The 57,671-nt window shown below is 48.1% G+C and carries 54 protein-coding genes and 2 rRNA genes (1 of these 56 running past the window's edge); 9 read left to right on the top strand and 47 right to left on the bottom strand.

Features of this window, described 5'->3' with window-relative positions:
• The 12 genes from BUA83_RS06910 to BUA83_RS12550 all read right to left on the bottom strand — a co-directional run.
• Nucleotides 1–1,626, bottom strand: the 5' portion of a protein-coding gene (locus tag BUA83_RS06910) for an efflux RND transporter permease subunit (RefSeq protein WP_072935483.1). The gene continues 1,422 nt to the left of window position 1, outside the view; the window shows 1,626 of its 3,048 coding nt (coding positions 1–1,626); the start codon lies at nt 1,624–1,626; its stop codon lies off the left edge, out of view.
• Nucleotides 1,623–2,708: an efflux RND transporter periplasmic adaptor subunit gene (locus tag BUA83_RS06905; RefSeq protein WP_072935481.1), complete on the bottom strand. Its 1,086-nt coding sequence runs from the start codon at nt 2,706–2,708 to the stop codon at nt 1,623–1,625. Before BUA83_RS06905 ends, BUA83_RS06910 begins: the two co-directional genes overlap by 4 nt.
• Nucleotides 2,705–3,181 carry a MarR family winged helix-turn-helix transcriptional regulator gene (locus BUA83_RS06900; protein WP_072935479.1) on the bottom strand — a complete coding sequence of 159 codons (477 nt, stop codon included), beginning with the start codon at nt 3,179–3,181 and terminating at the stop codon, nt 2,705–2,707. Before BUA83_RS06900 ends, BUA83_RS06905 begins: the two co-directional genes overlap by 4 nt.
• A gap of 134 nt (nt 3,182–3,315) precedes the next feature.
• Nucleotides 3,316–3,669, bottom strand: a complete 354-nt coding sequence (locus BUA83_RS06895) for a CGGC domain-containing protein (protein ID WP_072935478.1) — start codon at nt 3,667–3,669, stop codon at nt 3,316–3,318.
• Between the two features lie 214 nt (nt 3,670–3,883).
• Entirely contained in the window at nt 3,884–5,584 is a 1,701-nt protein-coding gene (locus tag BUA83_RS06890) for a M48 family metallopeptidase (RefSeq protein WP_072935477.1), read from the bottom strand.
• Between the two features lie 185 nt (nt 5,585–5,769).
• Nucleotides 5,770–7,116: an NADP-specific glutamate dehydrogenase gene (gene gdhA, locus BUA83_RS06885; protein ID WP_072935476.1), complete on the bottom strand. Its 1,347-nt coding sequence runs from the start codon at nt 7,114–7,116 to the stop codon at nt 5,770–5,772.
• A 449-nt stretch (nt 7,117–7,565) separates the two neighbouring features.
• Nucleotides 7,566–8,345, bottom strand: coding sequence for a DpnI domain-containing protein (locus BUA83_RS06880; protein ID WP_072935475.1), 780 nt, complete (start codon nt 8,343–8,345; stop codon nt 7,566–7,568).
• 263 nt (nt 8,346–8,608) lie between these two features.
• Nucleotides 8,609–8,893 carry a helix-turn-helix domain-containing protein gene (locus tag BUA83_RS06875; RefSeq protein WP_072935474.1) on the bottom strand — a complete coding sequence of 95 codons (285 nt, stop codon included), beginning with the start codon at nt 8,891–8,893 and terminating at the stop codon, nt 8,609–8,611.
• A complete protein-coding gene (locus BUA83_RS06870) occupies nt 8,886–9,251 on the bottom strand; it encodes a type II toxin-antitoxin system RelE/ParE family toxin (protein WP_072935473.1) in 366 nt (121 codons plus the stop codon). The genes BUA83_RS06875 and BUA83_RS06870 overlap by 8 nt, the downstream gene beginning before the upstream one ends.
• A gap of 95 nt (nt 9,252–9,346) precedes the next feature.
• The gene (locus BUA83_RS06865) at nt 9,347–9,718 is read right to left on the bottom strand and encodes a hypothetical protein (protein ID WP_072935472.1); all 372 of its coding nucleotides are present in this window, start codon (nt 9,716–9,718) and stop codon (nt 9,347–9,349) included.
• 198 nt (nt 9,719–9,916) lie between these two features.
• On the bottom strand, nt 9,917–11,872 hold the full coding sequence (locus BUA83_RS06860) for a M48 family metalloprotease (RefSeq protein WP_072935471.1): 1,956 nt from the start codon (nt 11,870–11,872) through the stop codon (nt 9,917–9,919).
• A gap of 88 nt (nt 11,873–11,960) precedes the next feature.
• Entirely contained in the window at nt 11,961–12,101 is a 141-nt protein-coding gene (locus BUA83_RS12550) for a hypothetical protein (RefSeq protein ID WP_159430487.1), read from the bottom strand.
• Nucleotides 12,102–12,301: 200 nt separating this feature from the next.
• Here BUA83_RS12550 and BUA83_RS06855 point away from each other — a divergent pair, with 200 nt between their 5' ends.
• Nucleotides 12,302–13,681 carry an ATP-binding protein gene (locus tag BUA83_RS06855; RefSeq protein ID WP_072935470.1) on the top strand — a complete coding sequence of 460 codons (1,380 nt, stop codon included), beginning with the start codon at nt 12,302–12,304 and terminating at the stop codon, nt 13,679–13,681.
• Nucleotides 13,682–13,751: 70 nt separating this feature from the next.
• Here the strand turns inward: BUA83_RS06855 and BUA83_RS06850 are convergent, their stop codons facing one another.
• From BUA83_RS06850 to BUA83_RS06830, 5 genes are all read right to left on the bottom strand, one after another.
• On the bottom strand, nt 13,752–16,826 hold the full coding sequence (locus BUA83_RS06850) for an efflux RND transporter permease subunit (RefSeq protein ID WP_072935469.1): 3,075 nt from the start codon (nt 16,824–16,826) through the stop codon (nt 13,752–13,754).
• The gene (locus BUA83_RS06845) at nt 16,823–17,947 is read right to left on the bottom strand and encodes an efflux RND transporter periplasmic adaptor subunit (protein ID WP_072935468.1); all 1,125 of its coding nucleotides are present in this window, start codon (nt 17,945–17,947) and stop codon (nt 16,823–16,825) included. Before BUA83_RS06845 ends, BUA83_RS06850 begins: the two co-directional genes overlap by 4 nt.
• Before the next feature lie 125 nt (nt 17,948–18,072).
• Nucleotides 18,073–19,359: an adenylosuccinate synthase gene (locus BUA83_RS06840; protein WP_072935467.1), complete on the bottom strand. Its 1,287-nt coding sequence runs from the start codon at nt 19,357–19,359 to the stop codon at nt 18,073–18,075.
• Between the two features lie 383 nt (nt 19,360–19,742).
• On the bottom strand, nt 19,743–21,035 hold the full coding sequence (purB, locus tag BUA83_RS06835; protein ID WP_072935466.1) for an adenylosuccinate lyase: 1,293 nt from the start codon (nt 21,033–21,035) through the stop codon (nt 19,743–19,745).
• A gap of 127 nt (nt 21,036–21,162) precedes the next feature.
• Entirely contained in the window at nt 21,163–21,618 is a 456-nt protein-coding gene (locus tag BUA83_RS06830; RefSeq protein ID WP_072935465.1) for a metal-dependent hydrolase, read from the bottom strand.
• Nucleotides 21,619–21,773: 155 nt separating this feature from the next.
• On the opposite strand from BUA83_RS06830, the gene BUA83_RS06825 reads away from it, so the two are divergent.
• Complete coding sequence (locus tag BUA83_RS06825; RefSeq protein WP_072935464.1) at nt 21,774–22,874, top strand: DUF2939 domain-containing protein; 1,101 nt, start codon at nt 21,774–21,776, stop codon at nt 22,872–22,874.
• Between the two features lie 51 nt (nt 22,875–22,925).
• On the opposite strand, the gene BUA83_RS06820 is transcribed toward BUA83_RS06825, so the two are convergent.
• The 3 genes from BUA83_RS06820 to BUA83_RS06810 form a co-directional block, all read right to left on the bottom strand.
• Nucleotides 22,926–23,480: an ATPase gene (locus tag BUA83_RS06820; protein WP_072935463.1), complete on the bottom strand. Its 555-nt coding sequence runs from the start codon at nt 23,478–23,480 to the stop codon at nt 22,926–22,928.
• Nucleotides 23,470–23,697, bottom strand: coding sequence for a hypothetical protein (locus BUA83_RS06815; RefSeq protein WP_072935462.1), 228 nt, complete (start codon nt 23,695–23,697; stop codon nt 23,470–23,472). The genes BUA83_RS06820 and BUA83_RS06815 overlap by 11 nt, the downstream gene beginning before the upstream one ends.
• Before the next feature lie 148 nt (nt 23,698–23,845).
• Entirely contained in the window at nt 23,846–24,526 is a 681-nt protein-coding gene (locus BUA83_RS06810) for a C40 family peptidase (protein WP_072935461.1), read from the bottom strand.
• A 399-nt stretch (nt 24,527–24,925) separates the two neighbouring features.
• Here BUA83_RS06810 and BUA83_RS06805 point away from each other — a divergent pair, with 399 nt between their 5' ends.
• Nucleotides 24,926–25,105: a twin-arginine translocase TatA/TatE family subunit gene (locus tag BUA83_RS06805; RefSeq protein WP_072935460.1), complete on the top strand. Its 180-nt coding sequence runs from the start codon at nt 24,926–24,928 to the stop codon at nt 25,103–25,105.
• Between the two features lie 39 nt (nt 25,106–25,144).
• On the opposite strand, the gene hypE is transcribed toward BUA83_RS06805, so the two are convergent.
• The 6 genes from hypE to BUA83_RS06775 are packed head-to-tail and all read right to left on the bottom strand — an operon-like array spanning nt 25,145 to nt 32,892.
• Nucleotides 25,145–26,149 carry a hydrogenase expression/formation protein HypE gene (gene hypE, locus BUA83_RS06800; protein ID WP_072935459.1) on the bottom strand — a complete coding sequence of 335 codons (1,005 nt, stop codon included), beginning with the start codon at nt 26,147–26,149 and terminating at the stop codon, nt 25,145–25,147.
• Nucleotides 26,149–27,213, bottom strand: a complete 1,065-nt coding sequence (gene hypD, locus BUA83_RS06795; protein WP_072935458.1) for a hydrogenase formation protein HypD — start codon at nt 27,211–27,213, stop codon at nt 26,149–26,151. Before hypD ends, hypE begins: the two co-directional genes overlap by 1 nt.
• Before the next feature lies 1 nt (nt 27,214).
• Entirely contained in the window at nt 27,215–27,421 is a 207-nt protein-coding gene (locus tag BUA83_RS06790) for a HypC/HybG/HupF family hydrogenase formation chaperone (RefSeq protein ID WP_072935457.1), read from the bottom strand.
• 37 nt (nt 27,422–27,458) lie between these two features.
• The gene (gene hypF / locus BUA83_RS06785) at nt 27,459–29,741 is read right to left on the bottom strand and encodes a carbamoyltransferase HypF (protein ID WP_072935456.1); all 2,283 of its coding nucleotides are present in this window, start codon (nt 29,739–29,741) and stop codon (nt 27,459–27,461) included.
• Nucleotides 29,742–29,761: 20 nt separating this feature from the next.
• Nucleotides 29,762–32,137, bottom strand: a complete 2,376-nt coding sequence (locus BUA83_RS12740; protein WP_072935455.1) for a nitrogenase component 1 — start codon at nt 32,135–32,137, stop codon at nt 29,762–29,764.
• Nucleotides 32,134–32,892 (bottom strand): nucleotide-binding protein, encoded by a 759-nt coding sequence (locus tag BUA83_RS06775; RefSeq protein WP_072935454.1) that lies wholly within the window; start codon nt 32,890–32,892, stop codon nt 32,134–32,136. The genes BUA83_RS12740 and BUA83_RS06775 overlap by 4 nt, the downstream gene beginning before the upstream one ends.
• A 148-nt stretch (nt 32,893–33,040) precedes the next feature.
• Here BUA83_RS06775 and trxA point away from each other — a divergent pair, with 148 nt between their 5' ends.
• Nucleotides 33,041–33,349: a thioredoxin gene (trxA, locus tag BUA83_RS06770; protein WP_072935453.1), complete on the top strand. Its 309-nt coding sequence runs from the start codon at nt 33,041–33,043 to the stop codon at nt 33,347–33,349.
• A gap of 148 nt (nt 33,350–33,497) precedes the next feature.
• Here trxA and BUA83_RS06765 read toward each other — a convergent pair whose 3' ends face one another.
• Entirely contained in the window at nt 33,498–35,153 is a 1,656-nt protein-coding gene (locus tag BUA83_RS06765; RefSeq protein ID WP_159430486.1) for an O-linked N-acetylglucosamine transferase, SPINDLY family protein, read from the bottom strand.
• A 176-nt stretch (nt 35,154–35,329) separates the two neighbouring features.
• Between BUA83_RS06765 and mtnN the strand changes: the two genes are divergently transcribed.
• Complete coding sequence (mtnN, locus tag BUA83_RS06760) at nt 35,330–36,151, top strand: 5'-methylthioadenosine/S-adenosylhomocysteine nucleosidase (protein ID WP_094756516.1); 822 nt, start codon at nt 35,330–35,332, stop codon at nt 36,149–36,151.
• Between the two features lie 75 nt (nt 36,152–36,226).
• Here mtnN and BUA83_RS06755 read toward each other — a convergent pair whose 3' ends face one another.
• Both BUA83_RS06755 and BUA83_RS06750 read right to left on the bottom strand, forming a co-directional pair.
• Nucleotides 36,227–36,469 (bottom strand): hypothetical protein, encoded by a 243-nt coding sequence (locus tag BUA83_RS06755; protein ID WP_072935451.1) that lies wholly within the window; start codon nt 36,467–36,469, stop codon nt 36,227–36,229.
• Nucleotides 36,470–36,812: 343 nt separating this feature from the next.
• Nucleotides 36,813–37,490: a Crp/Fnr family transcriptional regulator gene (locus tag BUA83_RS06750; protein WP_072935450.1), complete on the bottom strand. Its 678-nt coding sequence runs from the start codon at nt 37,488–37,490 to the stop codon at nt 36,813–36,815.
• Nucleotides 37,491–37,694: 204 nt separating this feature from the next.
• Between BUA83_RS06750 and BUA83_RS06745 the strand changes: the two genes are divergently transcribed.
• Nucleotides 37,695–39,941, top strand: coding sequence for an adenosylcobalamin-dependent ribonucleoside-diphosphate reductase (locus tag BUA83_RS06745; protein WP_072935449.1), 2,247 nt, complete (start codon nt 37,695–37,697; stop codon nt 39,939–39,941).
• Between the two features lie 124 nt (nt 39,942–40,065).
• Here BUA83_RS06745 and BUA83_RS06740 read toward each other — a convergent pair whose 3' ends face one another.
• The 7 genes from BUA83_RS06740 to BUA83_RS06710 form a co-directional block, all read right to left on the bottom strand.
• Entirely contained in the window at nt 40,066–41,397 is a 1,332-nt protein-coding gene (locus tag BUA83_RS06740; RefSeq protein ID WP_094756515.1) for a phosphatidylserine decarboxylase, read from the bottom strand.
• 144 nt (nt 41,398–41,541) lie between these two features.
• A complete protein-coding gene (locus BUA83_RS06735) occupies nt 41,542–42,390 on the bottom strand; it encodes a TIGR02452 family protein (RefSeq protein ID WP_072935448.1) in 849 nt (282 codons plus the stop codon).
• Nucleotides 42,391–42,442: 52 nt separating this feature from the next.
• Nucleotides 42,443–42,817 carry a hypothetical protein gene (locus BUA83_RS06730; protein WP_072935704.1) on the bottom strand — a complete coding sequence of 125 codons (375 nt, stop codon included), beginning with the start codon at nt 42,815–42,817 and terminating at the stop codon, nt 42,443–42,445.
• A gap of 29 nt (nt 42,818–42,846) precedes the next feature.
• Complete coding sequence (locus BUA83_RS06725) at nt 42,847–43,203, bottom strand: DUF1413 domain-containing protein (protein WP_072935447.1); 357 nt, start codon at nt 43,201–43,203, stop codon at nt 42,847–42,849.
• A gap of 313 nt (nt 43,204–43,516) precedes the next feature.
• Nucleotides 43,517–44,140 (bottom strand): GNAT family N-acetyltransferase, encoded by a 624-nt coding sequence (locus tag BUA83_RS06720; protein ID WP_072935446.1) that lies wholly within the window; start codon nt 44,138–44,140, stop codon nt 43,517–43,519.
• A 41-nt stretch (nt 44,141–44,181) separates the two neighbouring features.
• Nucleotides 44,182–45,171 (bottom strand): restriction endonuclease, encoded by a 990-nt coding sequence (locus tag BUA83_RS06715; protein WP_072935445.1) that lies wholly within the window; start codon nt 45,169–45,171, stop codon nt 44,182–44,184.
• A gap of 113 nt (nt 45,172–45,284) precedes the next feature.
• Nucleotides 45,285–46,334, bottom strand: coding sequence for a Fic family protein (locus tag BUA83_RS06710; protein WP_072935444.1), 1,050 nt, complete (start codon nt 46,332–46,334; stop codon nt 45,285–45,287).
• Between the two features lie 217 nt (nt 46,335–46,551).
• Between BUA83_RS06710 and BUA83_RS06705 the strand changes: the two genes are divergently transcribed.
• Both BUA83_RS06705 and BUA83_RS06700 read left to right on the top strand, forming a co-directional pair.
• The gene (locus BUA83_RS06705; protein ID WP_072935443.1) at nt 46,552–46,788 is read left to right on the top strand and encodes a type II toxin-antitoxin system HicA family toxin; all 237 of its coding nucleotides are present in this window, start codon (nt 46,552–46,554) and stop codon (nt 46,786–46,788) included.
• The gene (locus tag BUA83_RS06700; RefSeq protein ID WP_072935442.1) at nt 46,785–47,024 is read left to right on the top strand and encodes a type II toxin-antitoxin system HicB family antitoxin; all 240 of its coding nucleotides are present in this window, start codon (nt 46,785–46,787) and stop codon (nt 47,022–47,024) included. Before BUA83_RS06705 ends, BUA83_RS06700 begins: the two co-directional genes overlap by 4 nt.
• A gap of 286 nt (nt 47,025–47,310) precedes the next feature.
• Here the strand turns inward: BUA83_RS06700 and BUA83_RS06695 are convergent, their stop codons facing one another.
• From BUA83_RS06695 to BUA83_RS06670, 6 genes are all read right to left on the bottom strand, one after another.
• A complete protein-coding gene (locus tag BUA83_RS06695) occupies nt 47,311–47,775 on the bottom strand; it encodes a hypothetical protein (protein WP_072935441.1) in 465 nt (154 codons plus the stop codon).
• Between the two features lie 51 nt (nt 47,776–47,826).
• A complete protein-coding gene (rlmD, locus tag BUA83_RS06690) occupies nt 47,827–49,206 on the bottom strand; it encodes a 23S rRNA (uracil(1939)-C(5))-methyltransferase RlmD (RefSeq protein WP_234988292.1) in 1,380 nt (459 codons plus the stop codon).
• Nucleotides 49,207–49,267: 61 nt separating this feature from the next.
• Entirely contained in the window at nt 49,268–49,918 is a 651-nt protein-coding gene (locus tag BUA83_RS06685) for an HAD family hydrolase (protein WP_072935439.1), read from the bottom strand.
• A 17-nt stretch (nt 49,919–49,935) separates the two neighbouring features.
• Complete coding sequence (locus BUA83_RS06680) at nt 49,936–50,988, bottom strand: hypothetical protein (RefSeq protein WP_072935438.1); 1,053 nt, start codon at nt 50,986–50,988, stop codon at nt 49,936–49,938.
• A 122-nt stretch (nt 50,989–51,110) separates the two neighbouring features.
• Nucleotides 51,111–52,205, bottom strand: a complete 1,095-nt coding sequence (gene mnmA / locus BUA83_RS06675; RefSeq protein ID WP_072935437.1) for a tRNA 2-thiouridine(34) synthase MnmA — start codon at nt 52,203–52,205, stop codon at nt 51,111–51,113.
• 51 nt (nt 52,206–52,256) lie between these two features.
• The gene (locus BUA83_RS06670; protein WP_159430485.1) at nt 52,257–53,009 is read right to left on the bottom strand and encodes a hypothetical protein; all 753 of its coding nucleotides are present in this window, start codon (nt 53,007–53,009) and stop codon (nt 52,257–52,259) included.
• 66 nt (nt 53,010–53,075) lie between these two features.
• On the opposite strand from BUA83_RS06670, the gene BUA83_RS06665 reads away from it, so the two are divergent.
• Nucleotides 53,076–54,311 (top strand): tRNA(Met) cytidine acetate ligase, encoded by a 1,236-nt coding sequence (locus BUA83_RS06665; RefSeq protein ID WP_072935435.1) that lies wholly within the window; start codon nt 53,076–53,078, stop codon nt 54,309–54,311.
• Here BUA83_RS06665 and BUA83_RS06660 read toward each other — a convergent pair.
• From BUA83_RS06660 to BUA83_RS12735, 5 genes are all read right to left on the bottom strand, one after another.
• Complete coding sequence (locus BUA83_RS06660; protein WP_072935434.1) at nt 54,295–54,675, bottom strand: hypothetical protein; 381 nt, start codon at nt 54,673–54,675, stop codon at nt 54,295–54,297. The two genes, BUA83_RS06665 and BUA83_RS06660, sit on opposite strands and share 17 nt — an antisense overlap.
• A 47-nt stretch (nt 54,676–54,722) precedes the next feature.
• Nucleotides 54,723–56,237, bottom strand: a complete 1,515-nt coding sequence (locus BUA83_RS06655) for a hypothetical protein (protein WP_072935433.1) — start codon at nt 56,235–56,237, stop codon at nt 54,723–54,725.
• A 298-nt stretch (nt 56,238–56,535) separates the two neighbouring features.
• A complete protein-coding gene (locus BUA83_RS06650; RefSeq protein ID WP_200796012.1) occupies nt 56,536–57,093 on the bottom strand; it encodes a hypothetical protein in 558 nt (185 codons plus the stop codon).
• 291 nt (nt 57,094–57,384) lie between these two features.
• Nucleotides 57,385–57,501, bottom strand: a 5S ribosomal RNA gene (rrf, locus tag BUA83_RS06645).
• A 65-nt stretch (nt 57,502–57,566) separates the two neighbouring features.
• A 23S ribosomal RNA gene (locus BUA83_RS12735) occupies nt 57,567–57,671 on the bottom strand; the annotation flags it as partial.

Genomic DNA, 57,671 nt, shown 5'->3' with positions numbered 1-57,671 from the left:
GAGAACTACCGAAGCCGCGAAAACACCTGCCGTAGCAGCAATAACAACAGCCTTATGAGTAAGGCACCATTTCAGCACACTGCGGAAAATCACGTAAAATCTGCTCTGATACATGTCGTTCTTTTTACTGCCGGTTTCGTCCGTGACCTTAACCTTGATCAGATATGTGCCGAAAAGCGGAGCCACCATGACGGAGATAACCCAGGAAACGAGAAGCGACATCGCTATAACAGGGAACATTGACTGGCAGAATTCCGAGGTAATTCCCTTTGCAAAGGCTATCGGTATAAAGCCCATGCAGGTGATGAGTGTTCCCGTGAGCATCGGCATCGCCGTTGCGCGGAATGCGTAGCACGCCGCCTCCATACGGCTGAGGCCCTCTTCAAGCTTCACGCTCATCATTTCAACGGCTATGATTTCATCATCAACAAACAATCCCAATGAAATGATAAGCGAACCCAGAGATACCTTCTGCAAATCTATGCCCATGATATACATGCCGCAGAAGGTCGCTACCAGTACCAGAGGAATACAGCCTGCCACCACCATGCCCGTCCTCATTCCGAGACTCAAAAAGCTCACGATAAGGACGATTATGACCGCTTCCCTTAAGGTACTTACAAATTCGCTGATGGATTCCTCGACAACCTTCGGCTGGTCTGATACCTGATGTATTTCAAGCCCCACAGGCTCGCTGTCGCTGATTTTCTTTATCAGCTCATCCAGGTCATCCCCCAGCTCAAGCACATTTCCGCCGGGCTCCATTGACACGGCGATTCCTATGGCAGGCTCGCCGTTGTAGTACATCTTCGGGTCCATCGGCTCTGCGGTACGGCGCTCAACAGTCGCTATATCACCGAGACGGAATATTTTTCCGTTGGCTGATACAGGAGTTTCTCTGATAGCCTCAAGGTCATCAAAGGTACCTGTGATGCGGAGATACACATTGTCCGTTTCTGTTTCCACCATTGCCGACGGACTTATTATATTCTGGCTTTTTATGGCAGAGGATATTGCCGTTGGCGGAATACCGAGAGATGCCAGCTTTGCATTCTCGATTTCCACGTAGACTTTTTCCTCCTGAACTCCCAGAAGCTCTACCTTCTGAACATTCGGAACCTGCAGTATAAGGCGGCGCGCTTTTTCTGCGGCGCGGCGCATTTCCTCGTAGGAATAGCCGTCTCCCGTGATAGCGTAAATTGAGCCGAAAACGTCATCAAAACGGTCGTCATAATAAGGGCCGTACACGCCGTCAGGAAGGTCCTCTTTTATGTCATTGCCGAAATTCCGGATATCTCTCCAGCTGGTTCGTATAAGAGATGCGTCCAAGTCCTCCCGCAGGGAAACGTATATGCAGGTCTGTCCTGCCCGCGTAAAGCTTTCGATGTTATCAATACCCGGAAGGTCCTGAAACTTTCTTTCCAGCTTGTCTGTTACCTGCTCCTCCATCAAATCCGCGCTTGCGCCAGGCCATGCCGCCGTAACAACCATGGTGCGTATGGTGAAATCGGGGTCCTCCATGCGCCCGAGCTTTGAAAAGGAGAATATTCCTGCCAGGAACGCAACAACTATAAAATACCAGACAAGATCCTTATTTTTCAGTGATACCTCGGTCAGATTCCTCATGGCTTGTCACCCTCTGTCCCGAGCCGCACCAAAAGCCCCTCCTGCAGGCGGTGAACTCCTGCCGTGACAACGATATCATCATTTGAAAGTCCTGAAACGCGCACATTGTTGCCGTCAAATTTTTCAACCGATACATTTTTCAGATGAACCCTGTTCTCCGCATCAACTGCCCACACCTGCGGACTGTCTCCCGTCTGATAGATTGCCGACATGGGAAGCAGCACACTTCTTTCTGCAGGCGCACTGCCGTCCTCAAAGGACACATTCGCCGTCATGCCGAGTGCCATGCCCTGCGGCGGATTCGGCACGGAAACGCGAACCTTGTAGGTACGTGACACAGGGTCCGCCATAGGAGCAGTCTCGCGCACTGTTCCCGCTGCCGATGCGCCGTTCAGCGCCCAGAAGGACACTGTGCAGGGCTTTCCTGCGGTAAATTCCGCCACCTTGCTCTCAGGAACGTTTATCTCGATTTCAAGCTCTCCCGTCTGAACAAGCGACATAACAGGAGTGCCTGCGGCTACCACCTGCCCTGCTTCCGCGTTTACTGCGGATATGACGCCGTCGCCTGTAGCGGTGAGCTGCGTATATGAAAGCGCGTTCTGTGCCTGCGCCGCCTGGGCTGCCGCATTGTTATACGCAGCAAGAGCCGCTTCGTAGGATGTCCTGTACTGGTCAAGCACCATAGCCGATACCGCGTCTGCCGCGTAGAGCTGCTGATAGCGTGCGTAATTCGCCTCTGCCAGCGCAAGCTGTGCCTCAGCAGACTGCACTGCCGCGTCGCCCTGATTTACTTTCTGAGCGACATCCTTCGGATCTATTGTCATGAGCACCTGACCTGCCGCCACCCTGTCGCCAAGCTGCACATTTCGCGAAAGAATCTGTCCGCCTACCTGAAACGCGAGATTTGTCTCATATCTTCCTCTTACCGTACCCGCGTAAGACGATGCGGACTCCGCGGTGCTTTCCGAAACGCGCTGATATTTTACCATTGGCGGACGCGCCGCAGCTTCTTCCTTTTTCCCGCAGCCCGATGCAAGCACCAGAAGCACGCATGCTGCTGCCATTACCGCTCTTTTCCTCATGACCTTTTCACCTCCTTACGAATCCGCTTGCGCACATTTCCGATAAAATCCGCTTCGCCTGAGCGCACCGCAAGCTTTGTAAGCGCCTGCACTACGATATCCTGCTCGCTTTTTGAAATCCCCTCGGAAAGATATTCCACCCACGTACCAAGAATATCCTGCAGTTCATTCTGCTGAGTACGGGCGTACTCCGTGACAAAAAGATGCTTTCTGCGCTTGTCCTTTGCGTCCGTTTCCCTGCGCAGGAAATTTTTCTGCTCAAGAAGCTGTATACTCCTCGTTATTGCCGCCTTGTCCAGATCAAGCTCCGCCGCAAGCTCCTCCTGACTGCGTCCCTCCTCCTCATAGAGCCGGAGCAGCAGCACGTATTCCGAATATGTAAGATTCCACGCACGGCAGGCATCTACGATATATGCCTTTGCATTTCTATGAAGACACCCGAAGCTGTGGGCTATAGCAAGATTATCCTGCATAATTTTCACCCCAATATAGTTGATAAAGTCAATAATTGATGTCATCAACTATACACTGATTTTCATGTCATGTCAATAAAAAAGGGCTGTGAAAAATACCTTCGCATTTTTCACAGCCTCTTTTCAAATCAATATTAACTTGCTTTATGTGTTCTGTGCGTTCCGCGTACAGTCTCAATGCCCATTTCGTTGAACTTCTCGCCCAAACGAGTAATGAACTTGCATTCCTTGCCGTTATGAATCGTGCAGGCACCGAAATGCACAACCTCTACGCCGATATCCTTCAGACGGTCTATCTTCTTCGCGAGGTTTTCGTCATTATCCCAATCGTGGCCGCAGTCATTGCAGCGCACAAAAGCCATCAGCTCTGCGCCCTCCTCTGCATACCGCTCAAAAGCAGCTTCCTTGTTATTAAATGCCTTAAAGCACCCGGAGCTTGTACAGCGTTCATTGGCCATGACGCAGTTAAAAATAGCAATCTTTTTCATACAACATCTTCCTCCTGACAAAATATAACCAGTTGTCTTTCAAAAAATAACACACCCCATCTGCACCGTCAAGTGCACAGCAAATTAAAAATCAAGGCCAATTATTAATAATCTATTATTATTGCCAGTGTGGCTATGCATAATCATGTTTTATCCTAATAACAACGAAAACGCCTTTCCCGAAGGAAAGGCGTCATTTAATCAGCTGCCGTAATCAGTTGCTGTATTTCTGTTCTACGCGTTCTTTTTCTTCCTTAATCGCCATGCGGTAATGCTCAGGAACAGCGTTTATATCATCAGGTGCAACGGAAATGTACTGAGCAAAAGCGCGCTGTGCCTTTGCCTCGTCGCCCATCTGGTCGAAAATCTTACCCTTGAGCCAGTACTCGTCGTTATATCTGCCTGGCGCGTTTTTGTCGAGGAAAGCGCAGGCTGCGAGAGCTCCTTCTACATCACCGAGAGCGTTGCAGGCATAACCGAGTCGCAGATGGTTCCAGTTATTCATCGGGTCAATGGCGATAGCCTTTTTATGCTCCTCTGCGGATGCGGCATAATTGCCCTCCTGGTAATGTGCCCAGCCAAGCTCGCCATGAGCGAATGCGCTGTTAGGGTCTACAGCCAGGAGACGGTTTGCCTCATGAACAGCCAGCTTCGTAAGTCCGAGTGCATTATAGGTGTCGGACTTATGCTGATATGTAGCGATATTTTCGTCCGATTTTTTCAGAGCCTTCTGCTGCTCCTTTTTAATATCATCACGGCGTTCCTTTTCCTCGGCAAGATACTTCTCACGGTTTCCTGTCTTCGCGTCGCTCTTGTAAGCTGCCTCAACAAGCTGCTGCAGGAGCCCTTCAACACCTGCCTCACGAACAGCCTCCTTCAGCGGACGATATACCTCATCATCATTCAGATAGCTGATTGTATTGCCGGTCTGCTTGAAGAACCATGTGGAAGCAAGACGGTTGTCATGGAAGCCCTTTGAGATGCCGCCGGCAACAAAATAAGCACGCTCAACACCGCTCAGCGTATCGTCTGCCTGCATAGTAACGAGCGGCGTGCCGTCGATAAGCACCGTAGTACCGTCAACAGTTACATGTCCGAAGCCGTAATCCGACATCCATTTAGCGCCGCGGGTAAGACGGGTTCTCGTCTCAGGATGATTATCCGGATTCAAGAGGGATTCACCCGGGCTGTCCGGCATACGGGAAACCATTGCAGGGAAGCCGCCGGGATTAAAGCCGGCAGATGCCATGAGGTAGAAGCCCATCTCGTCAGCTTCATTCTCCGACGGAGCGGTGTAGTTCTTTGCCGCATTGTAGTTTGCCATAACCTGCAGGAGTGTTCCTGTCAGAATGTCCGTTGAACCCTGAAGAAGTGACACACCATACTGTGTAGCAATAGTCTTTGCGTTATCATATGCCACGTGCTGCTTGAGACCGTGAATCATCTCATGGGCAAGCACGCCTGCCAGCTCATCGCGGTTATAATTGAGCTGCTCAACAGCGCCGCGGTTTACACTGACATAATCCATGGCAGTACAGAAAGCATTGAATTCCTCACTGTTATTTACACGCCAGCGGAAAGGGAGAGAATCCGGCATCATCGCATACTCACCCTTGTTTATGAGCTGCTCCATAACGCTGGTGACAACGGCGTTCGTCTCCTCGTCATAGCAGCGGCCGTTGTCATCCATATCCTTCGTCAAAGCCGCATTCTGCTGACGAGGATCATTTCCCAGGGACAAAAGCGCGCTAAGATACTGGTTATATGTGTTGCTTATACCTATAACGCCACCGAGAATATTTCCCCAATCCTCAGCATGCGCCACAGGTGCAGCAGGGCCTGCCAGCATCGTCATCATAACGCCGCCGGCGGCAAAGGTCATCTGAATTTTCTTCCATAGTTGTTTCTTTGTCATACAATTTCCTCCATGATGCATTTCCATTGCGAAAGCATTTTTGTTTGTAATCTGAAAAACAGGTTACGACCATCTTCGAATACTATATCACTATATATGATAGAATAAAAGGCCTATTTTCATTCGAAAAAAGCGGCGGAGAAGTCAAAGCTCCCCGCCGCTTTTGTATGTCAATTTCTAAAAAATCACACCCAGCCCTGTGCGTGCATTGCCTCGGCAATCTTTGCAAAGCCTGCCATGTTCGCACCTGCAAGAAGATTTCCCTTGCAGCCGTATTTCTCTGCGCAGCCCTTTGCCTGAGCATAGATGTTGTCCATGATTCCCTTGAGACGATGGTCCACTTCCTCAAATGTCCAGGAAAGACGCTCGCTGTTCTGGGACATCTCAAGGGCGGATACGGAAACACCGCCTGCGTTTGCAGCCTTTGCCGGGGCAAAGAGGACACCGTTACTCTGCAGATACTCGATAGCATCCAGCGTAGACGGCATATTCGCACCCTCGCCTACAGCCTTTACGCCGTTGGCAACAAGAGTCTTTGCGCTCTCGAGGTCAAGCTCATTCTGTGTAGCACACGGAAGAGCAATATCGCATTTGACAGTCCATACACCCTTGCAGCCCTCATGGTACTCTGCCTTCGGATGCTTCTCAACGTACTCCTTGATACGTCCGCGGCGGACTTCCTTGATATCCTTAACAAGGTCGAGGTCGATGCCCTCAGGGTCGTAAACATATCCGTTGGAGTCAGAGCAGGTGACGACCTTCGCGCCCATCTGCTGAGCCTTTTCAATAGCATAGGTCGCAACGTTTCCTGCACCGGAAACAGCAACCGTCTTGCCCTTGATATCAATATTGTTGTCATCAAGCATATCCTTGACGAAATAGAGAAGACCGTAGCCCGTAGCCTCTGTACGTGCAAGGCTTCCGCCGAAGGTAAGGCCCTTACCCGTGAGAACACCCTCATAGGTGTCGCGGATGCGCTTGTACTGACCGAAAAGATAACCAATCTCGCGGCCGCCGACACCGATATCACCTGCCGGTACATCTGTATCTGCGCCGATATGGCGGTAAAGCTCCGTCATGAAGCTCTGGCAGAAGCGCATAACCTCGCCGTCGGATTTGCCCTTCGGGTCGAAATCAGAGCCGCCCTTGCCGCCGCCGATAGGAAGTCCCGAGAGAGCATTCTTGAGAACCTGCTCTGTTGCCAGGAACTTCAGAATGCTGAGGTTAACGCTGGGATGGAAACGCAGGCCGCCCTTGTAAGGTCCGATAGCGCTGCTCATCTGAACGCGGAAGCCGCGGTTCACCTGCAGGTCGCCGTTATCATCAACCCATGGCACACGGAAAATGACTGTACGCTCCGGCTCAAGGAAACGCTCCAGAAGTCTGTCCTTCTGATATTCAGGATGTGCCTCAAGCACAGGAATGATAGATGTCAAAATTTCTTTTGCCGTATTATGAAATTCCTTCTGGTCAGGATCTCTTTTAACAATTTCATCCAAAACCTGCTGAACGTACGCTTTCATGTCTGCCATGCTAATCTCTCCTTTAATTATGCCATCTATATCGTTTCGGCTTAAATAGTATACCGCGTAGTAATACTAAATACAATGCTCCTTTGGAGAAATACTGTATACATACAAAAGTTGTAAATTTACACCCGAAAGCATATGTTTTCGCATAAAAGTTTACAATTTTTCGACAATTTTTCAAATCAGGCAAAATATAAGGAAAGCGGCTCCTTCCATCACGAAAGAGCCGCCTTTTGAATTATTGTGAGCCGTAAGCATGTACGTCCAATTTCATATTCACTGTTATAACGCCTTCGTTCCAGTTTTGCCGAAGGCAAAACTTACTCTATCAGCGTTTTGCCAATGGCACTAGCTTCGCGTCGCGCGAGGCGGGAGATATGCTCGCCGCCTGTTATTTGCCCCAGCCCCCACTTACAGAAGTGGGGGACATCTTTTGCCGAGTTATAATATTTTCAACTACATCTTTCTGTAATTCGATACTTTCCTCTCCCCAGAAATTCTACGAATCCTTTATCGCGTAAAACTTGCAATTGCTGACGAATTTTAGGATGAACATTATGGTTGTCTTGATGCCTTTCCTGTAAATAATCAGTAAATTTATATACATCACTAAGCGCAAAATATTCCGTACCAATTTGATTTAAGCAATAGAGAACATCCATAAGCCAGCCTCTCTCTTTGATTCTATCAGTTGCAAGCGATCCAGTTACTGAAACTTTTTCTCGAACTTTTGCAGGATCAAGTATCACTCTTTTGCTAATCACAGCAATTTTCCCCTGCGCAGGAATGTTTTTCCATGCAATATTACATCCAGTCCATCCTGCTCTCCGTGCATTTGCTGAAAGAGGTTTTCTTTTCATTATAATCTCCGACGTGAAAAAATATTTCGGTATAACCCAAAGGTTTTCCACCACGTATTCAGCGCGATTATATTCCATGACAAAAAGATGTGGATTATTATCATCGGCAAGTCGCGCCATCATCGTATCATATGCACCATCAGATATTATTCCGCCAAATCTCCCGTTGTGACTTTTTAATTCGAAAATGCTATGACAACCAGGACAAGTCAAATCTGCCACAGGGCGATTGTTCTTCAGCGACTCTAAATGAGGCGCTCCGCAAATAACACAGTACATATTGTCAGCAGCCCATGTTTCGGTTATCACTCTGGCCTGTTGTTGCGGACTATGATACTGCATTCCCAACGCAGCATCCATTTGTATATTCATAACATTCATCCCCTTGTTCCGGTACTTATAAATATACTATTTATGTTATCGTTCCACAAAACCGGTAATATTTTATTCCTGATCTAGAACAATAGTAATATCATTCCTACCATAGAGCAAACCATTTTTACAAATTTTTACATTCCAATGCAAAAATAAAAATGCGTTACAAGCTTGTATTTAACAGTGTAACGCATTTCTTGTTATTCATTCTTTTTTGCATCTGTTTCTCATACTTTTCAAGTTCAAAATATTTCATGCAATCATTCCAGTGAAAAACTGATTTTTTTCCCCAAAGAAGCTGCTGCCCGTATCAAAAAATCTAATGATGGATTATATGTGCCGCTCTCAAAACGACTGATATTGGATTTTTTTGTACCCATGCGTTCAGCCATCTCTGCCTGCGTTATTTTCTGCTCATTCCTGGCATGGATAATCTGCGCAATAAGCTCATATCTCGGTTTCAGGCGCTCATACTCAGCCTTATATTCCGAATCTTCATTAAGCATCATATCAATTTCTGCCGAACTAATGCCTGCTCTACGCATCTTCCATTCTCCTCTCGTAGTCACGCTTATATCGCATGGCTCTTTCAATTTCAACTTGTGGTGTTTTTTGAGTTTTCTTTTTTATTCCATGCAATAGAACAAATTTTCCGCCAGTAAAAGTAAAATAAAATACCCTCGTTATATCAGAGGCAAATTTAACTCTCAATTCCCACAAACCCTTATATTTTTCGCCTTTAACAGAATTTACATACGGCTCTCGAAGCTCTGTTCCACACCGTTCCAGCAACCCGATCATGCTTCTAACTTTTGCCCGCATCTTCGGTTCTAACGTCTGTAAAAAATCATAAACGGGAATTTCACCATTTTCTTTCATGTAGTACTCTATTTCCCACTTCATAAAATCTCCTCAAACTAATGTTATCATATTTGATAACATTCTGCAATTTATGCGCAAAACATTTCCATACACTACCATGCAGAGACAAAACAACATTAACATTTTCGTTTTTCAACAACAGCAGTTAGCGCTTGCTCCAATGACTTCCAATTGAACCCTGTGTTTTTATCGACATGCTCCTTCATGAAGACCAATGCCTTACGTTTTTCATCTTCCGTGATGTTCAAGGACATCCAATGAGGTTGTTTTTTTACATACTCATCAACATCATCAACAGACCACTTATCGCATACCGAATAGGGCCATCCCTTAACGTATACGTTTTCCTCTTTCATATCCTCCGGAAGCATTATGAACTGGCCTTTATCGGATTTCTTTATAGCTGACATTAACGCATCCTGCCATTTATCTGATTCCACGACAATATCCTTTGCGTACACTTCCTCAATTTCAATACAAAATTTCATTTTCTAAGCCTCCTTGACTTACATTATTAAGTCCGTACACGGACTTAATTGAAGAAATAATTTCCCAATAGCCTCAAAGCATTAGAACATATTTTCTATTATACACCAGCTAAATATTTTTTCAACACAAAAACACTGCGCACAAAATTTTCTTGTACGCAGTGTTTTGCTTTACAGTCGCTTCAATTATGCAAATTCTTACTTGACCGTGTTTCCTGATTTATTACTATTTTCCGCATTTTTCGAATCAACAGGGGCAGCCGTCTTTTCTTTCTTGTCGCTGCCCTTATCAGATTCCTTTGCTGCCTTGGCATCCTCAGCCTTCGCGTCCTTTTTCTTTGCCGCTTCTTTTTCTTCCTTTTTCTTTTTCTCGGCTTCGGCTTCCTTCTTTTCCTTTTCAGCCTTTGCCTTTTCCTTTTGGATTTCTTCCCAGGTCTTCGGAGCCAGCTCCTTCAGGTATTCATCCGGAAGGTCTCTTGCGTCCTTATTGAGCTTGAGGTACTCCGTGTAGTCCTTTTTCGCGGCTTCCTTATCGCCAAGCTCGTCCTCTATGTCACCTGCCATATGGTACGCCGCCATGTTTTTTTCGTCGCAGTCTATGGCACGGCGGATGTCCGCCATGGCTTCGTCGGTATTTCCCTGAGCGCGCCATACCTCTGCCCGGTTCAGGTATGCGTATGCGAATTTAGGATCGAGTTCTACGGCGTGATTGCAATCCTCCATTGCGTTTTCAAAGTTCCCCAGGAGTGCATTTGCTCTTCCGCGTACCGCATAGAGTCCCGACTGCTGACGTATGGTCGTAACGCAGCCGAACATTCTCTCAGCTTCTTTTATGGCAAGCTCCGGGCGGTAGCAGTCGTTGTACCAGTCCGCGTTGTTATAGAGGCGCTCCACAAGGTTTGTGGATGCAGCCGCATTTTTTTCTTTTCGTTCCTTCCATTTGAGGGAGCGGTTTGCCGCATCAGTTATCATTTTGATACGGGCTCCGCTGTGACCTTCATGGCTGTATGCCGCCCTTACCAGACGTTCGAGAACGCCGTCCATGTTTGCCGCGGCTACAGCATCCTTCAGAGGTTCGTAAATACGGTTGTCATCAAGGTAATCCACACGTCCGTTCATGCCCGCGCGGAAATTCCAGCCGTCCGCGGAATGGTATTCGTGGAACGCAGCAGCCAGTCCTCCTGCTATGAGATATGCGTTTTCCTTTGAGTTGTCGTAAAGCTCTGTCGTGTATTTCGCCTTCAGAAGCCTTACTCCGTCGATGTAGATTTCATTGCCTTTTTCTACAGTCACATGCCCGCAGCTGTAGGCAGTCATCATCTGTGCAAGCTTTGCCTCGCGTTTGTCGGTATCAGGGTGGTCATAGGCCTCCATGCCGTAGCTTCTGTCGAAGGTCTCCGGGTGCTGGCTGAGGTAGAGCATCCTGGACATTGCCGCCGCAGAGCCGCCGGGGTTAAAGCCTGCGCTTGCCGCAAGGTAAAAGCCTCCCTCGTCGGCCTCGTACTCAACAGGCAGGATGATATTTTTTGCAACAGAGTAATCCGCAAGAACCGAGGCCACTCTGCCGTCTGCCGCTCCTGTTACCATGCTCAAAAACTGAATACCGAAGGACTGTGCCGCCGCTCTGGCATAGGTATACGCGGCATGGAGCTTCAGTCCGTGTGTCATTTCATGGGCAAGAACACCTGCGATTTCGTCGGTGTCACGGCCAAGTCCACGGATAAGTCCGCTGTTTATTGTCACCATGTTCGTAGGAAAGCATGCGGCGTTAAATTCGTTGCTTGCATTCACACGCCAGCGGAACGGAAGTGAGCGTATATCCAGTACATAGTCGCCGCGCTCCACCAGCTGATTCATGATGTTATTGGCAAGCTCCTGATCTATAGAGTTGGTGGAGATTCCGTTTTCTCTCGCGTCATAGATATCCGTCTGCTCCTGATATATGGAATTGTTTCCTGCGTCCATGACAGCGGAGAGGTAGCTGCCATACATAGCGCCTGTGCCGAGAAGTCCGAAAAGCGCCGCTATTGCGTCGCCGCTTTCCATCTCCGCACGGGATGCAACAGGTGCAGGGACATTCGGAAGCACAGGAACAACAGAAATCATCAAAGCCACAGCAGCTGCCGCACTGCGTTTCAGCCATTTCTTTATCATAGAGAGTTACCTCCTGTTACCACGGAAACAATGATTTTACGATTCCTATATATTGTAACAGATTTTTTAGGAAGCAGACAGACGTTGTTTAATGTGCCTGATGAGTCAGATTCTTTAGCTTCTCTGTCAAGAATTTCACTGCTTTTATCAGCAGCTTTGCATTGTTTGAATAATGCACCTCGTATTTTACCTTACGTGTTGATTTCCAGGTATTTACTTCCCACTTCATGAGCATGCACTTCTTTCTTTTCGATTTTGTAAAGCTCATACAGCATAGATGATTTTTCTCATTTTTTTCTGAAAAAGACGGCCTTATTTTTGTTGGACAAAACCGACTCGGTCGAATCCGAGTAAAACTTTACAAAATACTTTATAAGATGTATGATGAATTTAACTCGAACAGAACCGAGTCGGAAGGAGTCGACTAAAATGAATTTTATCGGCCGCGAAAAGCAGCTAAAACAATTAGCAAGCGCACTGAATATGGATAAATTGAACACGACACTTATATACGGGCGCAGACGCGTCGGAAAAAGCGAATTGGTTAAACAGGCAGTGCAAAAGACCGATGCAAAGATTATTTACTATGAGTGCCGCCAGATAGCAGAAGCAAGCAATGTAAAAAATATATGCAGCATAGTTTCGGATATTTTTAATCTGCCCAAACTCGGTTTTACTTCTGCGGAGGAAATTTTCGAGTATATTTTTCAGCTTTCGGAAAAAGAAAAGGTTACATTCATTCTGGATGAATATCCATATCTGCGGGAAACTGTCAAAGGAATAGACAGCATTTTGCAGGCATTGATTGACAATTATAAAGGCAAAGCAAAGCTGTCCCTGATACTTTTGGGCTCCTTCATGGATATTATGAAATCATTGCTTGCCGTCTCCAATCCGCTGTATGGCCGAGTAGATTTAACTATTGAACTTAAGCAGATGGACTATTATGAATCTGCTCTGTTCTATCCAAACTTTTCAGATGAAGACAAAGTAAGAATCTATTCTGTTTTTGGCGGAATTCCTTACTACAACCAGCTGATAGATGATAAACAATCTGTTAAGGAAAACATCCTGAGGCTGATTGCTGCTCCGGGGTCACGTCTGGAAAACGAAGTATCAATGTATTTGAACTCCGAAATATCCAAGATGGCAAATGCCAACGAAGTGTTTGCCGCGCTGGCGCAGAATTATTCGAAGTACAGCGATATACTGGCACAGTCGCATGTGTCCAGCGGTCCGACATTAGCGGATGTTCTGGATCGGCTTATCCGCATGGATGTTGTTGAAAGAACCGCGCCAATAAACGACGAAGGAAACAAGAAAAAAGCCGGGTATCATATAAGCGACAATCTGTCTTTGTTTTATTTCAGATACATCTTTCGATATTTATCTCAGCAGAAAATAATGGATGAAGATGTATTCTATGAGAAATATATCAGCAAGGATTTTGAAGAATGGTATGTGCCACACAGATTTGAACAGATATGCAGACAATATCTGATACGTCAGAATAAGCTTGGAAACATAACACCGCCGGCTGAAAAAATCGGCAAATACTATTATGATGACCCGAAAAACCACACAAACGGAGAATTTGACGTGGTTACATACGACGAAAATGGTTATGTGTTCTATGAAGTGAAATTCAGGAAAAAGCCGGTTACCAATCAAATGATTGATCAAGAAATCGAGCAGATTAATAAAACAGGACTGCGCTGTTATAAGTATGTATTTATATCACGCTCCGGATTTGAAGCGAAAGAAACGGATGAAGTGAAACTTATACAGCTTAAAGAATTGTTTTCATAAGACAAGATAAAAATTCCGTGGGTGCTCTAATCTCCCACGGAATTTTTCTTTTTATGTAATTTTTCTCGTCTTACGCCGTTTTCTGTGCTTTTCGTTTTTCCTTCCATTCCTCAGTGAGAATGTAGATAAGAGGAACGACGACGAGAGTCAGAAGCGTTGATGTGGTCAGTCCGCCTATGAGGACTACACCCATTGACTGACGAAGCTCAGCGCCCGCGCCTATGCCAAGGGCAATCGGCAGCATACCGAGCATTGTGGAGAGCGTCGTCATGATAATCGGACGGAGACGCAGTGAGCATGCCTCCAGCACCGCTTCACGAATTTCCATACCGCGCTCTCTCGCCTGATTGGCGTAGTCGATAAGCAGGATAGCGTTCTTCGTAACAAGACCGAGAAGCATGGTAAATCCGATGAGGGACATCATGTTGGCAGTCTGGTTCGCAACAAGAAGGCCGAGCACCGCGCCGATTACGGCGAAGGGCAGACTCATCATTATGACGAAGGGCTGGGAGTAGCTTTCAAATTCTGCCGCCAGCACCATGTAGATAAGTACTATGGCCAGAACAACAGCCTTTACTACCTCGCTGAAAACACGGTTCATCATATCCGCGTCACCAATCATCTTATATCTGTAGCCGATATCCATGTTCAGCTCAGGAATGAGCTTTTCCTGTGTTGTCTTGAGAAGCTCGCCCGGTGATACGCCTGTGGCATTCGCGTATACAGCCACCTGGCGCTGACGGCCTTCGCGGTCGATACGCTGCGGACCTGAACCCATGGAGACCTCAGCTATATCGCCAAGACGTATGTATTCTCCGGAATCTGTGGATACCTGAAGGTTCGCAACGTCCTGCAGCGTCCGTCTGTCGCCTTTATCAAGCTGCATTATGATATCGTAGTCGTTGTTTCCGATGGTATAGGAATTTCCTGTTTTCTTTCCCTGAAATGCGTACTGCACGACACGTCCGACGTTTGTGTTGTCCAGTCCGAGCTGGCTTGCCTTCGTCTGATTCAGTCTAATGAGAATTTCAGGCTCAGGATCGCTTCCTATGACCTCAACATCTGTTGCGCCCGGGGTATGACGGAGTTTTTCAGCCAAATCCTCCGCGTACTGATTCAATTTTTTTATATCGCTGCCTCGAATACCTATCTGTACCGGACGCGGGTCGCTGCGTGCGCCCTGGTTGGTGACGACGCCAACCTTCATGACTCCCACATCGGCAAAGTCCCTGCGAAGCTCCGCCATAATATCCAGCATTCCGCGGTCTCTATCCTCCATAGGCTTCAGCTTCACGCGGATACTTCCTTCGTTTACGGAGGTACGGACCCCGCCCAGGTGCATTTCCTCTACGTCAAGCTCAGGCAGTGCCTGAACCGTTTCTTCAAGGGGCTTCGCCCAGCGTGCCATCTGTTCAAGACTTGTCCCCGCAGGACCTTTGATGTTAACCGTAAATTCGCCCGAATCATAGGTCGGCTGCAGCTCAGTTCCGAGAAACGGCAGCAGAAGCAGATTGAAAAACAATGTGATAAGCGAACCGACAATTATTTTTTTCGGATGCTTTATGGCAATCGCCATTATATCGTTGTACAGCTCCCGAAGCTTTTCAAAGCGTTCATTAAAGCCTTCAAGTATTCGTGATATGAATTTCGGACGGTTTGCGCTGCCCTCATTGAGCGGCTTCAGCCAGTACGCGGAAACCATCGGTGTCAGCGTATAGGCCGCCAATGTGGAGAACGCCAGTGCAAAGGCTACAGTAAGACCGAACTGCTTGAAATACTGTCCAACCGTCTCGCCCATGCTTCCAATCGGCACGAATACCGCAAGGAGTGACATGGATGTGGCAAGTATCGCCAGCATGAGTTCTTTGGTAGCGTCACTGGAGGCCTTGAACGGGTTCTTTCCCATTTCCATGTGTCGGAAGATATTCTCAACGAGAACGATAGCATCGTCGATAAGAAATCCTACAGCCAGCGACAGTCCCATGAGGGACATGTTGTTCAACGTGAAATCCATCTGCTTCATGAGATAGAATGTAGCTACGATGGAGGTCGGTATCGCGAGACCGCCTATGATGGTGGCGCGGATATCCCTGAGGAACATGTAGGTGATTGCAAGTGCCAGGAATCCGCCGAAAAGGATGGTATTCCATACGTCACCGATATTTTCACGCACGTATCTGGACTGGTCCATGACACGGTTCATTTTGATATCCGGCGGCAGGTCATTTTTTATGAGCTTGTCCACCGTCTCGTTTACGCGATCAATAACATCAACAGTGTTCGTTCTTGACTGCTTCCTGACCGCGAGGGTAACCGAGGGCACGCCGTTGGTACGGGAAAAGGATTCCGAGTCCACCCAGGCATCCTCTACATCTGCAACATCTACGAGCCGTATAGGACGTCCGTCAACATTTGCAACAAGGATGTTTTTGAAGTCGTCAACGCTGGTCAGCTTTCCTACAGTACGAACGGTAATGGTGTTGTTGTCGCTGCGGATTTTACCGCCCGGCGTGTTGAGGTTCGCGCTGTTGGTTTTCGCCAGCACTGTCTGCATGGAAATCCCGTACTTTTTCAGCTTATCGGGATTGATTGTTATTTTGATGGAACGGTTGCTTGCACCGTATACCGTGACATCAGCCACACCGTCCAGCATCTGCAGCTCATCGATTACAAGGTCGTTCAGAAGGCGGCGGATTTCTCCAGGACTTCTTGTTTCCGAAGAGAAGGAATACGTCGCTACAGGACGTGAGGACACGTCAAAACGCTGTACTACAGGCTCGTCGATATCGTCAGGCAGACGCTTGCGGACACCTGCAACCTTTTCGCGCACTTCGCTGGCCATCTGCCTCGGGTCAGTTCCCATTTCAAATTCAAGCATTGTCTGGGAATATCCCTCGCGGATGGTAGAGGTAATCGTCTTGATTCCCGATACCTGACTGATTCTGTTTTCTATGGGCTTCGTGACAAGAGTCTCCATTTCCTCAGGAGCCGTACCCTCGTAGGTGACGGTGACGGCAACCATAGGAAGCTCTATGTCCGGATAAAGGTCTACACCCAGTGTCGGATAGGATTTTATACCGAATACGACCAGTACAAGTATGAACATGGTCGTAAATACAGGGCGCCGGATAAACGTATCTATCATTTTTCTTCCGCTCCCCGTTCGGATATTTTAACTTTGGAGCCTTCGCGGACCTTATTCAGTCCGCCGGTGATGATGACATCCTGCTCAGTGACTCCATCGAGAACCTCTACGATATCGTCACCGATATAGCCTGTCTTTAATACCTTGCGGACGGCTATTCCGTCCTCAACAACATATACAGTACGCTGGTCATCGCGCATTACAATAGCCGAAAGAGGTACTGTCAGCACGTTTGTTTTCGGCAGCGCCGTCAAAATCGCATCCGCGTAAATACCGCCGCGAAGCTTTCCGTCTGCGTTATTCACCGTGACCTCCGCCTCGAAGGTACGGGACGGCTGCACCGCCACCGGGCTGATGCGTGTGATTGTCCCGACAACACGAAGATTATCCATAGACGGTATGACACATTCTACACGTCCGCCCACGGCTATGCTTGAGATAAAGCCCTCAGGCACGTCGATTTTGGCGCGCAGAACAGAGATGTCGGCTATGTTAAAGAGAGCCGTTCCAACCTTTGCGTAGTAGCCCTCCTGATAATAGCGCTTCTGCACGATACCGGCGCGCGGAGTCGTTACAGTAGTACCGCCCACCTTGGAGTCTGCGGCTGCCACGGAGCCTTCCGCGTTCGCCAGCTTACCAAGGGCATTGTCCAGCGCAAACTGGGCGTGCTCCAGCTCCTCTTCCGAAATTGCGCCCTTTTCGAAAAGATATTTTGCACGGTCATAGTCGTGCTGTGCCTTCTCTACTGTTGCCTGGGCATCAATATAGGAGCCGCGAGCCTGCATGAGGTTTGCGTTTGTATCCGTCTGCTCCAGTATAACAAGCGCCTGCCCTGCCGAGACCTTATCGCCTTCGTCAACAAGCACCTGCTCGATTCTTCCGTCTACCTTGGCTGCTACATCAGCCTGCCACACAGGCTCAAGCGTACCGGAAAATTTGTATTTCGGAGTTATTGTCTGACGGACAGGATTTCCTGCCGTCACCACAGCGCTCTTTCCACCGCCGCTGTTTTTCGCCTTTGCGTTTTTCTCAACTATATTCATCCCAACACGAAACGCAACAATAGCTACTATTACCCCCATTACTATTGCCAGAATCCGCATTCTCTTATCCTTAAACATTGGCCGGTGCCCCCTGTTGAAGATTAACTTGCTTTGTCCATTATATCATGCTAAATACCTATTTAATATAAATAAAACATAAAAAAACCGCCTGCTTTTGCAAGCAGACGGCTTTGAGTTTCGAATCAGAAAATATGCTCGTCCAGAACGATAGTCTGGTCACGGTTCGGTCCGACGGATACGATACCGAGCTTAATGCCGGTGACCTCTGCCATACGCTCGAGATATACGCGTGCTTCCTTCGGCAGATCCTCGTATTTGCGGATATCGCTGATGCTGGTTTTCCAGCCCTTGAAGGTCTCATAGACAGGCTCAACCTCAGCAAGCACCTTGAGGCTTGCAGGGATTTCGTTAAGAAGCTCTCCCTTATATTTGTAGCCTGTGCACATCTTGATTTCATCGAAACCATCGAGAATATCAAGACGGGTGATGGCCATGTGGGTGATGCCGGAGAGCATTCCCGCATAGCGGACAACGAAAGCATCCAGCCAGCCTGTACGGCGCGGACGGCCTGTGACAGTACCGAACTCATGCCCTGCTTCACGGAGCTTTTCGCCGATTTCATTAAGCTGCTCTGTCGGGAACGGACCTGCGCCGACGCGGGTGCAGTATGCCTTGACTACGCCGACAACAGTCTGCAGCTTGTTCGGTGCAACACCTGCGCCGATGCCGATACCGCCTGCAACAGGATGGGAGGATGTAACATACGGATATGTACCGTAGTCAACATCAAGCATGGTTGCCTGCGCGCCCTCGAAGAGAACCTTTTTGCCCTTTGCAAGCTCATCGTTAAGAAGAGCAATAGTGTCGCAGACATACGGACGGAGACGCTCAGCGTAGCCCTCGTATTCCTTGAGAATCGTATCGTAGTCGAGAGGCGCATGGTTGTACATACGCTCAAGCTCGATGTTCTTGACCGCAAGATTTTCCTTAAGGCGTTTTGCGAATTCTTCCTTGTCCATGAGATCGCAGACACGGATACCTACGCGCTTTGCCTTGTCCTGATAGCAGGGGCCGATGCCGCGCTTCGTCGTTCCTATTTTGCTGTTGCCGCGAAGCTCCTCGCTGAGCTCGTCGATGAGGCTGTGATACGGGAGAACAACATGGGCACGGTTCGACAGACGGATACCGCTGACATCAATGCCGCGTGCTGCCATAGCGTCCATTTCCTCAAGCATAACCTTCGGGTCTACGACAACGCCGTTGCCGATGACACAAAGCGTTCCTTTGTAAAGGATGCCGGACGGAAGAAGGCGGAGCTTGTATTCTTCGCCGTTTACCGCAACCGTGTGGCCTGCGTTGCTGCCGCCGCCATAGCGCACGACTGCCTCTGCCTGCTGTGCAAGATAATCAACAATCTTACCTTTACCCTCGTCGCCCCACTGGCTGCCCATTACTACTACTGCTGACATAATTCATTTCTCCTTAAAAAACATGTAAAGTGAAACTTATTCAGGGGAGTTTCAGACTCCCTTTGAATTTAGTTGAACTTATCCAGGGCTTTACAGGGGCTTAGCTCACACCTTGGTGGGGAGTTTTAGCACCTGTCAGCATCGGATAAAAAGTTAGAAAAGCGCCGTTGCCGGCGCTTTATCATATATCAGGAACTGCCGTCTGAAACCGGTCAATTTCCTAAGGAAACGACGAATAATTCAATTCCAGGCCATGTCGAGGGATTTTTTCGTCAAGCAAGTAAGATGACGCGAAGGCGTAGTACTGCTACGCCAAGTGGCATCTGACACAGCATGGCGGAAAAAGCTCCGGTATGGACGGAAGGGAATTGTTCGGTGTTTCCTTAAAGTCCAAAGCGCTCGAAAATCATATCGACATTGCGCAGGAAGTATTTATAATCGAAGCACTCATCAATTTCTTCCTTCGTGAGATACTTAGTGATATCCGGGTCCTTCTCGACGTTCGTGCGGAAGTCTTCACCCTCGAGCCAGCGTTTCATTGCATTGCGCTGTACCCATTTATATGCATCTTCACGCAGCACGCCTTTGCTGACCACAGCGAGCATGATGCGCTGGCTGTAGATAAGGCCGCCGGTCTTGTTCATGTTTGCCATCATGGCGTCCGGATAAACCAGAAGCTTGTCTATGATGTTCGTGAACTTCTTGATGCAGTAATCAACATTGATTGTGCTGTCCGGAAGGATTACGCGCTCAACAGAGGAGTGGGATATATCACGCTCATGCCAGAGGGTGATATCCTCCATTGCAGCGATTGCGTTGCCGCGGACAAGACGCGCCATACCTGCGACACGCTCGCAGGTGATAGGATTGCGTTTATGCGGCATTGCGGAAGAGCCCTTCTGTCCCGGGCTGAAGTATTCCTCTGCCTCACGGATATCCGTGCGCTGAAGATTTCTTACCTCTGTCGCGAATTTCTCAAAGGAGCTTGCGACAATGGCGAGAGTCGTCATGTATTCTGCATGGCGGTCGCGCTGGATAACCTGTGTTGCAAGGCGTACTGGTGTAAGGCCCAGCTTCTTGCAGACGATTTCCTCGATGCGCGGGTCGATGTTGGAATACGTTCCGACTGCGCCGGAAAGCTTACCTACTGCAACTATCTTCTGTGCATGCTCAACACGCTCGATGTCGCGCTCGACCTCTGCCATCCACAGACAGAGCTTCAAGCCGAAGGTCATCGGTTCTGCGTGAATACCGTGGGTACGGCCAATGCACGGCGTATGCTTGAACTCCGCCGCACGGCGTTTCAAAACCTCATGGAATTTGCGAAGATCATCAAGGATGATATCCGCGGATTTTTTCATCATGATGCCAAGAGCAGTATCCTTGACATCACTGGACGTGAGACCTTTATGGATGTATTTCGAGTCATCACCGACATACTCGGCGACATTCGTCAGGAAGGCAATGATATCATGGTTCGTGACCTTCTCAATCTCATGAACGCGCTCCAGATTGAAGTTTGCTTTTGCACGGATATTCTTCGCGGCCTCTGCCGGAATCTCTCCGAGCTCTGCCATCGCATCGCAGGCTGCCATCTCGACTTCGAGAATTTCCTCGAACTCATGCTGCAGCGACCACAGATTACCCATCTCAGGGTTTGTATAACGTTGAATCATTCTTTGTTTCCTCCTCCAGAAACTCGAAAATACTGTCTGCGGGCACACAAAAACCCGCTGAGCCGATAGCGGCTCAACGGTTTTATCATAGCATTGTGCATGTAATCATGTCAATGTATACAAGAGCTCAGCTTCCATAGAGAAGCTTTATGCCATACGCCGCCAGCACCACCGCAAGCCCAAAGAAGTATTCCCTAAAGGAGCCGACAGGAAAGAGCTTTATCCCTATTTTTTCTCCCGGGAAAACAAGGGGTACCTTGCCGCAGACAGCATCCTCCAGAATATGCAGAAGCGCTCCCGCCATGACAGCCACAGGCAGCATGAACCATCTGTCATCTCCGCCCAAATCCATCCCCTGTCCTGCCGAAAGCACCGCCGCGATAACAAAAAGATAAGGCGCGGGCCAGTGTGACCAGCCTCTGTGTCCGCTCCGCCAAAGCCAGTAATCCCGTGCCTTTCTCGGGTCACCGTCAAGGCGGTCGGGGATAACGGCTCCTGCCATGGCGCACGCCGTCAGCGTTAAATCCTCCGTTGCCGTATACACCAGCACACCTGTAACCACCTCATGAGTAACCCATTTCATCCGTTTCACTTCCGTTCTGTTTTGTTCTATTTTATTGTAGCACAAATGTTTTAAAAAATCCCGTTTTAATTGCATCGCTTGCGCGAAAATGTTGTGACACGTATACTTATACTGTGATTTAAATTACCGTATTCTTTAAATTGAAAGGAATTTTTATGAACCGTGAATCCGTAAAGAGCCGGATTGAGCGGCGGCGCAAGGCACAGCAGCACCAGCTGCTCATAGTCATCGCCTTTTTCTCGCTGGCACTGGGCATCTGGCTCTGGTATCATTTCATATACACGCGCACTCCCGAGTACTCTCTGAAGACGCTTCAAAACGCAATAGAGCAGCACGACGTGGATACTGCCGCACGATGCATTGACCTGGACATGCTTCTCAGCTCCGCATACGACGACCTGACAGACGATATGCTCCACTACGACTCTGCACTTAATGATGAAACGAGAGAAAAATACACTGCATTTTACAATCAGATAAAGCCTGAGCTTGTCAGCGGTATGAAGGACACAATCCTCCGCTACGCGGCAACGGGAGAATGGATTCTTCCCGATGGAACAGACATCACCAAGGGAAGACTTCTCGGCATCGACTTCGAACGTTTCCTTGAACGCTCCCAGCTTCGCTCAACAGATTTGGCAGGAGCTCCTGCCGTACATGTTACGGGGGCGCACACCGCAGTCGGAACAGTCAGCGTGCAGGACCGCTTTACACAGTATACCTTCACGCTCCACTTCACCATGCAGCAGGATTCTGACGGTCACTGGAAAATCACAAAAATCAAAAACTACCGTACATATCTCGATACCATATCGCCGCGCCAAAACCGCGACATAGCAGATTACATCGCGGCAACTCACGGTATCGTGAATGAATATAACGAGCAGTTTGCGGCGCAGCGCGCACGTTTTCAGGCCCTCACTGCTCAGGCAAAGGGAAATCTGACGGGGCCTGTGGCTGCCTCAATCAAGGCACTCATACAAAACGAGGTCGTGCCGACACTGAAGGAACGGCAGGAACAGCTTGATGCCGTAAGTATTCCCCCAGGTGCGAAATATCTCGCAAACCAGCGCCACATGTCAACAGACCTCTCAATAGACGCGTGGAAGCATTACCTTCACGCCATCGAAAAGCATTCAAATGAGGAATTTCAGACGGCAGAAACGCTCCTGAAGCAGGCAGTGGAAACTGACATGCGGATAAAGGACATAATCCGCCACAACACCGTAAGCCAGTCACTGCCGGACATAGACTAAAAATCAGGGTATCGCATTTATCATGCGATACCCTGGTTTTGGTTTTCATGTTTATTCCATAAGTTCCAGTATCTTCTCTTCACTCCACAGTTTATTCGCGAAAATTGAAATATCTTCTTTATGCTTGCGTATTATTCTGAACGGAGTCACTGTATTGTCATATACATGTAATATATCACATAACTCCATCAGTTCTTTTATCTGCCCAAGTGACTTTTTATACCTTGAAATTATTTTATCTTTTTCTACGTCATGTCCGCCCTGCGCTACTCTTGACCGAACTCTGGCAACATTCACATACGGATCCACCGTCAAAACAAAAATGCACTTTATGAAATAACCTTCCGACTTTGCCTTTCGCAGTATTTCCATCTTATAGTCCGACGAAAGCACCGTTTCGAAGGTAAAATCCATTTTACCTTCAATCGCAGCATAGCGTTTTTTATCTACCAGCCGGGCAGCTTCCATATTATCCATTCCTGTCGCGGCAACAACATCATCGGCATTAGTATACTCACCAACAGTTTCAAAATACCTTGTGAATGTACTTTTGCCTGAACCATTAGGCCCTGCAATGACTAAAATCATCGGTTTTTTATTCGACATATTTTATGCTCCCATCCGGATATTCAAGAAACGCACGTTTTGTTTCCACTTCATATCCGGCTATAGGTTTTTTACATATTTTAGCCTTATCTATCGCGGCGTGAACCGCTGCTGACGCACGCCGATCCATTTCAGCATCATTAATGTTCATCGGCTCACTTCCCTCCGATACTACCCGGATAGTCTTATTCCCTATCTTTCTTACGATGTCACTCATTCACTCATCACACCCTTTTCAATAATTTCACAATGTCCTTGCAGATATATCATAGCACGAAGGTCATCTAAATACATCACCTTCCGTGCTGCCATTGCCGCATATACAAAAAGAAGGCACCGCACGTTAATGCGATACCTTCAAATTTTTACACGAGACGCGTTGCTCCTGCGAAGGCGCGTACGCGATAATCACGTTTCATTGAATCGTAATCAATAAGCTCATCCTCAGAATTTGCATGGATAAACTGGTCGTTTCCCACATAAATTCCTACATGATTGATTTCATATCCGTCTGCCGAGAAGAAAACAAGATCCCCGGGCTGAAGCTCAGATACAGAAACATGTCTTCCAACAAGCGCCTGGTCATCTGCCGTACGGGGCAGGCTGATTCCATGCTTCCCGAAAACATAGTACACAAATCCGGAGCAGTCAAAGCCGTCACTGGGCGATGCCCCGCCGTATACATACGGAACACCCAAATACTGCTGTGCATCCTTTACGATTGCGCTGCCCTCTGCCGAACCAATCCTCGGCTGCTTCGCTTCCGGCAGAACCTCGCCCAAAAGCGCCAGCTGAACAGCTTCTCCTGCGATTCCGTCAACCGCAAGTCCTTTTTTGACCTCGTACTCACGAACCGCAGCCTCCATAGCCGGCCCGTAAATACCGTCCACAACTACATCATATCCGTTATCACAGAGGACGCGCTGCAGCTTCAGCACAGACTCTCCACGGTCACCCTGACTGAAGTTTTGACAGGAACCCATCCCCGGGATTGCCAAAACTGCGGCCAAGACAAATACAGACAATATTCTTTTTACAACTTGCATAAAAAACCTCCTGCTTCAACAAAAAAAACTACGGAACATATCACCGAAAAAAATCCCGGTGGAAACAGGCTCAGGCACATCGTGCTCTGCCTGCCGCTCACTTTTTAACCAAAAAGTGAGCACACAGGGTGCCCATCGATTAAATTATAACGCCATGATATATATTTTGCTACGGAAAAATATTCCTATACTTTTGTCATATAATGACTCATTTCATGGCAAACCCCGCGGACATAAGTCCCAATCAAGTAAAAAAATACTCTTTGTGGCCGTTTATTCTATTTCATTATAACACTTATTTGTATATACTATTGCACCTTCGTGCCATAATATACTAAAATAATAGTAAGGAATAATGATAAACTATTTATTGTATGTAATATAAAGGAGGCAACCTCTATGTTCGGACTCGGCGTACCGGAACTCGCACTCATCCTCGTTATCGGTCTTGTACTCTTCGGCCCCGGCAAGCTGCCGCAGGTAGGAAAGGCTCTCGGCAAGAGCATCAAGGAATTCAAATCCGCATCAACCGGTGAGGACGAAGCCAAAGAGCTCCCTGAAAAGAAAAAAGAAGCATAAGCAAAGCCCCATGAGCAAAGAAAACTCATGGGGCTTTATTTAGCATATTCTGGGAAGAAGCTCTCCACCCGGCGGCGGAAGGACCGTCTGAGTTCCGAGCTCTGTCGTCATAACAACGCGTCCCGGCTCGTCGGGGGTGACTTCACCAATTACTGCGGCATTTTCTCCGTATGGGCTTTTCTTAAGCTCAGCCACAACAGCCTCGGCGTCCTCTTTGGGGACAAAAATTACCAGGCGTCCCTCACATGCAAGATACAAAGGCTCAAGCCCAAGCATGCCGCAGACTCCTGCTACCGCAGGGTCAACAGGAACCGCGGACGCGTCAAGACGGATGCCGACACCGCTCTGTCCCGCAATCTCATGAAGCACCGTGCCCACACCGCCGCGCGTGGCATCACGCAGCACATGAACATCACGGCACACGTCAAAGACGGAGGATGCCATGCCCCAAAGCGGCGCGCAGTCACTTGTAACCTCTGCATCAATACCGTACTCGCCGCGGGCAAGAAGTATCGTGCAGCCGTGGCGCCCCACATCGCCGCTGACTATGACAGCATCCCCGGGACGGGCGCTTTTTCCTGAAGGATGTGCTCCCGGCAGGCGCTCACCGATTCCCGTGGTCGTGATGAAAACACCGTCTACCTGGCCATGTCCTGCCACCTTGGTATCCCCTGCCACAATGCTGACGCCTGCTTCCCTCGCCGTGAGCGCCATTGCGTCAGCGATTTCCTCAAGACTCTTTACAGGAAAACCTTCCTCAATTACAAAAGCACAGGACAGATATTTCGGACGTGCTCCCATGCAGGAGATATCATTGACCGTACCGCAGATGCTGAGCTTTCCGATGTTCCCTCCTGGAAACTTCCACGGCGACACGATAAAACCGTCGGTCGTAAAAGCAATATTTGATGCAGGCGGCGGAAGAATCGCCGCATCATCCTCCGTCAGATAGAGATTCCTGAACCGTTTTGCAAATACCTCATGTATAAGCTCCGAGGTCTGCTTACCTCCGCCTCCGTGAACCAGCATGACCTTTTCTTCCATCACACTACACCTCCGTATTGATAGTATGCCGCGCATGTACCCTCCTGAGAAACCATACATGCCCCAACAGGATGCTCGGGGGTGCAGGTTTTACCAAATAACGGGCAGTCAGTGGGCTTGCATTTTCCCTGCAGTATTTCTCCGCAGCGGCATCCCGGTGGATTTTTCGCCTTAAAGGACGGTACAGAGAATTTTTTCCGTGCGTCAAATGCCGCATATTCATCCCGAAGCACCATTCCGCTTTTTGGTATTATTCCGAGTCCGCGCCACACCGCATCTGCAGGCTCCATATATTTTTCTACCAGCTTTTTTGCCGCCGTGCTGCCGTCCCGTGTGACAACACGGGGATAGCAGTTTCTGAAGAAAGGTTCATCGGATTTGGAGCAAAGCTCCACAAGTGTCGCGGCAGCAGTAACAAGCTCGCTTGGAGTAAAGCCTGCCACGACACCCGATATCCCTTCCCCCGTCAGTTCCTCGGTCAGCCTCGTTCCAACAATGGCGCATACATGACCGGGATAAATATAGGCGTCAACGCTGTCCTTCAGCGCACGGTACGCTTCATCCATTGTCTTGTTCGCCGTCAGGATGGAGAAATTTTTGAGCCCCGCCTTTTCCGCGCGCTGCACGGCAAGACACGCCGACGGAGTTGTTGTCTCAAATCCCACGGAAAGGAAAACCACCTCACGGTCGGGATGAGTCTTTGCGTATTCCACCGCGTCAATCGGTGTGTAAACAGGCACTATATCCGCACCTTCGGAGCGCGCTCCCGCAAGGCTCATCTCGCTTCCTGGTACCCTGACAAGGTCGCCGAAGGTTGTGATGACAGCGTTTTTTTCAGTGGCAAGCCACACCGCCTCATCAATAAAATCCGCCGGAGTGACGCACACAGGGCAGCCCGGGCCTGAGATAAGCTCCACGTTTTCCGGCATCAGCTGCCTGAGTCCTGCCTTGAATATGGCGTGTGTATGAGTACCGCAGACCTCCATAATGCGCAGCTTTTTACCTTTATAGTTTTCCAATATTGCGCGCGCCTTTGCGACGGCCTGCTTTCCTTCCTCCGTCATATCAGAGCTCTCCCATTACAGACGCTGCCTCTGAGGCATCATCATCTGTTATTTTTGCGATAGCTATACCGGCATGCACCATGACATAATCCCCGGGGTCAAGCTCATCAAGAAGCTCCGCCGAAACCTCACGCTTCGCGCCCGAAGCGTCCACCAGCGCCATGCCGTCCTTTATACTGACAACCTTTGCAGGCAAACCGACACACATACAAAACATCCTTTCAAACACAACATGTACTCAAAGCTCACTGAATCTGCGCCATTGCGTAAACGGCCTGTCCAAGACATATCCCTCCGTCGTTTGGAGGAATGAGATGATGCCTCAGCACACGGAAGCCTTTTTCCTCAAGCCCTGTTTCCACCAGCTCCAAAAGGAGCAGATTCTGAAACACGCCGCCTGAAAGTGCCGCCGTTGTGATTCCCGTCATTTCTCTTGCTCTTTCACAGCCTGCGACAATTTCATCCGCAAGGGCTTCGTGAAAAAATCTCGCAAGCACAGGCGGTTCATCGCCCGAAACCGTTCGTTCAACTATATTTGAAAAAATCTCTGCCGTCGGAAGGATAAACCGTCCTTCTCTTTCAAAAATCTCAGGCAGTGAAATTTTTTTGCTGTTCCTTCCGTTCCTTGCGGCGTATTCAAGGAACATTGCCGCCTCTCCCTCAAAGGAGACCTGTTTTCTTATACCCAGCACCGCGCTCACTGCGTCAAAGAGTCTTCCCGCACTGGTGGAAGTAACGCAGTTCACACCGTTATCCGCCATAAAACACTGGGCATTTACCTGCTCCGCCGAGGCTATTTTCAACCGCCCGGCAGTATCGGCAGTTTCTTCCTTCGAGCCGCTGAGACTGTACAAAAGATTCACGGCAATACGCCATCCCTCTTTTGAAGAGCGGTCTCCGCCTGCCTGACAGAACGGCTCAATTGAACCAAGGCGCTCAAAGCCGTGGTAATCCGCACGGAGAAACTCTCCGCCCCATACGGTACCGTCAGTACCGTATCCCGTGCCGTCAAAGGACACCCCGATAACAGGCTCCGACACCTCATTTTCAGCCATGCAGCTCACTACATGCGCATAATGGTGCTGCACCTGTATGACAGGCTTGCCAAGCTCATTTGCAAGCTGTGTCGTGTTGTATCTCGGATGAAGGTCACAGGCAGTCACGGACGGCTCCGTTTCCAAAAGCTCCGTCATGCGCTTTGAGGTCTCGCGCAGAGCCTGCATAGTACGCAGATCCGACATATCCCCCACATATGCCGAGGGATAAAAAAGCTCGTCACGTCCTATACAGAAGGTATTTTTAAGCTCACCGCCAAGGGCCAGCACCTCACCCCTGAAGCCCTTTACCATAACAGGCAGCGGAGCATATCCGCGGCTTCGTCTTATCATGTACGGTGCTTCATGGTAAAAATCCATCACCGAATCATCCGCACGGACTCGGATACGGCGGTCATGTGACAGCACCGCCTCGCAGAGAGGGCCGAGAGCTTCCCGCGCATCATCATCAGTACGGCATATAGGCGCGCCTGAAGGATTTCCGCTTGTCATGATAAAAGCCTCAGGCATCTTTATTCCGTCAGGATAATCGAAAAGGAGCATCTGCACGGGCGCGTAAGGAAGCATAATTCCTATTTTGGGATTTCCCGGAGCGGCCGAGGGTGCTATGGTGCTGTTTTCCTGCCGTTCGAGAAGAAGAATCGGTTTTTTCGGGCCCTCAAGGATTTCCTCTGCCGCAGGCGTCACCTTTACGGCTCTCCGTGCTGCCTCCATGTCCCTCACCATCACGGCAAAGGGCTTTACGGGACGGTGCTTTCTCTCTCTTAAAAGCGATACTGCATTTTCGTTTGTGGCGTCACAGCAAAGGTGAAAACCGCCGATTCCCTTTATGGCGACAATTTCTCCGTCGGCTATACGCCTGCGGATTTCCGTTATTGCCCCTGCTCCCTTTGTTTCCGTGCCGAGGATGTATACCTCAGGACCGCAGTCGTTACAGCAGACAGGCTGGGCGTCGTAGCGCCGTGATGTCGGTGAATTATATTCCTCAGCGCACCTTTCACACATAGGAAACGCCTTCATGCTGGTGCGTTCCCTGTCATAGGGCATCGCATCAAGAATCGTAAGTCTCGGGCCGCAGGCAGTACAGTTTATGAACGGGTGCAGATAGCGCCTGTCCTTCGGGTCAAAAAGCTCCTTTTTGCACTCCGGACATGTGGCTATATCAGGAGAAACGAAAATCGCTCCCCGTTCCTTTGCGCTTTCAATTATTTCAAATGACAAGGAACCTTTTGGCTCTGTCTGTTCCCCGTCCACCTTTAATATGGCTGAACGTGGCGGTGCCTTTGTGATAAGCTCTTCGGAAAAAAGCTTTATCGGTGACTCCTCACCCTCAAGATAAATTTCTACATAGGGGCCCTTATTGCAGACACTTCCCATGAGTCCATGCTCCGCCGCCAGCCGCGCCACAAAAGGTCGGAAACCGACGCCCTGCACAATCCCGTATACACGCAGAATAACTGCTGTTTTTTCCATGCGCCGTTCCCTCCTTTTCGTTATCTTTCTCCCGATACCGCAAAATGCGGCACATCCAGCCAAACACCGATATAACGCGGAGCAGCCTTCCGAAGCGCCGCATCAGCTATAACACAGGAAAAACCTCCCTGCTCCACAAACCGTGCAAACTGCGCTTCCTCCTTAAAATGAACATCGCCGTCCCTTGAAAGCTCCCTCACAGGGGTAAACCATGTACCCACAGTAACCTCGGCAGCCCCTGCTTCGGCCAGCGCTTTTCTGAATGCCTCTGCACGGACAGGCTCGTGTATAACAAGCATCCGCCCTCCCTGCTCAGAAGCCTCACTTACCGCGCTTTTCTCCACTGCGCTGAGAGGACACAATATTTCATAAGGAACTCCGAATTTCTTTTCCAGATACTTTGCCGCGCGAAGTCCCGACGCCGAGGCGACGTAATTTTTCTTCACGCGGCCTGCGCGTTTTATATTGGAAAGCTCCCCGTCCCATCCGTAGAGAAGCACATCTCCGTCAATGCTCTTACGGATATTTTCCGCTTCTTCTGAGGAAAAATCAAGCGGTGTAACGCCTATAACGCCGACAGCATCACATGGCTCTCCTGCCGTGGCAAAGGTCTTCATAAGAGTCTCCCAGGTTTTCGACGCGCCCTCATCATAGAGCTTTGTCCCATCAGTATCCACTGCCACAGCAGGAAGCTGCAGCCTTTTTTCTATCAGCCGTACAAGAGCCCTGTAATCCGTACCGATAACCGCAGGCACAGGGGTTCCGATGAGTGCTGCAAAGGACGCGTCGACTTCGTCTGCCGCAAGAGCCAGCTTTTCCATAAGACGGTCGTCACGCCCCATAATGGCATCCATGTCACGGAGGCCCGCGCTGAACACAGTGCTTCTTTTCGCGAAGCTTTTCACATCCCAGCGCGGCTCGTCAAAGCCGCAGATATTTCCTGCGCAGCCTCCGGCATCAACAATTACAGTGAGCGCGTCAAGAGGGAACAGCACTGCCGCCGCCCCGGATGTATCAGGAGCAAACGGGGCAATGGCAAGCCTCAGTCCGTGTATTTCATGGCTTGAAACAATTTTCTCCCCCAAAGATACCTTTGACGGCTGTTTTTCCTGCTCCTTTCCTTCACACGCCGAAATGACCGCACGGCAAAAATCCCGCACAGCCGAAAAGCCGAAGGGCTGTGTCTCATCGCTCCAGGGAACATGCACAGCGTTTTCGTGATAATACACCGCATCACGTCCCACAGCGACGGTAACAGGACTCTTTTCCTCATCGTAAACCGCCATGGTCGGAGAAAGATTCGAATAAATCCGTGTATCCGGGGATATCTCCGCAAGGCGGCGTATATACGAAAAATCCTGAGGCTGCGGATCACCGTATATCTCAGCAACCTCCGCGCCGTACCGCACAAGCGCCAGAGAGAGCTCAAAGGCGTTCGCGTTCAGACGGCTTCCGATAGCAAAAACAGGCTTTGGCGTAATAGCCAAAAGCTCAGCCACAGCCATTTCCGCCTCATTTTTCATGGAAGGCTCTTTGTAGTCTGCCCCCAGCACCCTTGCCAGACTCTTATACTGGCTCCCGATTTTATCAATCTCGTAGAGCCGCGTAATCTCAACAGAAGGAATTGCCAGCTTTTTCTCAAGCATCGCCGCGGCGTCGCGGGCATCAGCGGACAAAAGCAGATTAAAATTCGCCTCCGAAAGCTCATGGTATTCATCAACTGTTTTGCAGCGTCCAAGCTCGCGGATATATTTAAGGCCGAAGCCCTTCAAAACCTCATAAAGCTCCGAGTCATCGGATAGCGGAGCAAAATATCCCATGAGATTTACAGCTCTGGGATTTTTCTTTCGCGGCCTCAAAAGCGAGTACACAGTCTCACGGACATACGCCATAGGCGGCTTTTTGCTGTCCCGGGTCAGCGCATACATATAGCACGGACGGACGGGGATGCCCACAGCTTCCTCCGCCCTTCGGCAGACACGCTCCATATCCGTACCGAGAAGCGCGTCAACACAGGTAATACACAGCATCACAACAGAAGGCTGCTTTTCCCGTGACTCAACAAACGCCCTGACTGCCTCAGGAATTTTTTTCAGATGACGGCCTGTCACAATATCCGTTTCGTCCATCAGAAGCCAGCCGAAACGCTCCGTATCTCCTGCTGCCAGTCCCGACGTATTTCGTCCGCAGCTTCGGGGTGCAATGAGCAGCATCACAGAATCAGGCACAGAAAGCCCTGCTCTTTTTACACCATAGCCCTGCGCTCCCGGTGAATTGAAATCCAGCGCCGCCGGTGAATTATAAATAAGATGCGTGTCCAGCCGGAACGCATCAGGAATATTCTCTTTTCCCAGTGCCGCAAGCTCTGCCGCGGTCTTGAAAAAAGGCTCCTTCATAGCTTCTCCTCATCCAAAAGCTTCTCCGCCAGCTCAATAAATTTCCTGCTCACAAAAAGGCCGGCATCGCCCTCAATAACAGTCTTTCCTTCATCTTCGAAACGGTTTATATCATCGCTTCGCGGTATATCCGCAACAATAGAAAGACCTCTCTCCTTTGCGAAGGCCTCTACCTTTTCCGTCTCATCGGGAACATTGCGCCGGTTCAAAATAATTCCCCCTACCTTCGCATAGCCCCTGTCAGCAAAATTCTCAACAGCCGAATTAATATTATTGGCCGCGTAAAGAGCCATCTTTTCCCCCGATGTCACAATCAGCACCTTTTCCGCGTATCCCTCACGTATAGGGGCCGCAAAGCCTCCGCACACAACATCCCCCAGGACGTCGTACAGAACAACATCAGGATTAAACGAATCAAACAGCTCCATATCCTCAAGCAGCCTGAAGGTCGCTATTATTCCGCGCCCGGCGCAGCCAAGCCCGGGAGTAGGCCCTCCCGTCTCTATGCAAAGAACGCCGCCAAAGCCTACACGAGAAATCTCCTCAAGCCTCTCCGGCTCCGCATCATGCTCACGTATGTATCCCATAACAGACGGCATAACCGTGCCGCCTAAAAGGTTGATTGTGGAATCAGCCTTCGGGTCGCAGCCAATCTGAATGACACGTTTACCCAAATGAGCAAACGCCGCCGCGAGATTTCCCGTTACCGTAGACTTGCCTATTCCGCCTTTTCCGTAGATTGCTATCTTTAACATGCGGTCTCCGCCTTTTATGTTTTAATTAGTGTATAGTATACCATATTTCCTTTCTTCCCCGCGTGACAAAGTCACAGAAAATGAACTCACATCATGGTACTCTTTGAACATAGGATAAACAATCACATGAAAGGAGCCATATATCATCATGGAACCCATTACAATTACAGCAGAAAACTTTGAAAAGGAAGTGCTTCAGTCGAAGGAAACAGTCCTCGTTGACTTCTGGGCAGGCTGGTGCGGCCCGTGCCGTATGCTTTCTCCGATTATAGATGAGGTTGCCTCCGCGCACCCCGGCGTAAAGGTTGGCAAAATCAACGTTGACGAACAGCCAACTCTCGCTTCCCGCTTCGACATCATGAGCATCCCGACACTGCTCGTATTCAAGAACGGACAGGCAGTAAAACAGTCCGTCGGCCTCATCCCAAAAGAAGGCGTTGAGGCTCTTGTAGAATAAAATAACCCCCAAATTCAAAAGCCCCCTGCGATTTTCCGCAGAGGGCTATTTTTGTTGACTATCAAATCAAAAATATAAACAAAACTGCAAAAATATAAAATTATATCTGTATTACAACCCCCATCTTTTATTTTCCCCCAAAAGAAGCTTATTTCCTTTGCCCTAATTCATATTTCTCCCATGCATCAGAATAGGCGGCTTCCATTTCCTGCAGGTACAGTCTGCTGTCCATAAGCGGGGATTTCTGCATCATACCGCGGATGCTTTTCTGCAGTCCTGCAAGAAGTTCTCTGTCTTCTGCCAGCATCACAGCCCGAGAAATGTACTCATCTTCTGAAAAAGCTGCCAGTTCCTCCAGCCCTAAATTCTTCAGCAAACTGTAGCCAAACCTTTCCCCGTGGCTTTTACCCACCAGCGATATAAGAGGTCTTCCCATGTAGAGCGCGTCACAGCTTGTTCCTCCTCCGGGATAGGGAAAGGTATCCAGCGCAATATCCATATCTCCGTAGGATGACAAATAATCCTCACTGAAGCCCCGGCACTCTACCCTGTCCATCGGCAGTCCCGCCTTCAAAAGTCTCTCACGGGTATAGCCCTCTGTTTCTCCGCCGTCAAATACCGACGCCTTTAACAGCAGATGGCTTTGGGGTACAGCCGTCAAAATCTTGTTCCATACGGCAAGCACTTCATCTGTTACTTTTGCGAAGTTATTAAAGCTGCCGAAGGTCACATAACCATTGCCCAGGAAAGGAGCTTCCTTCGGAAGAGGTACATTATGCAGCGGCCTGTAGCAAAAATGGCTATGGGGCAGAACAATCAAATCTTCCACAAATTCATGGGAAGCCCCATCTCCGTCAAGGGAACAATCCCCAAGGAAATAATCCACTGCATCAAGTCCCGTGGAGGCAAAGTATCCAATGCCTGAAATCTGTACCGGCGCAGGCTTATATGCCATAATCGGCAGCCCGTTTCCCTTGGTATGCCCTGCCAAATCTACCAGAATATCTATTTCATCATCGTGGATAACACGCGCGGCATCACGGAACGGCAGACCTCTGAGATTGCGCCAGCCTGTCACATGACGCCTGATTTTATCGCTGTATTCGTCCTCAGGCCCCAGCATATAGACATACACTTCGAATTTATCCCGACTATATGCAGTCAGTAAATCGTAACAAAAACACAGCACCACATGATGCCGGATATCCGGTGAAAGATAGCCTATGCGCAGAGGCTTCTCCGAATCCCGCTGTCTGTACTGCTTAAACGCATCTATCTCTCGGAAAAGCTGACCAAAGCCTGCCGCCTGCTGCCGCAGGTATTCGGCACTGTGGCTGCCGCTGTAATGGAGATTAAACAGGTAATTGCTGTATTCCATAGCTTTCAGAGCCGGCTCTGATGCCCACTCCGCCGCCTTCTTATACGCCTGTGCAGCCTCGCCTGTTCTGCCTAAAATCCGACAGCACTGCCCCATCAGGTTCGCTATCTTTTCCCCATAGCCATACATCTTATCCGAGGGCAGCTGAATATCTTTTAATTCTTTATAAGCACTGACATAACGCTTCTCCATAAAAAGAATCCGTGCATGGAGAAATTGTGTAAAAAAATCATGGGGAAGAAGTGTATCGAGCTTATCCCAGGCCTGCATAGCTCCGCGGCTGTCCTCCTGCTCAATATACAGGCTGACCATCAGCCTTGCTGCTTCCACCGGATCATGGGGAGCCAGCTCCTCAATATATTTCCGTGCGGCAGTATAGTCCCGTCTGTCCAGGCTGTTATAGATGCTATTGTACAGTTTTTCCATCTTCCCACCGCTTTTCATTCAAATTACAGCAAGCGCCTTGGTATGTGCTTCCACGCTCACTCAAATATATTCTACCAACAATGCTTCCCATTGCAAACAAAAAAGCTCTGATGTTAATGACAATGAATACTATGTTATAATCCAATTAATAGCCTGGCAAAAAGGAGGATATTTTCATGAAACATTTGACGAGAAGGTATTTTGCCTTTGTTTTTATTTTCCTGTTTGTAATCCTTCCGATGCGGGTGCAGGCCTCTGCCCCCATCATAATTCAGGGAGCCATGGCCTGCGAAACTGAAAGCATGATTGCCGCTCTGACGAATCCCAGAGATGAACGGATTGGTCCGTGGCGTTTTGTCAGCGGTGATTATCAGGGCGTTCCCGTAGTCGTATCGGTCACCCGTATCGGCATGAGCAACGCCGCGGCATCTACGGTGCTGGGGATTGAGCATTTCAAGCCAATCGCCGTCATCAACCAGGGCACCTGCGGCGGTCATGACCCGTCACTGCACACCTTCGACCTTGTCATCGGTGCCGACTCCTTTGATTACAGTGCATGGGTGAGTCAGCCCCAAGTGCATACCGCCAGCGCGGAGGACATAAGATTCTTCGCCTACAACGAAAATGACGAGCTCCATTACGATATAAAGCTCCATGCGGACGAAAAGCTTCTGAAAATCGCCAAGGAACAGGCAAAATACTACACAAGGGGGAAGGCCGTTGCCGGAACGATTGCTACCGCCAACAGCTGGAACCGGACACCGGGAAGGATTCATTTTCTTAACACGGAATACGGTTCTTTATGCGAGGAAATGGAAACACACTCTTCCGCACAGATCTGTAAGATGTACGGTATTCCCTTCATCGGTCTCCGCGTCCTGTCCAACACGGAGCTCCACAGTGAGTCCTTTAATCCCGAAGCTGGAGTAATCAGTCAGGAGTTTACCCTTATGGTTGTCAAGGCTTACTACGCGTCGCTGCAGGAATCACAAAATTAACCGTTGCCCAGAAAAACGCACAAAAAAAGAGCTTTCTCACGAGGAAATTTCCTTCGTGGGAAAGCTCTAAATTTTTTAGTAAGCGACTCCGCATTTTCTGAGAAGAACGCGGCCGATAGATGTGCGGACGTCCTCGGACGTGAAGTCGATTTCGCTGCCTGAGTTTCTCGACTGGGCAGTTTCCGTTACATCCTTAACAACCTCCGGCAGAATCGTGTTCTGCAGCTTCATTGCATCCTCCTGCGAGAAAGCATTCTTAAGCGTGTTGTAAGTCATCAACCAAATAGAAAGTATTAACTCTGATTTTTCCTGTGGCAAGATTCATTCTCCTTTGTCTTTGAAATTTTCTGTTTCCATGACGGAACTTATTTCACATTTTCAAAAGGACAATAAACCTTCCACGATTTTTATCCTGATGAAAACACAAAATTCATTTCAGCCTTCCATGCAGAACATGGAGCAATCAAATTGCGGTTCAGCCAAAAATAATCAAACCGCTTTTTATGATATCACAGCCGATTGTAATAAGCAAATTTTGCAAAGCATTCCTTCATATTTTTCACGTAAAATGAGATTTATTCAGGGCTTTTTGCTGGCGCTTATCTCCCGCTTTGGAAGCGGTAGTCTTAGCGCCCGTAAGCATCGTATAAGAAAATCTCCATCATCCCTCCGCCATCTGATGAAGCCTGTTTTTATCTTTTATCCTGATTGCGCCACGACGGACTTCAACAATTCCCTCCTGAGAAAAGTATTTCAAAAGACGGCTCACAACCTCTCTGGCGCTTCCCATATATTTTGCAATCTGCTCATGCGTGAGATGCAGCTCCTCTTTTCCGGTCTTTTCACTTTCTCCGCTAAGAAACAGCGCAAGCCGCTGATCCGCGCTCAAAAACAGCACCTGCTGAAGCTTCCAAAGCATCTCGCTCAGGCGCTCAGATGCCTTTTCATAACCGAAGCAGCGCACATAAACATTTTCATTCGCCAGACGGCGGAAGGCATCAGACTCCGTAAGAAGCACCTCCGTATCCTCCTCTGCCTCTATGAGAACGTGAAAGGTCACAGACTGCAGCGCGCATGACGCGGACATCACACCCACATCACACTCCTCTATGCGATACAGAGTCACCTCCCGCCCGTCGGAAGACAGCGTATACGTCCGAAGCCTTCCCTTTTTCACCAGCATGACACCAGCGCAGCGGTCACTTCCGCTCTGCACCATTTCACCCTTTGCAAACTTCACGGGATGTGTATGGTCATTCAAAAATTTCCTCTCTTCATCCGACAGATGCTCCCAAAAGGAAAATTTTTGAATATACAGGTCTGTCGCTTTCTTTTCCATGTCAACGCCTCTTTTCAAAGCTTTTGCCAAGCAAAATATACAAGATATGGACATATACAGAGATATTACCACCATATATGCTAAAAAATCCACTTTTCTACGTCGAACTCTTTTTGCCTGTTTTCTCTCTTTATCATATACTATTCTCTAACGCATAACCATACATAGTATGAATTTTCAATAGCATACACAGGAGTGAATGGAATGGAAAAATGGTATGAAAGCGAAATCGGCCAGGGAATATTAAAGGCAAAATACTATCACCCCGGCGAGACTACACCACAGCAGTTCATGGACAGAGTGACGGGAATCTTCTCCCCGAAGGTCAGAGAGGCAATGCGCCGATACCTGGAGGAAGCATCGGTCTGCCCTGCAGGACGCACTCTTTATGCCGCGGGCGCAAAGGGAAAATTCAAGAGCAGCCTTTCCAACTGCTACATACTGCCCTCACCTCAGGACGATATCGAGTCGATTTTTCAAATCAATGAGGAAATTGCGAAAATCTTCTCCTACGGCGGCGGTATAGGCGTAAACATCAGCTGTCTCAGACCGAAGGGAAGCCGCGTAAAAAATGTTGCGCGTACATCGACGGGAGCTATCTCCTTCCTTAAAATCTTCGACAGCACAGGCGAGGTCATCAGCCAGAACGGACGCCGCGGCGCAATGCTGGTAGGCCTCAACTGCGACCATCCCGACATATACGAGTTTCTGCACATGAAGCAGGAAAACGAAAAGCTCGCCTCCATGAACTTATCCGTCCTTTTCAAGGATGATTTCATGCAGGCAGTAATCGACAAAAAGCCCTACGAGCTGCGTTTTGATGTAGAAGCGACGGGCGAAAAAATCCGCCGCACAATCAACGCATCGGAGTTCTTCGATGAATACTGCCGTACGCAGTGGAACTGGGGTGACCCGGGAGCGCTCTTCGTTGACCGCCTGAACGACTACAATCTTCTGTCAGGCTACGACGACTATAATATTGAGATCACAAACCCCTGCGGTGAGTTTGGAAGCAACGCATACAACTCCTGCAACCTCATGAGCATAAATCTCTACAATTTCATAGACGACAAATTCGGTGAAAATCCGCACCTTAACAAGGAGGCCTTTGCCGATGCTGTCCACACCGCAATCCGCGCCCTCGACGAAATCCTCGACTACGGCTACGAGACACAGCCGCTGGATGCGAACCGCACCTGCATCGACGACTGGCGCAGCGTAGGTCTCGGTCTCTTCGGACTCGCGGATGCTCTCATCGCCATGAAGCTCACCTACGGCAGCGACGAAGCGAATAAGTTCACCGCAGATGTCATGCGTGAGCTTTTCATCGAAGCCGCACGCACCTCTGCAACAGTCGCGGGAGAAAAAGCCCCCTTCGGCCGCTACGACTGGGAAAAGACGAAGCTCTCACCTCTTATTGAGCTTTTGAAGGAAGAAGCCCCTGATGTCTACGCACTCATAGAGAAAAACGGGCTCCGAAACGGCACCCTCATCTCCATCGCGCCAACAGGCTCAATATCCCTTCTCATGGGAACCTTCACAGGCGGCTGCGAACCGCTGTACAAAATCAGCTATGAGCGCACCACCCACAAAATGGAGCTGGAGCATAAATCCTTCCGTGTCTTCGCTCACTCTGTCCATGACCTGCTGAAATATCACAAGCTTGGCGACGACCTCAGCGACGCGGACATAAGAAAGCGCTTCCCGTGGGTAATCGAAAGTCACGAAGTGCCTTTCCTCAACCGTGTAAAGCTCCAGGCTGCAATGCAGAAATACGTGGACAACTCCATTTCCTCCACGGTCAACCTCCGCACGGAAGCTACACCGCAGGAAATACGCTCCATCTACCTCGCAGCATGGAAAGCTAAATGCAAGGGCATAACCGTATTCCGCGACGGCTGCAAGCGCGGCAACATCTTAGGCGTCACCTCGCAGGCTCCAACCATCGCATACAACACCATCGAGCCGGTACGCCGCAACGACATCGCGAGAGTCAACGGCTGCACCCTTGTGCGCCACACCTCCTGTGTAGACAAAATGTACATCACCATAAACCGCACCCCGGAGGGGCAGATTTTTGAGGTATTCACAAACGCATCAGGCGGCTGCCAGTCAAACATCGCCACCATAACGCGTCTCACCTCCCTTGCACTCCGCGCGGGCGTACGCGTGCCGACAATCATAAAACAGCTGGCAAACGCACGCTGCTCCGCATGTCAGGCACTCATACGCGACGGCAGGCGGGATATCTCCCTCTCCTGCGGAAATGCAATAGCCTCCGCCCTTGCCGAGGTCTACAACGAAACCCAGCAGAATGACGCGGACCGCTACCATGACGAACATGACAACGCCGCCATCAACCGCGAATGTCCCGAGTGCCATCACCACACACTGCGCCCCGAAGGCAACTGCGTAACCTGCAGCTGGTGCGGCTGGTCAAAATGCGAATAAACCGGTGAAACTACATTAAGCGTAAATTCATCGAAACACAAAAAGGGCACAGACTCATTTCGAGCCTGTGCCCTTTTTACTTGCTTTTCATAATTTCGTTATTGCTTCTGTACCAAAATCAACCTTACTTACGTACAAATCTGCCATACTCTTCCCTGCAAAGAACATGGGCATAGCCTGCAGAGTAGCCGGATTTTTCTCCCTTGCCTACGGTCAGCTTGAATCCCGAGCTTCCCTCGAAAAGCATCACGCAGTCAGAGCCGCCGAAGAGGAAATATCCCAGCTCATCGCCCTTTTTCACCTTTGTTCCGGGCTTTACGCTTTCAACAAAATTGACACTGGATACCTGTCCCATTCCCACAGGAATGACCGCAACCCGTCCATACTCCGTTTTAAGGATTACGCAGCCTCTCGTTTCAACACTCTGCCATGAAAGAGAATTCGACTCAAGAACATAAAGGCCCTTCTCTTCATCCCAGTAAACAACTCCGCCAACCGCGTTTGCGTATGGAACAATATACACAGCCTCAACCTCTCCCGAAACAGGGAAATGGTATCTGTGATAATCGTCATAATTAAGATATGTGTGAGTAAGTATGCCATTGTAGAAATATTTCGCGTATGCAGCTCCCGGCTCGCCAAGCAGCTGCTCAACGGTGACGTATGTGGAGCTTTTTATTGTCACACCGTCTTCCTTCATAATCGGGTCAGCGAAGAACCTTCCGTCCTTATCTATCTGCCATACCCCCTGAGGAAGCGAATCCGCAGGTGATACTACAACACTGTCATCCTCAGGCGCTGCAATCGGGCGCGCTGCGTCATTTGCCAATCTCCGGGAGAAAAACTCATTGAAGGTGTGCCATTTATCAGACGGCTCGTACCAGCCCTTATCAAGATTCCATGTCGGGTCGGCCATCAGCATGTCAAGGTATTCCTGTTTCCACGATTTTTCCGTATCAAGATACTCACGCCATTTATTGTTATAAACCGTAAGCCATTTATAAACCGGCTCAAGATACTCTACCGAAGGATAGAAAAGACCTTTACCCTCAAGCTCCTCAAGAGGCTGGTCAAGAAGCCAGTAAACATAAAGAATACTCTGGTCGCATTTTGTGGCAAAGCTGTCGTATTTCTCCTCCTGCAGGATATTCCACGGCATGCATGTCACAGTGTAGTCCAAAAAAGAATACAACTCATCCAGAGACTGAGCAGGATTAGTTACCCTGTCGGGATTGATCTCTGCCGCCTTTGCGATTGATTTTACCACCAGCGCCTGAACCTCAGGATTCTTCTCCAGCATATCCCTGAAGGACTCTGAAGCACGCACCCGTGTCTGCACCATCGGAGCCGTCGGATTCACAAACACCTGCGCCGCAAACCCCTTGCTTATACCGACAGTCCATACCGACAGCAACAACGCGCATAAAACAATACCTGCAAAAAACCTTTTTTTCATACTCAGTCCCCCTTTGAAATCCTGTTCACGTCTTCCATAGTCAAACACACTTCAAAATCTTATCCTACACTGATAATTCTACGTCAGATGAGACCTTTTTATCAACAGATTTATCGTATAAGAACAGCACCATCATCTTACAAGTCAGCCTATATCTCTCAATATCTTAGTGAACACATCATAATTTCTGCTGTTGCCCGGCGGGCAATACACAGCAAACTCAATCTTCTCAAATACCCTTGGAAATTCCTGTAATGCTGTTTTATAGGCCCTCGCAACTACTTCAGGATTATTCTGAAACGCGCCGCAGCCAAATGCGCCAAGAATAAGAATATCTGCTCCCTTTGCTGCCGCACATGTCAGCATATGAATAGCGCGCTTTACATGATACCCGAAAAGCTCTGCATCATTCATGTACGTACCGCCGTTTACAAGCGGAGCATGAATATTTGATTTGTCGCGAAGGTCAGGAGCAGCAATCGTGATAACATCTACCGTAACCCAGTCCTCCTGTGGCATTCTCTTTGGCAAATCTTCATCAGTCTTACAAATAATAACGTCCTCAGTGTATATGAGCGAATCCGTAGCTTTAGAAGAATTCCGATCATTATGAAGCTTATAAAATGTATCACGAAGTGTCTTTCGATACAGCAAAGGATACAACGTTGAAGTCCTACACAAACATTCCTCCTGAGCTCCACTGCCTCTGGTAACTCCGCCACCTGCATGAAATGCATTGGCAAAGTTCATGACTGCTATCTTCGCCTCAGGATTCTCACGATGAAGCCTCATCGCCGCTTGATAACTTCTGTCACCCGAAATAGTCACAATCGTATCTTTTATTTTTGATACACCAAAATCAGGATAATCATCCTCGTAAAACAATGTTGTTTTCATCTTTGCAATAGGTATGGATGCAGAAAGAGCTTCATTAGTCCTGATCCATTCCAGTGTATCCTGAAAGATTTCTATTCTTTCCTGTGCAGTCGACATGTGTAAAGGCCTCCTATGGCAATAATGTCACTTTCCTATTGGCATTGAATTTTTAAAATGATGGTGGATTATCGAGCACGAAATATGTCATGCTTTCTATCGGTTTACCATCCTTTTCAAATCTTCCAAACCCCCATACTTTATCCTGACGATTCATCAGCAGATTAAACACAATGAGTCCAAAAAACATCGCCGAATGAGTAATATTCTGTCCGCAGGCATGATAAATAGGCTCAAATACTGTACCTGTCCAGTCATGCCCTGGAATCCAACCAGCAGTATTGACATCGCTCATGTTGATTCTCTTATTAAGTTCGTTTTCTATTTTCGCGTAATCCGCTTTTGAAAGCATCGCCATCCATTTATCAAATTCCTTCTTATGGGGAATGTGTCTCACGTATTTTCCATTATCAATTGAATACAACATAATAATCATCCTTTCATGATTCTCCATGCTTAATTAATGATATATGTGTACACCGCTCTGCGCTTAATTGTCTTATCCGCGATAAATCTGATTCCCAGGCTGGGATGCTCCATAATGTAAGCATTGAAATTCTTTCCAAGCACGCCCGCACTTCCCTTGCTGATATGTGACCATTCCTCGTCCGAAAATACATCAGGTATTGTAAATTCCCTGCCTTCAAAATCGCCCGCCTGAATCCTTTTGATGACCTCATCAACAGAGAAAATCGTCATTTCACCAAACAGCTTGTACCGAATATAATCCGGAACGCTCAGCCGCCTTACCGCTGCCGCCTCCTCCAGCTTCCTCGAATATTCATCATTCAGATCAAATCTCCATGTTGTCACACCAAAAACCCTCCTCGTTTCATCGTCTGCTGTAGTTTTAATGAAATTATACATCGTCTGCTGTGGTTACAGCCAAATTATACATCGTCAGCAGACGTTGCACAAGTCCCTAAAAAATTTTTTCGTAGCATAATTTTCACAAACTAAAAAAGCGAAAGCAAACTTTCCACGTCTGCCTTCGCGTTCTATTCATTCATACGATATTAATACGCTTTACCAAATTCCGCCATCTTCATATCGTACGAATTGAAGATATGTTCAGCGCCTGTTATTTGACAACCTGCAGAGGTTTGGGAAAGCTTCATGAAACTGTCTATTCACTAAAAAGCTGCCCCGGCAGTCTTTTCTTCTCTTTCTTTGGAAATTCCGCATCGAATGAAGCAAAACCCTCTGCATCGTTTTGACAGACGAAATATCCTTCGGGGTCGGCGAACGTCCCACTTACCCCGTCAAAATATCCCGGCTTCAGCTCCTGACAAAGAAGATACTCCGCCTCAGGGTCATCCGCATAGCTGATGCCTCTTTCTTTCGCCACAACAAAGCCGGACTTGCCATAAAAATCAATATTTCCCTCCATGACGACACCACCAAAGCCCAGCGCCCTGGCTTTTTCAAGGGATGCATCAAGGAGAATCTTTCCACAGCCCTGCCGCTTGTACTCATTTGCAATGCAGATAGGCCCAAGGGTGATGATTGGAAGCGCTCCGCCGTCATCAAGGCAGATTTCCGATTTCACATACATAGTATATCCGATAAGCTTTCCATCCTTTTCCAGCACCAGCCCAAGCTCCTTTATAAATATCGGATTTCCGCGAAAACAGTGCAGCACATAATGCTCCATTGCACCCGGGCGGTACACATTCCAAAACGAATTTCTCACCAGATTTTCCACCGCGCGGTATTCCGATTCCCGCTCAAGCCTGACCGTACACTCCATATCTCTGCCCCCCGTAATTTCATTTTCCAATCTTTGACAAATTATTCTTCTTTCGCCCCTGGAATAAACACCTTCTTGAGCGGAATCATTTTCCGATACTTTTCACTTAAATCCTCATAATACTTCAAAATGAGCTCAACAAGCTCTGTCCCATTAATCCCACGAATGATTGGAGTATTATCTAGATACTTCTGTGCATTCTTCGTATAATTTGAAAGTGTTACAAATAAACCATAATCACCTTCACGCATTGCACCCTTTAAAGATTGAATCGTTGTTTCCTTGATATCCCCATCTTGACTCTTCACCTGAACAAGGATACGTGGAGGAAGTTCATCTTTATATGCGGTAATATCTATTCCACTGTCACCGCCCTTCGGTGAAACAATGGTTCTGTATCCCATCGCACGAAGAAGGTCTGCAACGAACCCTTCTAAATCATACCCTTTAAGCTGTCGACTTAATTCCTTTAGTATAAAATCTTTCGTGCTTTCAATGATATCGTCAGCAGTTGGACCAACACTCTCATCTTCATCCTCGGCAGAATCATTTTTCTTAAAGTTTTTATCAAGCGCAGCCAAAAACTCATCAGCATAATTCTTTACCGCAAAGAAGGTCAGCGCCGAACCTATTTCATAAAGCGCACCTTGTGAAAATGCCATGCGTGGCAAATGCTTAAGCCATTTCACTTTTCTCGTTTGTACATATTCCTGCTGCGATGAATCATAGACATATTCCCCTTCAATCACACCGATATTTACTTCGCGATTGCTTTTTGATGGAAATACGACATAATCGCCAATCTGAGCTTCGTAAAGAAAACGATATAACATCCCCGCCGCATTTGATACGCTACGCTTCTTCGTATCCGGATAAACTTGTGCATATTTTTCTTTGAACGCTTCCCTATTTGCCTCAATATCACTAAGATTGCCCATTTCGCTCCATCCGATTGCTATTACACTCCCCTTAAGGAACAAGGCGTCATCATAAGTATGTATTCCCCATATTTTCTTTTCATCATTTGCCATAACCCATACCTCGTTTCTGTTGTTTTAATCCGCAAATATGTTACGGAAAAATATCATTTTGATGAGTTAGGATATTCTGCCGAACACTAACAAGCTTCCGTACTTACACACAACTACTTGTTTCGCACATATCTCGACCCTCTGGACGCACCAATCCGCTTTATCTGCCCGACCTTTACCATTTTACCTAAAACCGCTTCAACAGTAGTCGGACTTATATCGGGATGTATCGCGCAAATCTCTGCCTTTGATATTGGAATCAAACTGCCAAGCACCGTCGCCTCGACACGCGCAGTTTTCGTGACTCGTTTTCCGTGAACAACCGCAAAGCGTTTGTCCAATTCCTTATAACACATATACAGCGTTGACAGGAAATTCTGCATAAACGGGAAATAATCATTTTCATTTGTATTCCAACCTAAAGAAGACTTCTTTAACGCGTCATAATACAAATCTTTATACTTGTTTATCTGTTCTTCAAAAGAAATATATTTTCCTGCATCAAATCCATTTTTATACAAAAGAAGCAGCGAAAGCAATCGTGACATTCTTCCATTACCATCACGAAACGGATGAATGCAGAGAAAATCCAGTATCACGCACGGAACAAGCAGAAGCTGATTGATATTTGAGTTTGAGCAGGCATCAAGATACGCAAGCTCCAATTGTTCCATAGCCGCTCCGGTCTCATCTGCAGGAACAGGACGAAATCGAACTTTTCTATTTCCTTGAGAATCGAGCTCGATGATAACATTATTCGTCTGTTTGTATTTTCCTGCCAAACTGTCCCCTGTATGAGACAGCATGATTTCATGCAAGTGCAGAATATCTTTTTCCCCAAAATCAATATGTGCGTGTTCAGTGTGAATCATATTGAGCGCATCACGATATCCGGCAATTTCTGCCTCATCATGATTGAGAGGAGCGCTGCTGTTATTGACGATATCTGCTATGCGCTGGTCGCTTGTAATTATCCCCTCAATCGCATTAGAGCTTTTAACGGACTGAACTCTCGCAACCGCTTCCAATTCCGTAAAAACCGCACTATATTGCGATTTTCTTGACCCAGCAGCTGTCCTCAAAGAATAAATATTACTTGTGATATCTAAAATATTTGACGGAAGTAACCCATTATCAAGGAATCCATAATCAAACTTTCTCATACTCCGCCCCCTTTCTGCATATATAATAGCATTTTATATGCAGAAAGTTAAGCATTATTAACACTTTCTGCATATAATCCATCATTATATATGCAGAAAAGAAATAACGCCACATACCCCATTATCCTGCCGCGCTCTTTCCTCCTGCGGTTGAATAATTATTGCTTAATGATTATATACACCTCAGTATATGGTATAATAAATGCAGGTGAACTAAATGTCTAAATACGAAAAAGCATTAGAAAGAATTCGCAAACTCGACAAAGGCTTAACATTTGAAGAATTGGCACATGTCCTAAAAAAGAATGGATACACAATCCGCAATAACGGTTCCAGCCATTACTTTTTCAGTAAGCCTAATGTGTACGGTTTTACGTTGCCAAGACATAAGCCAATGAATTTAACTTACATAAGACTTGTAAAAGAAACACTTGAAAGAGAGGGAATCTTATGAAGAAGGACTTAAAATATTATATGAGTCTCCCTTACAAAGTTGAAATCTTCCCCAGCCCTGAAGGTGGCTATGCTGCACGTGTTACCGATTTGCCAGGCTGTATAACCTGTGCTGAGACTTGGGATGAACTGCTCTTTATGATTGAAGATGCTAAAAGGTGTTGGCTTGAAAACACATTGGCCGATGGTATGCCTATCCCTGAACCGGCCGAACCGCCAACAGAAAAAATCGCATAGAACAATTTCAAAAGGCTATTTACCCGTCAGCACTACTGACGGGTTCTTTATTGTATCAACCATAAACAAAAACGCAAGGCAGACATTTTCAGTCCAGCCTTGCGTTTTTGCTTAAATGATAAATTTTACTTTTATTTTCCGGAATTTTTTTCAATCCACGCGACTGTTTCCACATACAACAAGACAGACATGGCAATGTCCGTTTAAGCCACGCAGCAACAGGAAACGAATCACTGGTGAAAAGATTCACAGGAGCAAACATACGATGAATTAACTCTACTTCTCCTCAATAAAAGCGGGAAAAATCCCTTGCTATATATTTCTCAAATTGTTTTTTGCTGTATTCTTTCTTTTCTCCAGTCTGTTTGTCGGTCCTATTTCCATTAAACCAGATACTTCTTTTCCCTTTATTCTTTCCGTTCTTGTTCGTAACACATTCCTTAAGGAATTCTTCAGAAGACATGATCCACATCATTTCAAGCCGTTCGGAATAGAATACAAAATAAAAATTCTCAGTCTGCTCATGCGTAATGGCTGAAAACAACGCTGCATCACCGTCAGTTACCTCATTGGAGCGGGCTTTTATCTGGATTTCAATGAAAGTCCCATCCTCTTTCTTTATTACGCAATCAACGCCATGATCATCGACAAGAGGCATATAAACGTCCAGCCCTTCCATAAGCATCTGTCCTACTAAGTTGTATTCAATTCTCTTTCCGAAACCAGCAGAATGTCTGAACGATACTCCCATTGCGGATCTCCCTCCATTTGTTGCTTCTGCAAAATATCTTTTACAGCATTTTTACTGTTTTTTGACGAAAATTTTTTCAATCCTCGCGACGGTTTCGACGTGCGAAGTCTGGGGAAACATATCCACGGGCTGGGCTTCGTTGGCTTTGTAGCCCAGGTCTTCGAGGATTTTGAGGTCTCTCGCCAGGGAGGCCGGGTTGCAGCTTACGTATACTATGCGCGTTGGGTTCATTCTTGCTATTGTTTCAAGTACTACAGGAGTACAGCCTGCCCTCGGAGGGTCTACGACGATTACGTCGGGGCGTATTCCTTCTTTGTAGAGTCTCGGCATTACTGCCGTGGCATCTCCTACTATAAATTCCGCGTTTCTTATGTGGTTGTCTCTTGCATTCTTTTCGGCATCGCGTATGGCAGGAGCCACTATTTCTATGCCGTATACTCTGCGTGCCCGCTGTGCAAGGAAAAGGCTTATGGTGCCTGTTCCGCAGTAAGCGTCGATTACTGTTTCTTTTCCTGTCAGTGCTGCGTATTCCAATGCCTTGTTATATAGCACCTCTGCCTGTTCCGTGTTGACCTGAAAGAAGGAACGGGCTGAGATATGGAAGGTCAATGCTCCAATGGAGTCAAGGATTGTCGGCTTTCCCCAAAGGATATTGGTTTTTCTTCCGAGAATTACGTTGTTATGATATGTCTGGATGTTCTGCTGTACGCTGACGAGCTTTGGTATCCGTGCACGGAGAAGCTTTACGATTTCCTTTGCGTGGTGAAGCTCTTCCTTCGCCGTGACCAGTACGACCATTACGCTGCCGTCTTTTCCCACTCGGCCCATTACGTGGCGCAGCACGCCTGTATGCTTGTCCTCGTTGTAGACAGGGATGTGATATTTTTCAACGGCTTCACGCATTACAGCGGCGATGATGTTGTTTTCTTCCTTCTGTATCAGGCAGTTCTCTGTGTTTATGATGTCATGTGAGCCCTGTGCAAAGCAGCCGATAACGGCCTTTCCTTTTTCCAGGCCCACAGGGAACTGCATTTTGTTTCTGTAGTTCCACGGAGCCGAGCCGAGGGTTTCATGCACGGGAACGTCCTTCTGTCCGCCGATATGAACCAGGGCGTCTATTACCTGCTGTTTTTTCATTTTGAGCTGCGCTTCGTAGGAAAGGTGCTGAAGCTGGCAGCCGCCGCACTCTTTGTAAATAGGACACTGTGGGGCTGTTCTGTCTTTACTTTCCTCGATAATGCGCAGGAGTTTTCCCGCGGCATAGTTTTTCTTTACTGTTTCTATGACTGCCTCAACCTTTTCTCCGGGCAGTGCCCCCTGTACGAAAACGGTGAATCCGTCTACTCTGCCTACACCTTCTCCGCCTGTGCCGAGGCGTTCGATATTTATTTCAATGCTCTGTCCTTTTGTGACAGGAATTTCTTTCTTCAATGTGTTTCTCTCCATTCAAAAATAACGTCCGACAGGGATTTTCTGCCGGACGTTTTGTCCTTCAAAATCTTACTTTTTCAAAAAGCTCCATGGGGTGCGAAATAAGTATCTCCGCTCCGCTTTCTATGAGTTCTTTTTCCGGTCTGAAGCCCCAGGTAACTCCCACCGCCAGCGCGCCGGTGTTGTGCGCGGTTTCCATATCCACGGAGGTGTCTCCGAGATACACTGTTTCCTCAGGCTTTACTACGAGTTTTTCAAGAACGTAAAATACGTTGGCAGGGTCAGGCTTATGCGGTACGCCCTGCCTTCCGCCAACATAGGCATCAAATGTCCCTTCTCTGAACAGCTTTCCCAGTATTTTCTCTGCCGCCGACATGTGCTTATTGGTGCAGACTCCGATTTTTATGCCGCGTTTTTTGAGCTCTTCAAGCATTTCAGTAATACCGTCATAAGGCTTTGTCCTGTTCAAAAGACGCTTGGCGTATATTTCCTTATATTCTGCCAGTGCCTTTTCAATGCCGTCATTGTCAAGGTCAGGCAGGATTCTTTCTATCAGCTTTTTGGAGCCGTTGCCGACAAAATAGCGGAAAGCATCTTCTGTTTCCTTCGGCCTTCCGTATTTTTCCAATACTTCATTTCCGCTGTCGGTCAAATCGCTCAGTGAGTTTATGAGCGTTCCGTCAAGGTCAAAGACGGCTGCTTTGTATGTCATACAGGACTCCTTCCGTATCAAAGACCTTTTGCGCGCATCTGTTCACGGATACGTTTTGCTTCGCTTTCCATTTCTTTTACGTCGCGGCGCATTTCGTTCGCTTTGCGGATGGTCGGCGCAGCTTTTGTTTCCAGCCATTCGGCGTAGGTTTTGGCGTAGGACTCACGAAGCTCACATATATGGAGGCGCAGGCGGTGCAGTGTCTGAGCTGCCTGCGGAACCTCGACGGCCGCAAGCTCCTCATGGCGTTTCTGCCAGTCCGGAAGTATTTCCTCCAGCATTACTTTTCTGAGCGCCATTCTTGTAGCGTCCTGACTGAGGTTTCCTGTCTGCACGATGTCTACGAATTTTTTGTCAAGCTCATGAATAGCGGCGTCATGTGCCTGCATGATTCGGTCTGTTTCTTCGACATAGGCTTTTACTCTGCCCTGTCTCGATACTGCGATAAACCGTATGAATTCACGGAAATTGGAGATTTCCTCCAGCCTCCAGAAGCCGTCCTCTGTTTTTTTCAGGAGGCCCTTCAGTACAAATTCCTGACCTACATCTTCAGGGAAAACGCAGGCAGACACGACTGCTGTACCGTCCTCTTTGTTCTGCTCTATTCCTTCTAATCCGCGGAATGTAATATTTTTCAGGCCTGCCTTGTTAACCACGACGTCGGAATCAACCGAGAGCGCTGCGGTGCCGCCGGCATTTCCGCCCCATTCACCTGTTTTTACGAAATCCTTGATAACAGATGTAAAGCCTGCACGAAGCGGAGCCTTGAAAAAGTCCATGTAGCCCGCCACTGCGTTTCTCTGGGCGTCGTTCATGGAAGCGTCGGCATCCATGATTCCTTCGAACAACGCATCACAGGAGGTGTTTACGAGGTTTTCAACATCCACATAGCGGGCAAATTTTTCCTGGTCATGCTTCGCAACAGCTTCCTGCATCATACGGACAGAGTACTCCGGTGTCTTTGTATAATAACCGAAATACCATGTAACTCCGCCTGCCACGGCGGCAGCCAGTATGAGCGCCGCTATGATAAGCCTTAGCTTTCCCTGTTTTGAAAATCCGCCTGCCATCGGAATCATCCTTCCAATCTGTAACAAAAACTTGCAAAAACAAATGCACGTCGTTTCCTGTTTACCATATTATGCACCCAGTCAAAGCAATTCGCAAGAAATTCTCTAAACAAAATTTCATGTTACTTTTTTACCGGCTCGGCGCTTTCTATGATGCCGCCTCCCAATACGCGCTCACCGTCATAGAGTACAACAGACTGCCCCGGCGTTACTGCGCGCTGGGGTTCATCGAAGACAACATGAAGTGCTCCATCCACCGTGATTTCAGCCGTGCACGCTCCCTCACGCCGTCCATAGCGCACTTTCGCTGTACATCTCAAAGGCTCCGTCGGAGCAGGAATAGTCCATGACACATTCCCCGCGGTAAGCCCTCCGAAAAATACATCCTGCGCTCCGCCTACTATAACACGATTGTGCTCAGTATCCAGTCTGACAACGTAAAGCGGCTCCGGTGCTGCTATGCCCAGGCCCTTGCGCTGCCCTATGGTGTAGAGGGGCACTCCCAGGTGATGTCCCAGCACGTGTCCTTCCATATCGACAATATCCCCCGGAATCAATGCCTCAGGACGATGCTCACGCAAGAAGCGCCCATGGTCGTCATCGGGTATAAAGCATATTTCCTGACTTTCTGCCTTATGGGCTACAGGAAGCTTATACTTCTCTGCCATCTCCCGTACCTCAGGCTTTGTAAAGCCCCCGAGAGGCAGGAGAAAATGTGCCAGAGTTTCCTGATTCAGGTGATAGAGCACATAGGACTGGTCCTTTTTCTCGTCCAGTCCCTTTTTCAGCTCATAAAGTCCTTTTTCCTCATTATATGTTATGCGCGCATAGTGGCCCGTTGCCACAAAGTCCGCTCCCAGCTCCCGCGCCTTCTGCATGAGGGCACCGAATTTCATGGCCCTGTTGCACTCGATACACGGATTTGGGGTCCTGCCTTTGGCGTATTCATCCAGGAAATTACATATTACATGCTTCTCGAACTGTTCGCGGAAGTCCAGCACATAGTGCGGAATTCCAAGGATTGAGGCAACATGCTGTGCGTCATTTACCGATTTTATAGAGCAGCAGCCCTTATCGTCATCTGCCTCCCGGCTTTCTTCCGAAAGACGCATGGTAACTCCGATGACCTCATAACCCTGCTCCAAAAGAAGTGCCGCCGTAACGGAGCTGTCTACTCCTCCGCTCATTGCGGCGAGTACACGCTTCTTTTCTGTCATTCTTAATTCTTCCTCCCCTTATGAAAACGCCGAACAAGTCAATTCGTTTCCTTAGAGCTTATGGAATACCTCCGGATTTGCAGTTATCTCCGAAATCACCTGATTGTATTCCTGCTGCTTTTGCTGAGCTGCCTGCATACGCTGCTGTACGCGTTCACGGTCTTTAGCCTTTTCATCCTCTGTAAGCTCAACTGCTTCGTCAAGAACCTTCAGCTTTTCCTGCATGGCAAGCTCAATAAGCTTTGCCTGCTGCAGCTTTATCTGCGATATTTTCAAGAGCGAATCATAGTTATCCAAAAGCCCTGATGCCTGGGCGGATGAAATCTCCTGCTTCTGTGCGTCAAGCTTGACCAGCTTGTCGAAAAGCTCCTGCTCTATGGCTCCCAAATGCCGGCCGACGCGGCGGATTTCCTGCTGCTTCTGCGGTGACGCTGTTGATTTATTTCCCGTCTCCAAATCAAGCTTTTCAGGCTGACGAAGCTTGTCTTCATTCTTCGGAATCGTCGCCTCATCTATTTTAAGCTCGACTGAGCCGTAAGAATGAGCAAGCTGTGACGGTGTCTTTTTGTCCTTTGTTTCTTCCTGCACGGGTTTCTTTTCCGGCTTTTCCATACTCTGCATCTGAAATTCTGTTATGGAAAACACCGCCATAACGACAAGAAGCACCATTGCAGCTCCAAGAAATGTGAGCCGCATTCCGATTCCCTTCACGCGTATCATCATAACAAGACACGCAAAACAAAGAACTACCATGATGAAGATTGCGGCAAATATAGCCGGCATTGACAAGATACCCATTTTCACTTTCCTTTCCTTCTTCTCTTTCCCCTGCTTTTCTGTTACACTTGAAAAAGCAAAGGGGCGAGAATTATGTACACCTCCGGCATTATAGCCGAATATAATCCTTTTCATAACGGGCACCGTCTTCAGATTGAAAAAATCAGAAAAAAACTCGGTGCCGATGCATCTATAGTGGTCTGCATGAGCGGAGCCTTTACCCAGCGCGGCAGTGCCGCCATTCTTTCAAAGGGAGTGCGGGCCCGCTGTGCAGTTGAAAACGGCGCTGACCTCGTAATCGAGCTTCCGACGGTTTTCGCTGTCAGAAGCGCGCAGTATTTTGCCGAGGGTGGTGTGCGCCTTCTGGCAGCACTTGGTATAGTGGATACGCTTTCCTTCGGCACGGAAACCGACGATGCAGAATTTCTTTCCTCAATCGCCGAAAGACTGCAAAGCGGCGAAACGCAGCAGGCAATCCGAAGCACCATGAAGGATGGGCTTTCATATGCGGCAGCTGTTACAAAGGCGCTGTCACTGACAGCTGACGAGGCTGATGCGCTGCGTCGGCCAAACACTATTCTCGCTGTCGAATACCTTCGGGCAATCCATACCTTCGCACCTGAGCTTCATGCGCTTCCGCTGCTCAGGGAAGGCAGTGCCTACAACGATACGGAGCTTTCCGGCAAATATCCCAGTGCCTCTGCCATAAGAAACAGTATAATGAAGCACGGACTTACCGAAGCACTCCGCACCGCGGTTCCTGCTTCTGTCTTTTCTTCTCTGACGGCCGAGAAAAGCTTCCCGGAGCGCGAACACCTTTTCCGCCCGCTCCTTGCGAAGCTCTACACCATGACGCCCAGCGACCTTGCCGCAGGCTTCGGAATTTCCGAAGGTCTTGAGAATCGTATTCTTGAAGCAGCAAAGAATGCAGATTCACTCGAGGACTTCTGCATTGCCTTAAGAAGCCGCCGATATCCCATGAGCCGTATCACCAGAACGCTGCTGGCGCTCCTGCTTTCTTTTTCACCCTCAGAACTCATGGAATTCGACCGTCTCGGTCCTCTTTACATCCGCGTACTCGCCTTTAACGAACGCGGCAGAGGTCTTCTCAAGATTATACGTGAAAAAAGCCGCCTTCCGATTATATCACGGGTAAGGCCGTTTTTGCGGCACGGCGCGGATGAACCCGACAACATGGCCCAGCGGATGCTGCGCTATGATACGCTTGCTTCAGATATAAGGGGACTCATGCTTGACCCGATTCCTCACGCAGGAGAGGATTTCCTTCTTTCCCCTGTATATGTAAAGCCCATCAGCCAAAAAAGCTGAAAAAGAGCCATACAGCCGCCGCAATAACAAGGCCAACAACAGCCACAGGCAGGGCAATAAAGAAGATAAATGCCAGAATCCCGGCAATTATCAAAAAGAGCCAGATTTTACGCATCAGCGGACTGCCGCTGCCAAAGCTCATATAGTGAATCCGCGGTCCTGAGGACGTACGCTCAAAACGTATATCCTGTCTGGGGCCGCTGTTTTCATCATAAGAACCGGGCTCCTCAATAGTAACTCCATCATAATTTATCTTTTCATCCGGCGTAAGTACACGCACCTTGTTTTCCGACGCTCCTGAAGCGTCACAGACAGGACATTTCCCCTCCGCATTCATTTCGGAACCGCATCGTTCACAGCGCATCACACCGCCTCCTTTTCATGGCTGAAATAATTTTGTATCGTACATTATCACGTCGAATACAACGCCTGTACATACCCCTCTTCAGTCCTGTATCTCGGGTCCAGCTCCTCCATATGAAGCGCTTCACCGATTTTCTCTATCATCGCAATAGTCGCATGCTTCGTAGTTTGTTCCTCACGGATAATATCATCGGGAACCATATAATCCATACCGTTAAGGCCCTGGACAAGAATCAGTACCGCAGCCGTAACAGCCCTGCGACTTCTAAGCTCACGCCTTCCGGTAACAGAAACGTAATCCGCGTACATCCTTTTTGCCATCTCTGCGGCATAGCAGCTGAAACCAAAGCTTAACGCCCTTTCCTCAATCTCATCCTGCCCCGGAGAAAGCAGTGCAGCGTTCCCCTCAGGCCGAAGCGGAATTTCCTCTGAAGTTGCATGCATTACCTTAAGCTGCGCGTAATTTGCCAAAATATTGATTGTATGCCTGACCGCTATTGCATGACGTGTAAAAAAATCATTCAGCGACGCGTGCGGCATCTGATATTTCTTGAAGGACTCATACTGTGCAAGCACCTCTTCCTTTATGCGCTTTCTGAGATGCGTCGAAGCCTGCACTGCAGTTACATAATTCAAAAGCATAATTCCCTCAGGATATACGTGTCCGTATAAAATCAGCTTTTTAAAGTCCGTAAAGCCGTTATCCGGAATAGGAAGAAGCATGTCCTCATCGGTAAACAAATCTTTGCAAAAGATACAGTCTTCCTCAGTATGTGTAACGTAAAAAACGGAAAGTCTTGTCTTCAGGAGATCCTGAAGAATATATTTATCCCCTGGGGACAAAAGCTGCCGTCCTTTTTCATAAAAATAACGGATTGGTGTAATATCCTCCTCCGTCATATGATAATCAAAGAAAAAATAATCCCAAAAGCCGTACAGAAAATCCTCCTTGTCCTCCAGCGAAGCATCCCCGTAAGGCCCGGCAAAAAGCGCCCGCGCTCTGAGATAGTCGGAGCGGAAGGCAGGCTGAAGGAAAAAACGCTGAACCCGGTCAACCAGCGATGCAAGGTCGTCATTTATTTTATCCTCTTCCTCAGGCGTAATCTCCTCCTCATGATTCAGCTTTTCATACACAGAATCAAAGGATGGCCGCTCCGGGCAGGAAAACACCCCGTCCTTAAAAAAAGATTCCCTGGCCGTTTCCATGGCCTTAACATGAGCAGAATCCCTGCCACAGTATTCGCTCAAAAAATCCGAGAAAATTCCAAACATCCCATTAACAAAATGCTCATTGAACTTCATCTCCGGATGCTCGTCCTTAAGCCGATACATAATCTCATGGTAGTCATACTCCGTGAGCGCGGCAAAAGAAAACAGTCCCGAGCTGAAAACATAATCTAAAAGAACAGAAAGCGCACCCCAGATTTTTCTGAGTTCATCATCACTGCTACCCTTCCATGCAAGCTGTCTTAGATATCTTTCAATCCGTGACTGCCTGACCAAAGGGTTAAGCGCGCTGCGTTTCTCATAAAAAAGCGCAACCTTCTGATAGACATTATCCATAAATGCAGGTATTCCTCCTAATTTAAGTTTATCTATTATTATAATGCCTTCAATCAAAGTTTGCCAAGGCAAACTTTCCTCTGCGGCATTTTGCCAATGGCACTAGCTTCGCGTCGCGCGAGGCGGGAGATATGCTCACCGCCTGTTATTTGTCCCAGCCCCCAGTTACATAAGTGGGGGACATCTTTTGCCGAGTTATACCATGACAGCGTTATTGTTAGTTAAATTAACATTACAAAATAATCTATTAATCACAGAAGGAAAAAGCGGAACCTTTTGGCTCCGCTCATCTGCTGCATTATGCCGCAATATCTACATTCATCCCACGGTACTTATTGTCCGCGTCTGATTCCTTCATATCCTTCTGATACGGATTTGACTCGTTGTAGTACCGTATCTGCGTAGAGGTTTCACCACCTGAAATGTAGGTTCGCCCGCATTCCGGACAAACATCAGTCTTTAAGCGTACTGAAGCACGAACAACCTCGCCGTTATTGTTCGCAGCCTTCTGATAAGCATTCGATACATGTTCCTGCTCATGGCCCATTACTACAGCAGCCGCATTGCTCGGCGCAATATGCCCCGCTGCCTTGAATGACACCATCTCGTTCGAGCCGTCCTGGTATTTTCTGTTCTTACACGTCTGGCACTCAGCCGGAGAAGATTTACGTCCCATAGCTTTTTCGGTAGAACCGCTGTTAAGAATAGGTCCCTGACGTTCTTCCTCTCCCTGTGCCATTGGATTCAGCGCATCCTGACCGTATGCCAAAGGGTCTGAAGTATTTGAACCATATCCATTCTGCTGCCAGCTGTATCCCCAATTTACTCCGCTGCCGGAAATTCCCATAACGCTCATCGTACTCACCTTCCCTGCAATAAGCCGATAGTAAATCCTTTTATTTAATTATAATGCCTTCAATCAAAGTTTGCCATAGGCAAACTTTGATTGAAGGCATTTCAACGAGGCGGGAGATATATGCTCACCGCCTGTTATTTGCCAATTCCCCCACTTACAGAAGTGGGGGACATCTTTTGCCGAGTTATACTATATTATCAATCAGACTAAAACATACAAAATAGGAGCTGCATACAAGGTGTAACTCCTATACACGAAAAAAGAGACATGCGTTATACATGTCTCTTTATCAACCGGCAGCTTCCTATCCTCCCGGGCCGTCTCCAGCCAAGTACTTTCGGCCTTTACGTGCTTAACTACTGTGTTCGGAATGGGAACAGGTGGAACCACGTAGGCATCACCACCGGATATATTTTGTTAAGAGATTGCTCTCTCAAAACTATACAGAAGAAGATTCGAACATTTTAGTCTTGTAAGTCAAGCCCTCGGCATATTAGTATTGGTCCGCTTCATCCCTCACGGGACTTCCACTCCCAACCTATCAACCTTGTCGTCTTCAAGGTGCCTTACCAGCTTGT

Origin of the sequence: Schwartzia succinivorans DSM 10502 (genome assembly GCF_900129225.1) — a bacterium.
Taxonomy (GTDB): Bacteria; Bacillota; Negativicutes; order Selenomonadales; family Selenomonadaceae; genus Schwartzia; species Schwartzia succinivorans.
The sequence above is the reverse complement of the archived record's forward strand: the minus strand, read 5'-3'. Positions and strand labels throughout refer to the sequence as shown.

Bases quoted from the DNA above. Each gene is read 5' to 3' on its own strand.
- BUA83_RS06905 (WP_072935481.1), bottom strand. From the start codon at position 2,708: ATGAGGAAAAGAGCGGTAATGGCAGCAGCATGCGTGCTTCTGGTGCTT.
- BUA83_RS06900 (WP_072935479.1), bottom strand. From the start codon at position 3,181: ATGCAGGATAATCTTGCTATAGCCCACAGCTTCGGGTGTCTTCATAGA.
- BUA83_RS06895 (WP_072935478.1), bottom strand. From the start codon at position 3,669: ATGAAAAAGATTGCTATTTTTAACTGCGTCATGGCCAATGAACGCTGT.
- BUA83_RS06890 (WP_072935477.1), bottom strand. From the start codon at position 5,584: ATGACAAAGAAACAACTATGGAAGAAAATTCAGATGACCTTTGCCGCC.
- gdhA (WP_072935476.1), bottom strand. From the start codon at position 7,116: ATGGCAGACATGAAAGCGTACGTTCAGCAGGTTTTGGATGAAATTGTT.
- BUA83_RS06880 (WP_072935475.1), bottom strand. From the start codon at position 8,345: ATGAATATACAAATGGATGCTGCGTTGGGAATGCAGTATCATAGTCCG.
- BUA83_RS06875 (WP_072935474.1), bottom strand. From the start codon at position 8,893: ATGCGTAGAGCAGGCATTAGTTCGGCAGAAATTGATATGATGCTTAAT.
- BUA83_RS06870 (WP_072935473.1), bottom strand. From the start codon at position 9,251: ATGAAGTGGGAAATAGAGTACTACATGAAAGAAAATGGTGAAATTCCC.
- BUA83_RS06865 (WP_072935472.1), bottom strand. From the start codon at position 9,718: ATGAAATTTTGTATTGAAATTGAGGAAGTGTACGCAAAGGATATTGTC.
- BUA83_RS06860 (WP_072935471.1), bottom strand. From the start codon at position 11,872: ATGATAAAGAAATGGCTGAAACGCAGTGCGGCAGCTGCTGTGGCTTTG.
- BUA83_RS12550 (WP_159430487.1), bottom strand. From the start codon at position 12,101: ATGAAGTGGGAAGTAAATACCTGGAAATCAACACGTAAGGTAAAATAC.
- BUA83_RS06855 (WP_072935470.1), top strand. From the start codon at position 12,302: ATGAATTTTATCGGCCGCGAAAAGCAGCTAAAACAATTAGCAAGCGCA.
- BUA83_RS06850 (WP_072935469.1), bottom strand. From the start codon at position 16,826: ATGATAGATACGTTTATCCGGCGCCCTGTATTTACGACCATGTTCATA.
- BUA83_RS06845 (WP_072935468.1), bottom strand. From the start codon at position 17,947: ATGTTTAAGGATAAGAGAATGCGGATTCTGGCAATAGTAATGGGGGTA.
- BUA83_RS06840 (WP_072935467.1), bottom strand. From the start codon at position 19,359: ATGTCAGCAGTAGTAGTAATGGGCAGCCAGTGGGGCGACGAGGGTAAA.
- purB (WP_072935466.1), bottom strand. From the start codon at position 21,035: ATGATTCAACGTTATACAAACCCTGAGATGGGTAATCTGTGGTCGCTG.
- BUA83_RS06830 (WP_072935465.1), bottom strand. From the start codon at position 21,618: ATGAAATGGGTTACTCATGAGGTGGTTACAGGTGTGCTGGTGTATACG.
- BUA83_RS06825 (WP_072935464.1), top strand. From the start codon at position 21,774: ATGAACCGTGAATCCGTAAAGAGCCGGATTGAGCGGCGGCGCAAGGCA.
- BUA83_RS06820 (WP_072935463.1), bottom strand. From the start codon at position 23,480: ATGTCGAATAAAAAACCGATGATTTTAGTCATTGCAGGGCCTAATGGT.
- BUA83_RS06815 (WP_072935462.1), bottom strand. From the start codon at position 23,697: ATGAGTGACATCGTAAGAAAGATAGGGAATAAGACTATCCGGGTAGTA.
- BUA83_RS06810 (WP_072935461.1), bottom strand. From the start codon at position 24,526: ATGCAAGTTGTAAAAAGAATATTGTCTGTATTTGTCTTGGCCGCAGTT.
- BUA83_RS06805 (WP_072935460.1), top strand. From the start codon at position 24,926: ATGTTCGGACTCGGCGTACCGGAACTCGCACTCATCCTCGTTATCGGT.
- hypE (WP_072935459.1), bottom strand. From the start codon at position 26,149: ATGGAAGAAAAGGTCATGCTGGTTCACGGAGGCGGAGGTAAGCAGACC.
- hypD (WP_072935458.1), bottom strand. From the start codon at position 27,213: ATGACGGAGGAAGGAAAGCAGGCCGTCGCAAAGGCGCGCGCAATATTG.
- BUA83_RS06790 (WP_072935457.1), bottom strand. From the start codon at position 27,421: ATGTGTGTCGGTTTGCCTGCAAAGGTTGTCAGTATAAAGGACGGCATG.
- hypF (WP_072935456.1), bottom strand. From the start codon at position 29,741: ATGGAAAAAACAGCAGTTATTCTGCGTGTATACGGGATTGTGCAGGGC.
- BUA83_RS12740 (WP_072935455.1), bottom strand. From the start codon at position 32,137: ATGAAGGAGCCTTTTTTCAAGACCGCGGCAGAGCTTGCGGCACTGGGA.
- BUA83_RS06775 (WP_072935454.1), bottom strand. From the start codon at position 32,892: ATGTTAAAGATAGCAATCTACGGAAAAGGCGGAATAGGCAAGTCTACG.
- trxA (WP_072935453.1), top strand. From the start codon at position 33,041: ATGGAACCCATTACAATTACAGCAGAAAACTTTGAAAAGGAAGTGCTT.
- BUA83_RS06765 (WP_159430486.1), bottom strand. From the start codon at position 35,153: ATGGAAAAACTGTACAATAGCATCTATAACAGCCTGGACAGACGGGAC.
- mtnN (WP_094756516.1), top strand. From the start codon at position 35,330: ATGAAACATTTGACGAGAAGGTATTTTGCCTTTGTTTTTATTTTCCTG.
- BUA83_RS06750 (WP_072935450.1), bottom strand. From the start codon at position 37,490: ATGGAAAAGAAAGCGACAGACCTGTATATTCAAAAATTTTCCTTTTGG.
- BUA83_RS06745 (WP_072935449.1), top strand. From the start codon at position 37,695: ATGGAAAAATGGTATGAAAGCGAAATCGGCCAGGGAATATTAAAGGCA.
- BUA83_RS06740 (WP_094756515.1), bottom strand. From the start codon at position 41,397: ATGAAAAAAAGGTTTTTTGCAGGTATTGTTTTATGCGCGTTGTTGCTG.
- BUA83_RS06735 (WP_072935448.1), bottom strand. From the start codon at position 42,390: ATGTCGACTGCACAGGAAAGAATAGAAATCTTTCAGGATACACTGGAA.
- BUA83_RS06730 (WP_072935704.1), bottom strand. From the start codon at position 42,817: ATGTTGTATTCAATTGATAATGGAAAATACGTGAGACACATTCCCCAT.
- BUA83_RS06720 (WP_072935446.1), bottom strand. From the start codon at position 44,140: ATGGAGTGTACGGTCAGGCTTGAGCGGGAATCGGAATACCGCGCGGTG.
- BUA83_RS06715 (WP_072935445.1), bottom strand. From the start codon at position 45,171: ATGGCAAATGATGAAAAGAAAATATGGGGAATACATACTTATGATGAC.
- BUA83_RS06710 (WP_072935444.1), bottom strand. From the start codon at position 46,334: ATGAGAAAGTTTGATTATGGATTCCTTGATAATGGGTTACTTCCGTCA.
- BUA83_RS06705 (WP_072935443.1), top strand. From the start codon at position 46,552: ATGTCTAAATACGAAAAAGCATTAGAAAGAATTCGCAAACTCGACAAA.
- BUA83_RS06700 (WP_072935442.1), top strand. From the start codon at position 46,785: ATGAAGAAGGACTTAAAATATTATATGAGTCTCCCTTACAAAGTTGAA.
- BUA83_RS06695 (WP_072935441.1), bottom strand. From the start codon at position 47,775: ATGGGAGTATCGTTCAGACATTCTGCTGGTTTCGGAAAGAGAATTGAA.
- BUA83_RS06685 (WP_072935439.1), bottom strand. From the start codon at position 49,918: ATGACATACAAAGCAGCCGTCTTTGACCTTGACGGAACGCTCATAAAC.
- BUA83_RS06680 (WP_072935438.1), bottom strand. From the start codon at position 50,988: ATGGCAGGCGGATTTTCAAAACAGGGAAAGCTAAGGCTTATCATAGCG.
- mnmA (WP_072935437.1), bottom strand. From the start codon at position 52,205: ATGACAGAAAAGAAGCGTGTACTCGCCGCAATGAGCGGAGGAGTAGAC.
- BUA83_RS06665 (WP_072935435.1), top strand. From the start codon at position 53,076: ATGTACACCTCCGGCATTATAGCCGAATATAATCCTTTTCATAACGGG.
- BUA83_RS06660 (WP_072935434.1), bottom strand. From the start codon at position 54,675: ATGCGCTGTGAACGATGCGGTTCCGAAATGAATGCGGAGGGGAAATGT.
- BUA83_RS06655 (WP_072935433.1), bottom strand. From the start codon at position 56,237: ATGGATAATGTCTATCAGAAGGTTGCGCTTTTTTATGAGAAACGCAGC.
- BUA83_RS06650 (WP_200796012.1), bottom strand. From the start codon at position 57,093: ATGAGCGTTATGGGAATTTCCGGCAGCGGAGTAAATTGGGGATACAGC.